Consider the following 57,671-nt stretch of genomic DNA (forward strand, 5'->3'; position numbering starts at 1 on the left):
ATCATTAGTTGTGTGGTCGAATTATTTGGTCGTGAAGTGTCATATGGAGCAGCTGTACCTACCGCTACTTGTCCTTCATTGCCTGCTTTATCAATGATGTAGGCAGAAATGGTAGTAGCTGGAGCCATTTCTACTTCTTGACCATTTTGAAGAATATCTTGAGTAACGGTATAAGACATACCATTAATCATCAAAACATCACCAACTTCTGTACCAGTTGGAACAGTAACCCATGCTGTGATTGTACCATCAGGACCAACTTCTGCGTGATTATAAACACCGTCAGCGCCTGGATCTTCAAAAGAGATAGTAGGTGAAAGGGGTGCTATCGTGTCAACAACAAACTGGACGAGGTTACTACTTCCTTGAGTACCGTCAACACCATTATAATAGCTACCAGACAATAACGTAATTTTCCCTTCCCCGCTATAATCATAGATAGGAACAATATTTGCTGTCCAGGTCTTTCCACCATCAACAGAAGAAAGATTATTGAGAGAAACGCCCATCGTTTTAAAGTCAGATGGTTCTAGACCAACAACTTTGTCAGTAAAAGTGATGTGAAGAGTTGTTTTCTCTCCAATGGATAGCATAGTATCATCAAGTGAAAATTGTTCAAATGTTGTTTCAGCATGAACAGTCATCGGTTCACCGATGATTGGTGCGTTTGGTGAGAAAGCAGAAATGATTAGAGTAACTAAAACAGTGACTAAGCCAATAAGACAGTTTTTGAATATAGATTTATGAAGACCACTAGGCCTTGAATGACTAAATGTTTTCATGTGTTCTATCCTCCTCTTATTCCATAACAAAACTTTATTAAAATATTCTAATAAATTATTACAAAATGATAGTTAACCCGTTTGTTTCTCCTCCTTTCTCACCCGTATTCTAGCATTTTGTCTTATAACTGTACAGTAATTATACAAGATTAAAAACTATTTTTATGCTAATTAAAACGGTTACAAACAAAAATTATTAAAATCTTATTTTTTGAGAATTTAGATGCTTATTTCAACAATTTCAAACACACTTCTAAATCAATATCTTGAAAAAGATGTTGAGGGGTAAAAGGGATTAAAATATCTGGTGCAACTCCTTTATCTGTCATCCCTTGACCAAAATCGATGGCTAAACTTCTTGAGGTAGGAAATACTAGTTGATAGTCACCTAGGAAAGCCCTACAAACGTTAGAGTAGTCCAAGATTCCCATGGTTGGTCGACCAAGAACAGTCACTTTTGGGAATTTTTTCATCATCTGAACAAAGTTATCACCCGAAGAAGCACAATAGACATCGCTTAAAATAAAAATTTCTTTCGGCCATTTTAAGCCAGTCATTTCTGGAAAGACAGTATCATCATCAAAAAGCACGAAATCATCATTTTGATGACAAATTAATTCTTTTTTAAAACTTTCAATCAGTCGTCTTGTTTCTTCAGTAGTTGTTTCTTGTTCTAAAATTTCTTCAAATTGTGCTAACCTTAACGCCACATTACGCTTAGTATACAAGATTTCCATCTGATCATCATCAAAATTAATATCATCTAAACTTTTGCCTTCTGGTAGTGCATATTTCAGCAAAGGAAAATATAAGGAATCCGTGCCACCATGATTGGTTCTGACATCAATGACAAGTGCTTTAGCCTGTTCAATGGCTGATTGACTGTCTTGAAAGAGTTGACTAATGGCTGATTCATCGTAAAAATTTTCCATTTTTAGATAAACAATAGCATCAGTTAGTCGCTTCCATTCAAAAACGCTATCGGTGATTGGTAGTTTCGTTTTTTCAACTAAAATCTTGTGAGGTTTACCATCTCTTTTAACAGTCACATGGCTAGCCCTAGTGATAAGGATGGCCCAGTCCATAAATTGGCGTTCAGGTGTTGGACTAACAAAAAAAGTCTTGTGCTTGTCATAGTAAGTAGAGATTGGGACATCGTCTATAGCAACAATGGCATCCCCTTTTTGGAGGTTGGTGTCTTTATTTGCTGATAAAACGTATAAGACATTATCAACCCGACGAAGCCTAAAACCATTAGGTTCTACTTTTTTGGGTCCAAAGTAGACATGACTCAAAATACCAAAACTCGCTATATAAGAATGCATGAGATAGAGAAAATCATCTTCAGACATGTCATCATCAATCAAGGAACGGTAATCGTCTGGATTAGCGCCCTTGATATCCTTTTTCGTCGACGAATCTTCTCTCAAATAGCGAACGACTTCTTCAAAAATTTCTGTTTTTTTCATTTAACTTCTCCATAAACTTCTATATTAATGAGGGATCTGTTAAACTGGTTAAACCTTCCCATTGATTTAACCTCCTTTAATCTTCTTAACCAATTGTCGATATTTCAATAATTGTATTCCGACAATCACTAAGGATAGAACACAAATCATCAATAGAAATTTATCAGCCCAGGTATGAAAGCGTGTTACTACAAAAATACCATAAGTCAAAAAGAGAAGAACAATCCCATAGATAGTTGGAAATTTGATACTTTTTTTCGCGCGATTTAATTTTGAATCCATATCACTAAATAAAGTCAAATCACCATCATTATCTTTTTTAGGTTTTCTAAAATAGTACCAATGATTATACTTAAAAACATACTCCCAGCCATAATCTTGACACATAGCAATATAGGTTTCTTCATCACTGGTTTCTTCTAAGATATCCAATTGATAGACATAGTCTTCTTGTCTTGTTTCTTCAAACACATATGTGTTAAGTCCCTTAATCTCAACAAAACGCCAACCATTTTGATGTTGTTTTTCTAAAAAGCTTTCTTCTTCTAAAAAATCAACCATCGAAAAAAAGCGATGTATTTTTTTAATTGTCATGGTTATTCTCTCCTTTAATATTATGATACATTCTTTCAATCCGTTTCATCTCTATCTGCAAAATCTCTAGGCCTAAAGGTGTAATCTGATAGAGTTTTCGTTTCCCTTGGGCTCTTGAAAAAGCGATAAGCCCATCACTTTCCATTTTCGATAAACTACCATACATGGTGCCTGCACTAATAATCACCTCATCATTGGTCATTTCTCTAACCATTTGTGTAATATTATAACCATGTCTTTCTTCTTGCAGACAGTAAAGGATATAGAATCCCGTTTCTGTCATTGGTAGATAAATTCGTTTAAGACGTTCATCCATCATCCCACCTCCTTAATAATATTTTATATCGTACTTCTATCTATATTATATCGAGGTGCGATATACTTGTCAAGGATTTTAAGAAAGATAGAAAACTGATTAATCTCTTTGCATCTTCCTTGGCTTTCTTTTATAATAAAACTAACATGACGACTCACAAGAATCGACTAGAAAGAAGGAAAATCATGATAGATGCAACACAAATGGCACAAAACGTTCATTCTAAAGAAGTCAGTCCTTTAGAATTAGTGAAGGAAGCTATTCAAAAAACTGAAAGGATTAATCCTAAGTTAAATGCTATTACTAATGAACGCTTTGAAAAAGCTTTAAATGAAGCCAAGACACGAGATTTTTCTGGTAAATTATTTGCTGGTGTCCCTATCTTTTTAAAGGATTTAGGACAAGAACAAGAAGGAGAACCGTCAACATCTGGCTCTAAACTTTTCAAAGACTACCGTGCTACAGCTTCTGATTATTATGTACAAAAACTTGAAGAACTCGGTTTTATAATTCTTGGGCGAACTAACACCCCCGAGTTTGGTTTTAAAAATATTTCAGATAGTGCCCTTCATGGTAGTGTTAATTTGCCTGATGACCTCTCAAGAAATGCAGGTGGTTCTTCTGGAGGGGCTGCAGCTTTAGTGGCAGCAGGTATCTCTCCTTTAGCGCCTGCCAGTGATGGTGGTGGTTCTATCAGAATTCCTGCTTCTTTTAATGGTCTCATCGGCTTAAAACCCACAAGAGGTCGTATTCCTGTTGGTCCTAGTTCCTATCGTGGTTGGCAAGGAGCTTCTGTTCAATTTGCTCTAACTAAGACCGTCAGAGACACCAAAAACTTGCTACAAGGCTTACAAGTTTACCAGATCGAAAGTCCATTTCCTTTACCAACACTGACTAAGGAGGATTTCCAACAAAAAAGCAAGAAACCACTGAAAATTGCTGTTCAACTTGACTCACCTATTGGAGGACTTGTCTCAGAGGATGCCAAACAAGCAGTGAAAAAGGCTATTGCTTTTCTAGAACAAGAAGGTCATTACGTCACACTTATAGATAAACCTGTTATTGATGGCATTGAAGCCATGCAGACTTATTATTTAATCACTTCTGTTGAAACAGCTGCTATGTTTGATAGAATTGAACATTTTTTAAAACGCCCTTTGACAACAGATGATATGGAAGTCATGTCTTGGGCCCTTTACCAAATGGGGCAAAACATTGCTGCTAAAGACTACACAAAAGCCATTTCTCAGTGGGATCAATACAGTCGACTCATGGCTTTGTTCCACCAAGAGTATGATGTGCTATTATCGCCAACAACAGCTGATGTTGCGCCTAAACATGAGCAATTATTATTGACAAAACAACAATTGATTCGTCTAGAAAATAGTGAAGATGTTTCATTAGATGAACAAAAAGAGCTGGTTTGGGATATGTTTGCAAACAGTTTAGATCTCACCCCCTTCACTCAGCAAGCCAACATGACAGGACAACCTAGTATTAGTCTCCCTGTCTATCGTAATGAAGATAAATTGGCCATAGGGATTCAATTAACTGCTGCTAAAGGACGAGAAGATTTGTTACTCTCTATCGCAGAACTCTTTGAAAAAAATCAACAATTTTTATAAGACAAAAATAGCAGTTTGAATAATTGATTATTATACTTATAAAGTGTAAAATAAATCGTAAATGCATTAATGCATAATAAATTTATAAAGGATGGTCTTATGGCTAAAAAAATCTACTCCCTTCTAGTTGTTCTTGTTGCCGCAATTTTGTTGGTGGCATGTGGTTCTAGTAATACTAAAGATTCTGGCTCACAAGCAGATGCTAAGTGGGAAAAAATCCAAGAAGCTGGCAAGTTAAAAGTTGCTACGTCAGGAACACTCTTTCCACAGTCTTACCACAATGATGACAATAAATTAACGGGTTATGATGTTGAAATTATTAGAGAAATTGCTAAGCGTTTAGACTTAGATGTTGAATTTGTCGAAATGAACGTTGATGGTATGCTTGCTGCCATTGATAGTGGTCAAATTGATGTCGCTGGTTATTCCATTGAAAAAGACAGCAAAAATGCAGAAAAATTCCTCTACACAACAACTCATAAATACTCTTTCTCATCAATGGTTGTTCGTAAATCTGACGATTCAGGAATCAAAACGCTAGAAGATTTAAAAGGTAAAAAAGCCGCAGGTGCTTCTACAACTTCTTATATGAAAGTAGCTAAAAAATTTGGTGCTGAATTGGTTATCTATGATAATGTGACAAATGATGTTTACCTTCAAGACGTTGCCAATGGTCGTACAGATGTTATTCTAAATGACTTCTACCTCCAAACAATGGCAACAAAAGCATTACCTGATATCCCTGTAAAAGTATTAGAAGGTCTTTACTACAATCCTTCAGAAGCTAACTTTGCTCTTAAATTAGATAATACAACTCTTCAAGCTAAAATGAATGAAGCCTTAGAAGACATGCGCCAAGATGGCACACTAACTAAATTATCTGAGCAATTCTTTGCCGGTGAGGACGTTTCAAAAGAAAAAGATTATGATTTTGAAAAAATTGATGTTTCTGACGTTGAATAATCATAAACATCACATCATTTGAAATACAATAAGGAGAAATAAATGTCTTTTATTAATTTTAAATTGATGATTGATAATTTTGGATTTGTCTTGACTGGACTGCCCTATACTCTAGGAATTGCAGGCCTTAGTTTTGTTACTGGATTAACACTAGGACTCTTTTTAGCTTTGATGAGACGATCAAAATCATTTTTTTTACAGACACTTGTGCAAGCTTATGTATCAATCATGCGCGGTGTCCCAATGATTGTTGTTCTTTTCATGCTCTATTTTGCCCTACCGTATTTTGGCATTCAGCTACCCGCTCTTCTTTGTGCCTATATTGGTTTTAGCACAGTCAGTTCAGCCTATATTTCAGAAATCTTTCGTTCATCAATTGCAGCCATTGATGCTGGTCAATGGGAAGCAGCTCGTGCTTTAGGATTACCTCAACGAATTATTGTTCAAAAAGTGATTCTACCTCAAGCTATTCGAGTAGCGATTCCTCCTCTTGGAAATGTAGTTGTTGATATGATTAAAAGCTCATCTCTTGCTGCCATGATAACAGTCCCTGACATTTTTCAAAATGCTAGAATTGTTGGTGGTCGTGAGTGGGATTACATGAGTATGTATATTTTAGTGGCATTTATTTATTGGTCTTTATGTATCTTATTTGAACGTTTCCAAAATTATCTAGAAAAACGATTAATACTGGAATAAACAGTTAAAGATAAAAAACCACCTAATAGGTGGTTTTTTATTTTATAATAAATCAGTTTTTGATATAGCTATTGATGGGTAGTGGTCTAACATTGTTAGATCGGTATCCAAGAGCACACTATAGACCATATAATATTTTTCTGGATGAGATGCCGACAATTCTTCTAATTTTTCTTTTGCTCGTTTCTTATCCTTAGTAGCAAAAACAACTGAAACAACTCCTACTTTTTCTGTTTCATTTTCATCAACCTCTCCACAAAGAATTAACTTAAGAGGCGCAATACCATTTAATCCTTGTTCAATATAATCTTGGTGAGACATTATTAACCTCCTGTAATGATTGCTGGCTACCTTATCACAACTTTCTTATGATAGAGATGCTTCTTTTCTTCATTATAACATATTGATATAAGATAAAATTTCTGCAAAGCGATTCAAACATTAAAAATGCTTTCGCTCATTCTCAATGAATAAAAAAACTGGGGATTCCCCAGTTTTTAATATTATGGTGTTACTTCTTCTAAAGTAGCAAGATCTACGATAACTGTTGTGCCATCTTTTTTAGCAACGGTTACTTGTCCTGGTGCAGCATATGACATTTTATCCACTGCAACATTATAGCGTCGTGTGAGAGCGAGCAATTTGTTAAAGTAGTCGTCACCACTTAAACCATGACGTTCTCCTTCAGTACGCATTTGTGCATCAAATGGATCTTCCTCTTCTTCCCAGTCTTCTTCGTCATCAACTTCTTCGTCAGTTTCAGTTGTTTCAGAATTATTATCGTCTGGCTCTTCACCAAAACCATAGTTATTATCCCAGATACCAATATGACTTTCTGTGTCTTCTTTAGCATCAGTTCCCCAACCATCTTCTTTAGGAGCTTCTTCTGGGTGTGCCATATAGTATTTAATCGTTGCCAATAGTTCTTTAATACTATAACCATCTGATAAAAGAGAGCCTTGGTCTAACCAACTGAGACGAACATTATGGTAATGATCTAAATGAGGAATGATCAATTGCCCATCAACGTATCTTACCGCATGATACATATTGCCCTTAATCTTGTCTATTGGAACAATTTTTTCAGGAAGAACTTTTGCGAAAACGTCTGTTGCTTTTAAGCCAGTAGCATCTAATTCACTAGCTGAAATAAGTTGTGAGTCATTTGCTGTTGTATCGTTCTTTTCAGGGGCTGTTTCATTATTTGTTGACTCTGAAGTGTTTTGACGGCTAGCCAAGAATTCTTCTGCAGCCTTTCGTTCAGCCTCAGATAAATCTTTTTTAGGAATCCAGTGTTCGTGGTCCATGTGTGGTGTGATGTAAGCTTCACCTGCATCTCTTATGATATCTTTGGCATCAAAGATATAACCATCTGAAGTAGCGTATTTACCTGCTTTTTTAGCTTCTGCTATTTCTTTAGCTGAGTACACAATTTGTGAATTTGGTTTTCCTTCACGCTCTGATTCAGGCGTCACTGGATGACTTTCTTCACCTTCATGGTGGTGACCTGCTTCATCGTGATGATGGTCTTCACCTTCGTGATGGTGATGGTCTGTTTCATCATGTTTGTCAGTATTTCCTTTATGAATATCTGCGTCTTCACCCCATCCAGCTTTTTTAGGGCGTTTGTCAGGGTTTTCCATATAATACTTAGCTGTCGCTAAATAGGCATTTAATCTATAGGTTTTATCGCTTACTTCAAAGATTTCTGGTTCTTTATCAATCCATTTTAATTGAACATAATGATAATGGTCAATATGAGGGATAATAAAAACTCCGTCTTTGTACTCAGTTGCAAGCGTTATGCCATAAAGCATATCTTCTGGATCAATGATAGCTTTTCCTTGAATAGCTTCATAAATTTCTTGTGCTGTCCAACCCTTATAGTCATAATTCTCATCTAAAACAGCATCTTGTGGTACCCAATGACGACCAACTTTTCTCATCTCTTTTCGAGTGTTATCATTTTCAGAGGTTTGAGGATTTGTTGCTTTATCATCAGCTGTTTCGTTATTTGTAGCTTGGTCATCAGTAGAGTCTTCATTAGTAGATTCGTTATCTACATCGTCTTCATCCTCGGTATTGTCCCAAGAAAAACCTGAAAGTCCACCTAAAATCTTATCCAAAATGTCTTTATTGTTTTGTTTATCAGATTCAGTAGTATCTTTGGCATCATTACTGTGATCTGCATCATGATGATGATCTGCTCCCTCGTCATGATGATCTGCTTCGTCATGGTGATGGTGCTCTTCAATCTGTTGATTGTTGTGTTGAGTTTGCTTGTTATCTTTCAACAACCTAGTAATTTTTTCTTCTAAAGGACTCATTTGAGAATAAGGAATGTAATGGTAGTGATCACCGTGAGGGACCGCAACACCATTATCTGACCAACTATAAATGGTTTGAGGGTCATAGACTAAACCATCTGATTCAACATGTCGCTGCTTAAGAGGTAGTGCATAAAGTTGTTTGAGTAAGTCGGCAATGATATTTTCTTGTTTTTGAGATTGCTGTGTTTGTTGTGATGCGTTAGAGTGTTGTGTTGAGTTTTGTGATGTTTGTGAATGATTAGAGTGTTGCTCTTTTTTTTGGTTTCCAGTCCCTTGATTTGTCGTATGAGAAGATTGTGTTGAAGCTGTTGAATGGCTACCAGAACTTTGTGCCACATTCCCTTTTGGGGTAGTTTGTGGCGCACTTCCTTTTTTATTATTCCAGTAAGCTTGTGCTTGCGCTAATTCACTAGGTGATAAATCTTTTTTAGGAATAAAATGGAAATGATTACCATGTGGCACAATAAAGCCATCACCTGTATCTTCAATCACATCAGTTGGACTAAAGACATAACCATCATCCGTTCTATAGCGACCATCGCTCTTTTGACTGACTTGTGATTGTTTCTTACCTGATTTATGTTTTTTTTGAGCGGCTTCTAAGGTGCCTTTTTCTTTTTGTTCTTCAATTTGTGCTTTAGTACGAACGTTTTCACGTTTACTACCTTCTTTAAGATAAAGATAGTAATTCCCATTAACCTTAATGATATAACCATCTGCTACTTCATTAACAACGTCTGCTTGGTTAAAAGTATAATTTGGGTCATTCATGATAAGATCTTCACTGATAAGTGAATCAAAAGGTACCTTACCATTATAGTAATGATAGTGATCACCATGAGAAGTCACATAGCCATCATCAGTGATTTTAACCACGATTTGTTCAGCTGAAATGCCTTCTTCTTCATTAATTTGTTCTTGCGTTTTATTCTCTGATTTTGCTGTGGTATTAGATTTTTTGTCACCACCTTCAATATAGGCAACTTTATTATCATTTTTTGGAACTTCTTGGTTTTGATTCATTTGATAAGCTCCAACACCAACTGCTAATAAAAGAGCTGCGGTTGCTGAACCAATAATATATTTCTTTTTCATTCTATCTCCTACTTACTTAATTCTTGATAAAGTATTTCTAAATTATCTTTTACATTTTCCAAATAATTTTTATTGTTTTCTGGGTCTGCTTCAAGCGGACTAAGAGTTTTTAACTTTGCTCCTGTTGATTCAGCAACTGTTTCAGCAATTTTTTGAGAAACGTTTGCTTCAACAAAAATAGTTTTAACATTATTATCTTTGATAAATTCCCTAATCTCGATCAACTGACGCGGTTGTGGCTCTTGGTCTGGTGAAATACCTGCTATGCCTAATTGTGTTAATCCAAAGCGTTTAGCAAGATAAGAGAACGCTGTGTGTTGAGTGACAAAGGTTTTGTTTTTAACAGATTCAAATTTCTTCTGATATTCCTTTGTTATCTCTTGTGCTTCTTTTTTAAAAGCCTCAGCATTTTTTTCATAGGTTTCCTTGTTATCGGGATCAGCAGAAATCAGCATTTCTTTAATGTGTTCTACTTCTTCTGCCGCCAATTCTGGATCTGTCCAAGTATGAGGATCATATAAGGTGGCTGGATCAATGCCATCACCAGCTTCCATATCTTCAAGACCTTTCACCTTATCTAAAGACATTTTTTCAGATGCTTCAAGCACTTTTTCTTGGGAATCCTTGAGATTTTCCTTGATGTCTCCTGCCCATGCCTCCAAGGTGTGTGAATGGAAAATAAAGACATCAGCATCATAAATAGCTGCAACATCATTTGGCGATGGTTCAAAGGAATGGATACCATTTCCTGATTGAATCATTCTAACATTGTTTAAATCGCCAGACACTGCTTTTGTCATGGCGTAAATAGGATAAAAACTGGTAACAATATTTAACCCTTCTTGATTATCAGTAGTGTTTTCTGACTGTTGTTGACAAGCTGCCAAAACAACTGCAGAAACAAAAGTAATGATAACCAAGGAAAGATATGAAACTATTTTTTTCATTATCTTAATAAACTCCTCCATAAAATACTTATCCAGTTATATAACCGGTTAAGTAATATAATAACACTATGGGTTTAGTCTGTCAACCATTTACTGAAAACAATGAAAATATAACAAAAAGGTTGTTTCATCACTTTCTGATTAGCAAAAAAGCCTGCATCAATTGACGCAGGCTTTATTATTGAGTTATTATTTCAAGAATCTAAATTCTCCAAAAGAAGAATTGACATGAAAATCAGGATTTTGAGTTTTAGGATCGACCCAAGAAATCCATTCCATAACAGGATCATCACCTTCGTTTTCAGGCGCAGAAAATTCTGCGCGATAGGCTCCGACTTTTATGACATTATTGTTCAACAATTTCAAGTCTTCTAATGTTTTAATTGGAATTTTTCCTTCCACACTATAGCCATTATCTGTTTTTGTTGCAGCGGTTTCCAATCCTTCTAAGTTCCACTCACTGTCAAAATCTCTATAATATTCAATAGAATAATCATGAATTCGACCATCTGCATCAACTTCAATTGCATAGTAAAGTGGCATGCCATCTGGCGTTGGCTTATCAACGCTACCTCCAGCAAAGAATAATTCAACACGGTCTTCATTATCGACGGTACTTTCATCTTCTTTCCAATCACTATCAAGTAACACGTCTTGATCTAAAACATTGAAATGAAAATAAAAATCAGTGCCATCGTTAAAAGCTTTAAACTCTGTTAATGGGGCTTCTTTAGTATCCCAAGGAAAATGAAAACCTCCAGATAAGATTGGGACTGTCTCCCAAACAGCATCCTCTGACATCCCATCTATTTGTGGTTTTTCATTACGCATCACCACATCATAGTGAGGTGTTGTTGCTTCATTATAAGCAATAATCGTCTGGGTAGCCATCTCATTATTTGCTGGTGTTGCTGTATTACAACCAGTAAGAACTAATAATAGAGATAAACTCATCACCAAATAAAACCAATGCTTTGATAGTTTCTTCATATTATACCTCCTAACTATCAAACACAATGCATATCTTCTCTACAAAATGGAAAATCCTAGACTCTTACTATCAGACAAAAACGTTTGAACTGTTTCTAGTGAATATTGTTCTAAATCTTTATCCTTTAAATTGAGTTTTTTGATGATACCAGGTGTACAAGTAATAATATCAACACCCAATTTATCAGCTTGGTAGATGTTGAACACTTCTCTAGGACTGGCCCATAATAATTCAACTGAGTCTTTGGTTTGACAAACTGTTTTTGCAGAAGCCATTAGTGGTTCTGGATCAACACCCGTATCAGCTACTCGTCCAGCAAAAACAGAAACGATGGAAGGTGTCTTCTCACTAAGAGCTGCTACTACCTGTTCCACTTGATTCAAAGTAAAAATCGCAGTAACATTCACTTTAATACCTTCAGCTGATAAATCCTTAATAATAGGAATCGTACTGTCACCTTTTGAATTGGTGATTGGAATTTTAACATAAACATTATCTCCCAGACTGGCTATTTTTTTAGCTTCACGTTTCATTGTTTCTAAATCATCAGCAAAAACCTCAAAAGAAACTGGGTATTCAGTAATGACTTCTAAAACATCTTGAGCAAATGTTAAGTAATCTGAAACACCTGCTTTTTTCATTAAACTAGGATTTGTTGTAAAACCAGTAACCAGTCCAGAATTTAAATCGGCTATCATATCTTCCAAAACAGCACCATCTGAATAAATTTTAACCGAAAAATCCGTTTTCATTTTTTTACCTCACTCATGATTATTAATCGCTTCTTGAGATTTACTCATTAACGATGGCATAATTAAAACAGCTAACAAGACACCCACTATTACATAAACGCCGATAGATTGTGCAAATTCTCCCATACGGCCAAGTAAAATACCAAGAACAGCAAAGTCAAAATCTCCAAAAGTTGTATTACTAAAACCTAGATTTCCCAAAACTGGTAATAACATAGCTGGTAAAAATGCCAAGAATAGACCATTGACAAACGAACCTAAAATGGCACCCTTACGGCCTCCAGTAGCATTGCCAAAAATACCTGCTGTCGCACCACAAAAGAAATGAGGAACCATCCCAGGAATGATTAAGACACCACCAATTGCGCCTAAAATGAACATGCCAATAAGACCACCTAAAAAGCTAAAGGCAAAACCGATAATGACAGCTGTTGGTGCATAAGGGAAAAAGACTGCACAATCAACTGCAGGAACAGCGTTTGGAATCAGTTTAGTACTAACCCCTTCAAAAGCTGGAATCAAATCAGCCAAAATCATACGAACACCAGCATAGACGATAGCAACTCCCACTGCAAATTGTAGTCCAGATAAAATGGCAAAAATGAATGGATTTTTACCACCAGAAATACTTGATACAAAATCACCACCAGCAGCAATGGCAGCGATAAGATAGAAAACAATCATAATAAGCGCGGTAGAAATCGTTGTGTTTCTTAAAAAATTCCATTTTTCAGACACTTGAATATCCTCTGTGCTCTGACTTTCTTTACCAATCAAATCACCAATCCATGCTGCTAAATAGTAGCCCAAACTACCAAAGTGCCCCATAGCAATTTCATCACCATCTGTTACTTTTAAAGTATAACGTTGACCAATCGCTGGAGAAATAGCTGACCAAGCCCCTAAAATAAAACCACCTATAAGAATTAAGAGAACTCCTTTGAAATCTAAAGCGCCTAAAACAGCTGATAACAGACAAGCCATAAAGAAACTGTGATGACCGGTCAAGAAAATGTATTTAAAGCGTGTTAGACGTGCAATAATCAAATTAAATAATAAGCCAACTACTAAAATAGACATGGTTTCAACACCCAAAATTTGTTGGGCAACTGATGTGACGGCTTCATTATTTGGCACAACCCCAGTAATATGAAAGCCTTTTTCAATCATTTGTGCTAAAGGATCTAAATTAGCAACAATCACTCCAGCACCGGCAGATAACATGAGATAACCTAAAATTGGACCAAGTGTCCCAGTCATGACCTTATGAGCTGGCGATTTTAAAGCCAAAAGTCCCGCACAGGCAATCAAGCCCATCAAGAAAGCTGGCTCACTTAAGATATCTTTTAAAAAATCTAATATTACCATTTCTTATCCTCCCTATTTAGATAGCATCTCTTCTAGTACAGGCAATAAGTCTTCTTCTATCCTCTTTTTATTGGTATAGCTTCTTACAATACAAACTTTAGCCTCTTTAGGAAAAATATCTTTAAATTCTTTGACGGTTACAAATAAGTCTGCTTCTCGTCCAACAGCAGCATTTGAATCACAAGACTCAGCATCTATGTCATAACCGTGTTCCTTAGCAATTGCATCCACTTTCATTTTGAGTAATAAACTACTACCAATACCATTGCCACAAACTGTAATTATTTTCATCATTTCACCTCTTCATTTAACGTACACCACTTCAGTAACCGATAAATATCTTCTCTTGTTTTAGCAGCTATTAATTTTTGAAGCATTTTCTCATCATCTAAAATCATTACCAATTGTTGTAAAGCTTTTAAATGAGCAGAAGAATCAACAGCAGCTAGAACAAAAATCAGTTGCACCTCCTTTTCTTCATCATAATCATTTTTATCCAAATTAAAGGAAATAGGTTCTTGCAACTGCAATAAACTCATTCCCAATCGTTTAACACCTTTTTCTGGTGCTGCATGAGGTACTGCAACATGTGGTGCCAAAACAATATAAGCACCTAGTTTTTTAACAGAATCAATCATTGCAGTGATATAACTAGCTTCAATGTAGCCTTGTTTTAATAGTGGATCTGCTGCTAGAGTGATAGCTTCCTGCCAATCCTTAACTTTTTCTTTCGTTTGAATCAAGTCAATTGTCAACAAATCAGTCAATGATGCTCCCTCCCAACTCGTTGTATCTTGTTTGTCTAGTGATAAAAAATAGGTTGCTAAATCTTCTCTTAATGCTCTTTCATCTTCAATGAGACAGGATTTTTTAATAATTTTAAGTAAGTCGTCACTTTGAGAATAAAAAGAAGAGTGTAAGGAAAATTCATTGTAAACCGTTTTCTTCAATATTGTTTTTTCAACAGGATTCATAAAAGGCTGGACAACAAACAAAGGTTTATCCGTTTCAAAGAAAACCGTCGAAAAAATCACATCATAATCTTGTAGTTGTAATTCGTTAAGTTGGTCTAATTGATGGATATCTTTAAAAACAATTTCTGGTAAAAGTACCTTTAGCTCTGAACCTAAAATCAAAGAAGAACTGATGCCATTTGGACAAACAGCTAAAGCGACAATTTTTCGGTGATTACTCTTAGTTTGACGACTTGCCAAATAACCACCAAAATGCATGGTGAAATAAGCAACTTCATCATCACTAATCGTTTTTCCTAAGGCTTCACTAAGTGGAAAGAGACTTTTTTTAATTAAATAAAACAAACTCTCATATTCTGATAAAATGTGTTCTTTTAAAGGATTCACAATGTGATTATCAAATAATAATCGAAAATATGCTGGTGCTAAATGACAGTATAAATTTTTTCTAAATTGTTCATCGTTAGTAACGATAATCCCTGTCTTTGCTGACACCGTATCAATAATAGCTTCCATAATGGTTAGTATTTCTGGCTGAGGTGATATTCCCAAATCTCCTTGAGTACATCCCATTAGTCTTGTCGCAATAAAATAACAGTCTCTTTTTAAGTTAGGAAATTCTGCGACAAATTGTTTTGCCAACTCAAAAACAACAGTCTCTCTAATCAATTGTTTTTCTTTCTCAGAATACACCACCTTCCCTTCTAAACAAGACCATTTCAGACATAAAATAACATAAGATGTCGCCTCAACCCGCTCACTAATAAAAAATAATTGACTTCGGCTGGTGTCATTTACAAAAAATGGTGTGATTTGATCAAAATCAAATGGTTTTTGACAACTATAAAAGAGATAACGAATAATCCATTTGCCACTACTAAATTGTAGTAGTTCATTGATTGCCCATTCCAAAACTATGCGCAGTGCTTTAGGAGTTCCTGCTAAGGAATAACCTTTTCTTCGATTGTATGTGATTGTCACCTCTTTTGAAGCAAGAATTTTTTTTAAGTCTTTTAAATCATTTAACACACTATTTTTACTTATTCTTAAAACATCTTGAAGATGAAAGTTTGAGATATAATCTTCCTTTAATAGCAGATAGAGAACTATCATGTATGGTCTTTCGTCTTGAAAAATGTAGTGTTTGAGATGGGGTGATAACTTTGCAAATATATCCGTCACGGAAATGGATGGAAAAAAGATTTTATCGTTGTAAAGAGAGATGATAGGGATATCTAATTCCTCTAAAATGTTATTGATTTTATTAATATCAGATAAAATTGTTTTCTTAGAGACTCCTAAAACTCCCTCCAAATCTGATAATGAATAGCCATGATACTTAGAAAAGAATGGCAATTTTTTAACAATTTCGTTGGTTAGCATTATTAGCCTCCTAATTAAATTATATTATAAAACGTTTTCATTTTTTGGGGAATTGAGTCCAATTTACTATTCAAAAAGTAAAATCTCATTGTGCCAATCGTATTGCTATATTGATATAATAAAAATGGAAGAGACACTCGTCCCTCCCATTTTTTTATTTTGTTAATTGTTTAATAATCACTTCATATTCTGGGTATTTTGCTAGCAGTTCTTTACGGCTAAATAATTCAAAGTCTTCAAATTCAAAGCCTGGCGATACCATACAAGAAACAAGAGCAAAACCTTCTTCGACGGTTGAACCAAAGATGGTCCCTTTCGGCACACGGTATTGCAAGACTTCATTTTTTGATATATCTTTCCCCAAGATAACTTTTTCATAAGTCCCTTCTGGCGTTATCATATGGACCGTTAAGGCTTGTCCATCATGAAAGTACCAGATTTCATCAGCCGTTAAACGATGAAAGTGTGATGGGTTTTCTTTTTCCAAGAGAAAATAAATACTTGTGAAAAGGGAACGCTCTTTACCATCAATGGTTATCTTGTCCTTTGATCTTTCAACTTCACGAAAATAACCACCCTCTGGATGAGTCTTCATATCTAAGCAAGTTACCCACTCTGCAACTGATTTTGTCATCATCATTTCCTCATATACTCTTTTCTTTATTTTAACATATCAAAAAATTATTGGTCAATTGATAATAGTTGGTAATGATTTCAAATATTAAAAGATTATCAAATTTTGTTAAGATAAACCGTTATAACAGAAGTTTGATTCTCTTTTCGTCAACCATGACTGTTTTTACAATCCTTGGCAATAAAAAGCCAGTAACGATTTGTTACTGGTTTTTCTTATTGATTAAATAAAATTTTGTTAAGTTTTTTCAGTCTTAATCGCTTGTAAAATAAAAGCTTTTCCTTCTGGACGCATGAAAAGGGCATCCCCTTCAATAATGAGTTCCTTGGTCACTGTTTTCAAACCAAGCGTTTCCAGTTCTTTTGATAAATTCTCTAAATCAAAGCCACTATAGTTGGCATCAAGATCTTGGTAAAAATCAATCATGATGAATTGACCATTGTCATTTAATGAGACGAATAATTTTTCCAACAAGTCTTTATAATCTGGCACATGATGCAAGACCAATGAAATAAGAAGTAAATCATAAGCTTCCTTGATAGATTGGTTTGTTTCATCCACTAATTCTGTAGTGATATGGGTGTGACCTGTTGCTTCAATTTTTTGTTTTGCCTGATCCAACATGGCTTGACTGATATCTGTGATAATAATCTTTTTTGCCTTATCAGCTAAACCAAGAGCAAGGTTGCCTGTTCCGCCACCATAATCTACTACCGTATCAAACTGATATTCTTCTATCAAAGAACGTATCACCTTGTTAAAATGGTCTGCCAAAGCAAGCTGCTGTGGAGAATCATAGTGCTTTGCTTTTTCATCAAATTTATTAGCCATTTTCTTTCCTTTCTGAGATTGTTAACTAGTTAATCATATCAAAAAGTAATAAAGAATGCTAGAATTTGATATGGGATATGTGGTTTATAGTTTAGCCAAGATAATTAGCACTAGATGACAAAAAGAGAATCTTTTCGATTCTCTCTTTATCATGTCATATTATTTTTTAAAGGTAAGTTTCAATAGCGGTCAAATCAGTCTTGCCATCATTTTCAACGACGACTTCTTTTGCCCCTTCACCCTTAGCAATCACTTTCCCTGCGACTGTCATTTTGTCAACCGTTCCACCGTTAACATGGTAAGCAACAACCTTGGCACCATAAGTTTCAATATTTCCTTTGACATCAAGGGTTTTAATGCTACCGCCGGCTAAAACGCTGATGGCATCAGCAGCAAGTGTCATGATTTGACCTTTGACTAAGGTTTGACCAACTGATCCAGATGTTGAAATATCACTACCAATAGTGATGTCCCCAACGGGCTTACTGAATTGCATCCCGATGGACCCGTTACCTTTAGTAACAATTTTTTCAAAATAAGCTTTTTCGATAGTCCCGTCGTATTGGTTAAAGCCTCTTGCTCCTAAGCCATTGGTTGTAATCGTTTTTTCTGCTCTGAAATCTTTGACATCGCCAAAGTTAACAAAACCGATACCACTTTCTCCGTAGCTGATTACTTCTTCTTTGACAATCCAACAATCAACACTTCCCCAAACATCCAGAACCATGTCATTGGTACCATAAGTCACGACAACACCGTTTGATACGATTTCTTTAGCGTGGGCACCATAAACGATGAAAATACCACCGGTAATGAGATTGGGTTGACCAGACGGAATCATACCATTTGAATAAACGTCGTTGGTGGTTAATTGTTCAACATGAACAGGTCCTGAAGCATCATTAAAGCCTGAGATGAAGATACCACTACCAAGAACTGGTGCATTTTGTCTACCAACAGAAACGTTGTTGGCAACAACCTTAATCTCACTACCTTCTTCAGGATTGAAGTTGTAAATGGTTAAAGCGCCTTGATAGACATTAACACCATATTTCATCGGTCTTTCTGGATAAAATCTCGCATCAGCTGAAACAATATCTAACTCATCAATCACAACCGATAAGGTTTTGTTTATACCACGCGTCATTAACTGAACCATCCCAGTTACCACAAGGTTTTTAAGTGTCATTTGTCCCAAATCCATGCGCGTTGAGTCGATATAAATGGCTCTTTTAGCTGGTGAGGTTTGAATGGCAATGCCTGAAATGGCATTGTTTTGTGTCAAAGCAATCCCGTCACCATTAATAAAACTTAGTAAAATATTATCTGACCCAGCTGTCAAACGTTGACCTGGGTTCAATTTAATAGTATTAGGGACACTCATTGAATTTATCAATTCTATCTCTTTTTCATTAGCTAGAATAGCTTGCTTTAGTTCAATAAAATTTTTTACTTTCATTGGTTTACCCTCCTGGGTATCATTATAGCACTTATATTCTTAGTGAGTGAGTGATATGCTTATCGCTCTTTTTCATAGAAAAAAGAGAGGTCTCCCTCTCTTTTAGATGTTAACTTGTTATTCTGTGTCAAAAACAACAGATTTCAAACGTGACATCGCTTCAATAGAATAACGCACACCTTGTGTTCCAGAACCAGAGTTTTTCACTCCCATGAATGGGAAATTATCTGTTCCACGTTGTGTTTTGTTATTGATATGAACTGTTCCTACCTCTAATTGCTCAGCAATAGCGAACGCTCTTGGGTAGTTCTTAGTAAAGATTGATGCTTGCAAGCCATATTCAGAAGCATTTGATAATTTAATAGCTTCTTCTACAGATTTCACGCGGATGAATGGCATTACTGGTCCAAAAGGTTCTTCCCAAGCAAGTCTCATATCAGTTGTGACATTATCAAAAACGACTGGTGAGATAAGATTGTTTTCACGTTTAATCTCATTAAGCGGTTTCGCACCTTTTTCAGTAGCATCATTGATAAGACCTTCAACATAGTCTGCTGCTTTAGTATCAATAAGTGCTGTAATATCAGCATCATCTTCTGGTTGACCAACTTTCAATGCATTCACTTTATCACGAACGATAGCTGCCAATTCATCAGCAATACTATCCATAACAAAAACACGTTTAACAGCTGTACAACGTTGGCCAGAGTAACTGTAACCGCCAGTAACAATTTGTTTTGCAGCAAGTTCTAAATCAGCATCTTCTAAAACAATCGCTGAGTCTTTACCTCCCAGTTCCAAAAGAACTGGTCTTAATCCAGCTAATTTAGCAATATTTTTACCAACAGGTGTTGAACCGGTAAAACTGATAAAATTAACCGCTTTATGTTCAACAATGTAATCACCAATTTCAGATCCTCGACCTGTAATAGTGTTGAACACGCCATCCGGTAAACCAGCTTCTGCAAAGGCTTTTGCCAAAAGTATACCAGAAATTGACCCTTGTGTTGGTGGTTTGAAGGCAACAACGTTTCCTGCAATCAAAGCAGGAGCAATCTTAGAAGCTGCTAAATTGATTGGATAGTTAAACGGTGAAATCGCCAATACCAATCCTTGTGGTTCACGTCTAACAACAGCTAGTTTTTTCTTGCTGGCAGCTTCAAAACTACCACCTTCTAAAACTTCACCTGTTAAACGAAGACCTTCTTCAGCAGCAAAATCAATGATTTCCACTGTACGAACAACCTCACTAATAGATGATTTAAGTCCTTTAGCAATTTCTTTTGATAAGATAGCACCAATCTCTTCTTTATCTCTCATCAAAATATCGGCAACTTTATGAAGATAAGCGGCACGTTCAACGTAAGAAAGGGCACGCCATTTTGGAAGAGCTTCTTTGGCAGAAGCCATTACATAATCAACCTCTTCTTGGCTCATGGCAGGAACAGTCCCTAGTTCTTTACCAGTCGCTGGTTCATAAATTTTAATTTCTTTTTCTGATGATTTCCATTCACCATTAACATAATTTTTATATTGCTTCATTTTTTCTCCTATTTGAGCCATCATTCTTTTAAAGAATGTGCTCTGTTTTTATTTCCTATTTTAACATACCTACTTAAAAATTAAAAAGGTCATTTAAATTTTCAGCCATCGTCGGATGAGTGAAGATTTGTTTTTGGAAGTAGGTGTAAGGGATATGATTATCCATTGCCATGGTAATCAAATTGATAATTTCATGTGCCTCAGCACCAAAGATAGTTGCTCCTAAAATTTCCTTTGTTTCTTTATGAACAACAACCTTAAAGAGGCCTCGTAAATCACTGTTGATATGTGCTCTAGGCATTTGAGCCACTAAGAGACTATTTGCCTTATAAGGTAAGCCTTTTTCTTTAGCCATTTTTTCATCTAAACCAACATGCGCTAGTGGCGGATTAGTAAACGTGGTATTTGGAACATTTGGACGATTTAAAAGAGAATAGTTCTTATCCCCATTAAGATAGTCAAAAACAATTCTAAAGTCATCTAGGGAAATATAGGTAAATTGAGGACCACCATTAACATCTCCGACAGCAAAAACATCAGTAACAGTCGTTTGTCTATAGTCATCAACAATAATAGCCCCGCGTTCAGAAACTTCGATAGCTGTATTTTCAAGTCCTAAGTCTGCTGTATTTGGTTTTCTACCAGTCGCATACATGACAACATCGAACTCAAATTCGCCCTTATCTGTCACAATCACCGTCTTATCGTTATCATTATTTTTTACTTTTGTGATTGTTGAAGATAATTCAAATGAAACACCAGCTTCTTCCATATATTCTTGTGCCATCTGAGAAATAATTTCTTCCTCACGACTAAATATACGATTTTGTGGGTCGAAAATAGTGACCTTTGTTCCTAACTGACTATATAAATTAGCAAATTCAAGGCCAATATTACCACCACCAATGATGCCAAGAGTTTTGGGTTGAACAGTCAGCGTTTGCATCTGGGTTGAATCAAAAACATTTTTGCTCTCTAATAAACCAGGTATTGGCAAGACATTTGATACAGCACCTGTGTTAATGACAATAACTTTCCCTGTTAACTGTCTAGTTTCGCCATTACTATTAATTTCAATCACTTTATCTGAAACAAAATGTGCTTTAGCGGTATAAACATCCGCAGTAGGTGCATTAGCAAGCATAGCATAATTTTTTTGACGAAGACGACTGGTAACAGCGTCTTTTTCTGACATCACATCGTTAAAGTCGTGACCCGTCTCTACACTATGAAGCATTGTTTTGGTAGGGATACAGCCGATATTAATACAGGTTCCGCCGTACATCTTGGCATCTTGTTCAATCATGGCAACAAATTTTCCCTGTGTAGCCATTTTAGAGGCCAGTGTCTTTCCACCCTTGCCAAAACCAATGACTAGCAAATCATATTCTTTCATATCACCCTCCTTTTCATAATAAAACAGTTAACTGTTTTATTAAAAGAGTTATCTCTTTCACGCCATATAATATACCAAAAAAGATAACAATTTGCACAGAATAAAAATCAAATGCCTTTTCAAAAGATTTAAAGCAATCATGTCTAGAAAGGATATTTGAAAAGTTCTTACTTTTTTTCTGTGCTTCTATTGTATACCCTTTTTAAAAAAATGGGGTTAATAATGCTTGAACCTATCAAAAAGAGGCTAGAATCAACCTTTCTAGCCTCCCTTAATAAATTTTATATACCTTCACAGTAATTGAGTGAGCAATAATATATGGACAAATCAGCTTTTCACAGTTCTATTCTATTAAGTAAGAAGAACAACATAACAATCGATTATCTCCATTTTTTCATTAGTCATTAAAGATAGAAGTTCTAAAATCATCTGTTAAGTCATTGTAAGCTTTCATGATGGCAGCTTTTAATTTTTCTCTAGCAAAACCATATTGTCCTACTTTTAGTTTAGCCAAATCCTCATCAATCGCTTTCGTCATTACACCTTTCAATGTTTCAAAAGAAGTGATGGTATAAGATTGATTGTCAACCATGATTGTAATTGGCTTAATCTTGTCTTTCTTAGCCATTCGTTGCATAAACATCTGAATTCTAAAATCTTCATAGTTTTCATACTGACCATTAAAGATTTTCTTGAAGATAAAGCTATCTGACAATGGTTGTTGCTGTTCTTCGGCTTCTTGTTTTAGTTGATTACTTGCATAAGGAATGAAGCCTTCATCCCAACCCAAAGCTGCTAATAGTTCAAAAGCAGTTCTTCTAAACATCAAGCCACCACTAGTTCCAGAATCATTTTCATAAGCTGCATAAATAGGATAGTAAAGTGGTATGAAATAATAATTATTATGATTATCACGAAGGTAGTCTTTTTTCAACAAAGTACCACTCTGACTAACGAGTTTTTGACGAACCAAATCAGGAATTGAAGTTAAGGTCATTTGCTCCCACTCTTGTGTGGTAATCTCTCTAATCACATCTTTACCATGAGTTGCACCAGCTTTAGTATCCGTATCTTTTACTAATTCTATCTTATTAAAGAAGAATTTTTGATCGGCCTTATCTTTTTTAAGAATAATATCTGCCTCAATACCATCTAAGAGGTACGTCACATCAAAAACGCCACTAAGGTAGTCTTTAAAATCGTTTTTCGTTTGGAAACGAGAGATACGATCATTGTGGGCACCATGTTCCAAATCATACATGAAGTTAAAGCCATAGTAATAACTATTTGGACTGGTTACCGATTCAAATAAGCCAAGAGCATAGGACTCTGCTTCTTGTCCATCACGGTAACCATAACCATTTAACACACCATCTTCATCATAAGCATGTGTCATCTCATGACTATAAGTTGCTCCGCCCTCATGTCCTAAGATATCAACACCATCAAAGTAAATGCGATTTAAGGATTTATTGGCATAGCCAGAATCCTTGTTAGGTGATTGTGGGTAATACCTACCGATTGGACCAAAGAAATCGTCAATGGATGTATCAATGTCACCATAAGGTTCTGCCCAGCGTCGTTTCTCATTGAACAGAGGCGCTATTTTGCCATTAACTGGATCTTTAATATAGTACCCGGCAAATAATTCTGTCAATTTATCCGCATAAACCTTTTGACTGGTTGGTGAGCCCACCTTCATAAATAAGTCGACAAAGTCTTGCCATCTTCTTGCCTTATCATTAATCAACTGATGCACACGTTTTAGCTCTTCTTGATAACGTGCTTTATCAGTTTCTTTAATGTTCATATCAATGTCACGACCATAACCACCCAAAATTAATGAAGATAAGGTCGTCACCGCATAAACATTGTCTTCTTTTAATGCTAACAGAGGAAGGATATAGCTTCTATAGGATTCTTTTATTTGAAGTCGGTCATAAATAGCCACACTTTTCTCAGGTAAAACTCGCGAAGCTTCTTCATGAATATAAGCTTTTGTCGCCGATTTAAACCAGTCATTTGCTGTCATTTCAGGAGCAAAAATCATTCTATTATGGTCTAAGAATGATAAAAGAGATGGTTTATCAATCACTTGCAAGGTGTTTTCATAAAAGGCTTCATTTTTATATAACAAAAGATTATTGTAGCCTTGTGAACCTATATTGATTAGCCAATCAAGTGTATCAACGGCTTTCCCATAAAAAGATGGTCGATACATCATCAATTCTTTGATATGGTAATCGCCAAATTGAATACCATAAAGACGATTCAAGTAAGATAAGCCTAAAAGTAATTTTTCCTTATTATCGTCAATATGTCTTAACAAATACTGCTGAGTAGCAAGATTATCTGTTTCCATGAGAGAACTTGAGAGAAGTTTTTCTACTACGGTTGTTAACTGATTCTTAACTTGTGCAAAAGAATCATCCAAATACAAGGCCCTAATATCTTGCTTTTCTGTTGTTGCTAATACTGTTTTAATAGCAGGGTCCGCTAGATTAACAGAAGACAAAATAGTCATCACTTGATCACGAAGCTGGGGTTTTGTTGACACAAAATAATCAGGCGTGTAAAGGAGTTTATCTAATAAACGAAACTCTCTGACTTTAGTATTAGAATACTCCCCAAGATCCGTCAAGGAAAGAATTGCCTTACTATCATCCTCATAAAGCACGAACAACTGATTAACATTTTCTAAGGTCTCAAGATTAGTCACAAATTGACGATCAGTCATCGGTGTCACAGAAACAATCCGTTTATGATAGAAATCACTAGCCACATCTATTAAATTACCATATTTGATAATCGTATGACGATCATACAATGGTAACAATTTTTTCGTGTTATAGTACGCAATTTCTCTATCTGCTTGATAATGCTTTAGCTCACTATCCTTATAATCAGATGATGGTTGTGCTTGTTTCTCAGTTAGAACACCAAGCAATTTTAGTTTGTCAAGATACTCTTTCTGACTGATTGTGCCATTTTGACCATCACCCACGCGTTTATTATTTGAACCGGCAATACCGCTTCCTAACATGTCTAAAGACATATTGCTAGTATTATTATCAATTTGAGTCGCACCAAAGTTGAAAGCAAGCAGAGCCGCTTTTTTAGACTGATTACCTGTGTTAATCTCACCAGCAACAACGTTATTAGTCAGACGAGACGTTGCAACATATGAATTTGCCCTTGCTGCAAGACCAGCAACATTGTTATTAGCACGGTCTCTTGCTGTAATCGACAAATTAACATAGGAAGAATCAACCGTAGAGCCAGCAAGTGTTGCGACCAAGCCACCTATCTGATGGGTGTTAGAGTTGTTTGGATCATAAGTCAATTGCCCATCAACAAAAACATGGTTAATATTTGCATTGTTTGCCCACAAGGCTAAACTAGCCGTGTCTGCCTGTGAAGTGATATTAACTTCTTTTAACGAAAGGTTTTCAACTCTAGCACCTTCCAAGCGATTAAATAATGGTTTATTCAAATGGTAAATCGTGTAGTGTTTACCAGCTACACTTGAAAGACTGCCAGAGAAATTTGAAGTGATATAAGTAGCTCTATCTGTTGGTGTCGCATAAAGATCACTTCCCAATTTGAATTGACCAGAAGGATTCTGTGCCATTGCAGTTATCAATTGATTAAAGTCCGTGTAGATGCCATTGCCTGTGATTATTTTGTCTACCTTAATACGATAACCATCTGTGACACTGATATTGTCTGACGCAAAGGACACCAAACGAGGATGAATGATTTGTCCTTCAATATGGCCATCAACTTCTCTAAATTGAGCAACTGGTAACAAGGCACTGTCATGATTAGTCGTTAATTTCACCAGATAAGAGCTGGCATCTGTTGGTGCTTCTTCTAGTCCTGTGACACGTTTTAGGCGATGATTAGCATCTAATTGGAACAACTCTGCCTTTGTGATAGAGCGAAATTCTATTTTCTTAGGAATGAATTCAACTTCCTGTTTTGGTTCTAATAGTTCTTCAACATCACCTGTACCTGTATCATAAACAACAGTTGTTTCTATGTGATAGGTCGTATAAGGTTTTAAGCCATCTAGTTGAAGGGTTCTATTTTCCAATTGAGACTCAAGTGTTTGAACAACTTGATTACCTTCTTTAACACTCACTTTTAGCTTTTTAAAGGCAGCATCAGGGTCTTGTTTTTCATAAGTGATGCTAAGTGTTTGTTCGTCATCATTAGTCACCACTTGATCAACAGCAACCACTGGTTTTTCCTTTTTAGGTTTTTCTAGTACTTGTCTAGCGATTTCTTGTCTTTGTGAGGTGACCTCTCCTGTTTTTTCATTAACCTGATAAGTGGTTTGATAAGTCACTTGATAACGCATACCATTATCAACAATAACTTCTGTCTCTTCAATTGGTTTGGTACCAAGTTTGACAAGCGCATTAATAGGTGCTGTTGTTTGATTTTCACGGCTTAATTCGACACCTCTAGTTCCATTTTCTTCAAGATAGGTTACAGTCGTTACAACAGATCCTGGAATACCTTGTCTTAGTGTTTGCACTTGACCATATTCCAAACTGTCATCTGCTGTATAGCGTGTCTCAAAAGCCAACGTTTCACGACTAGTCTCAGCTACGGTTCGTGCTTCTTCTAAAACTACTTCTGGATAATCTGTCGGTACTTCAAAAGAAATAGCATTATCCTCAACGACTGGAGCTGTTTCTGGATGTGCCTCTACAATCTCAGCTTCTTCCAAGCTAACCGTTGGATAATCTTTTGGTACTTCAAAATAGATATCATTATCTTCGACAACTGGAGCTGTTAAAGGGTGTTCTTCTACAATCTCAGCTTCTTCCAAGCTAACCGTTGGACTATCTGTTGGTATTTCAAAAGAAATATCGTTATCTTCGACAACTGGAGCAGTTTCAGGATGTGCCTCAACAATCTGGGCTTCTTCCAAGCTAACCGTTGGACTATCTGTTGGTATTTCAAAAGAAATAGCCTTATCCTCAACGACTGGAGCAGTTGAGGGATGCTCTTCTACAATCTGAGCTTCTTTCAAGCTAACCGTTGGATAATCTGTCGGTACTTCAAAATAAATAGCCTTATCCTCAACGACTGGAGCAGTTTCAGGGTGTGAAATCTCCGATTTTTTCTCTTCTTTTAAAGAATCATTGCTTGTCTCTTGATTTATCTCAGGCTTAGAAACATCATTTTTTACTTCAATAAAACCAATGTAATGATGATTAGGAATATCAAGCACAATATCAGCGGTCTCAAAGACTTGGCCAGCTTGTATTTCTTGATGGTAATGTCTAAGCGCACTCACTTCTATAGATGACACTGTCATAGAAGCCGGCACAAGAAAGACACCCGTAACCATCAGTAAATATGGCAATGCTCCTTTACCTATTTTTTTATTTTTCTTTATCGTCACCCCTACAACAAGTAGCGACAAGCCACCCAAAAAACTATAGGCAATCAAAGACTTATCATTGGTCTTTGGCAAAGTCGTTTCTTTATCTGGCTGATAAACCAAATAAATGGTTGTTTCTTCAGCAATCTCGTCTCTCGGACTCCCTTTTTGAATGAAAGAAAGCTCATCAGGCGTTAATTCTGATTCTAGTACATAATCATAGGTGACTTTGGCATGATGCTGATCTGCCAAAACCGGTGTTGCTCCCAAAAAAGAAGCACCAATAATCACCGAACCAATACCAACACTTAATTTTCTAATAGCATAATTAAAAATCTTTTCAAATTTGTCGTTTGTGTTTTTCATGACAATATTTTCCAATCTAAAAAGTTCATTATTAGTTATTATAAATGTTATTATTTGATACTTAAAATCAAATACTGTTATATTCTACAAAAAAATACTATAAATTCAAAGGAAATCGTCTAAAAAATCATCTCTTTTTTAAAAATCGGTGATTCACTTTTTATGAAAAGATTTAAGTAAACCCACTTTCTTTAACTAGAAAAGAAAGATAGTTGTGATTTCTATTTGATGGTGATATGATGAAGAAAGAAACAAGAAAGGAATCAAACCAATGAAACATTATGATTTTCTCATTATCGGTTTTGGACAAGCAGGTAGACCTCTAGCTAGTCAAATGGTTGCTCAAGGTAAAACTGCTGCCATCGTTGAACAAGACCCAATGATGTATGGAGGAACCTGTATCAATGTTGGCTGTGTGCCAACCAAAACCATGATTTCTGATGCACATCAACACCTTAATTTTGAAGAGGTTATGGCAAGAAGAAACAAGGTCACCTCTATTTTACGTGAAGGTAGTGCCAACAATGTCAAAAACTCTGGCATGGATTTATATCTTGCTAAAGCACACTTCGTTTCCAACAAAGTGGTTGAACTCACTTCAGAAAACGAGACTATTCAAGTGACTGCTGATATCATTGTTATCAATACCGGAGCTAAGTCGAGAGTTTTACCAATAAAGGGACTTTTAGAGACTAAAAATGTCGTTGATAGCACAGGACTACAAGCACTTAAAAAACAACCCGAAACCTTAGGAATTATCGGTGGAGGAAATATCGGTCTTGAAATGACTCACCTCTTTACCCAAATGGGAACCAAGGTGACCATTTTTGAACATGGTTCTCGCATTTTAAGTCGAATGGATGACGAGTTTTCAGAATTAGCACAAACTTATATGGAAGAAGATGGTGTGACCTTTAAGTTTAATGCCGGTGTTGAATCTGTCAAGAACCAAGGCGACCAAGTCATCTTAACAGCAGACGGCAAGGACTACCTTTTTGATGTGGTCATGTATGCAGCAGGGCGCGTGCCAAATACCGATGGTCTTGGACTTGAAAACACTGACATCGAATTGACTGAAAGAGGTGGCATTAAAGTTGATGACTATTGTCAAACAACTGTTGAAAACATCTACGCTCTTGGTGATGTGCGTGGTGAGATGCAATTTACATACATCTCATATGATGATTACCGCATTGTTTACAGTCATCTGATGGGAGAAAATAAGTTCAGCCTCTCTAAACGTCAAAACATCCCAACGGCAACCTTTATCAATCCAACTTTAGCCAGTATTGGTATAACAGAAAAAACAGCAAAAGAACAAGGATTGCCATATAAAGCCAATAGCCTCAAGGTTGAAAATACTTTAAGAGCTTATATCACCAATAATTCTAGAGGATTAATAAAAGTGATTGTCAACAAAGAAACGGATGCTATTTTGGGAGCCACTATTTTTAGTGAAGCAGCACACGAAATCATTAATCAACTGAAAATGGCAATGGACCACGATATACCATATACTTATCTTAAAGACCAAATTTTTACTCACCCAACCATGTCTGAAAATCTCAATAACGTCTTTAATTTCTAAAAAGAAAGAGGCTGGTACAGTTTGTACTAAGCCTCTCTTTTTATTATTTGCTAGTCAAGTAATTCTTACAACTCTACTTAAAGAGGAATAATGAAATTATCGATAGTTTTTTCTAATTTTTTCAAGCAAAACTTTCACTCCTTGCTAGTAGTTCCAATTTTTGCTCAATAGCATGCTGACACGCTAAAAGACTATTTTTTTCAAAAATAACAGCTGGTAAAGGGTGCTTTTCCCCAGAACTAGTCTGAAAGGTTAAAATCATCTGAAAAGAACTAATCACTGTCAATAAACCAACCAAAACCAGCACCCCTCCTAATAATAATTGATGAAAAATTAAGATTTGAGATAATCCAATGGCTATTAATATCAGTCCCCAAATCAGAGATTCAAAATCTGTTTTTGATGAGGATTCAATGCTCTTAATGTCCTTTAAAAGAATTAACGCTTTTTTTGAACCAATTGGAATTAAACGATAAATCAAATCCGGATAAGACATTCTAATTTCATCTCCTTCCAAAAAAAGGGACGATTTTAAATAAAATGTGAGGTATGACGTGATAAATAAATGGTTCATGTCAATTCTCCTTACTTCTACGGTGGTTTGTACGACATCTTTTATTTTACAAATTAATAATGACATGCTTTGAGGCAAACCTTTAAAACATAGTCCAGTACCTGCAAAGCCACAATTTAGCAAAATGCTGGTTACATTATAACATTTATTAATGGTGTCTTCTACACTATTCACAAAAAAGTAACTATATTTTAAAAAACCAACCAAAAATTTGGTTGGTTTTATTAAGAATAGCAACCAAATGAAACAACTAGAGTGTTTTTGCTAGTTCTTTTTTCATCATCCAGTCTTTTCCATCAACAATTCTTGCTATCATCATGGTAAGGCCGGTATCTCCAGTCACGTTTAAAGCAGTTGCTGTAGCATCCGTCACTGTCCCTAGTAGGACCATGATTGGAATGGCTTCTTCTGGGAAACCAAAGGCAGAAATGATGAAAAATTTCAGCCACGGAACCACCACCAGGAATCACACCAACAACAAGTGATGCAATCACTGATATTAAAACTGCCATAAAAATATTTTGCGGTGTGAAGAAGTCAATCTTAAACAGTGATGATAGGACCACAATTTTTACAATCTGAATCAAACACGCGTCGCTCCAAGAGGAATCACAAAATCAGCAATTTCATCAGAAATGCCCAATTTTTTAGCGTGGTCTAAATTAACAGGTATTGATGTGGCAGAAGAACTTGTTCCAAGAGCTGTTAGTAGTAAAGGGATACAAGTGCTCCACCATTTTTTCACACCTGAAAAACCTGCCGACAGATAGGCTGCTAAGGTTTGTGAAACGATAAAATAAATGACGAGAACAACCAAGTATAAGCCAACTGCTTTTGAGAGCAAACCAACCACTTCACTACCGTTATTTCCAATCAAGATAGCAAAATAAGCCCCCAATCCTAACGGTGCTAGTTTCATAATAATGCCAACCACCTTAACAATCACCTCCGTCAAGGTCTCCATTAACGTCACAACGGGCTTGCCTTTTTCACCCACTTGGATGAGCCCGATCGCAAAAATAATCGTAAAAACAATGAGCGCCATCAGATGATTTCTTGAAAAAAGCTCAGGGAAATCATTGACCGTAAACATCCCAAGAATATTGAGATTACTATCACTCGTATCAACCGACTCATTTAAGGCAATGTTCACCCCCGAAGCCGGATTAACCAAAAAGGTCGATACCACCATAAATAAACTGGAAACAATCCCTGTCACAAAGGTTAGTAAGAAAAAACTCCCCATGATTTTAACCAGTTTTGACAAGTTTTGCATCTTTGCAATCGCAGAAGACAGCGAAAAAAAGATTAAAGGCACCACACTACAATAAAGCAGATTTAAAAAAGTATCCGCAATAGGCTGTAAACTAGACGCCCCAGGCCCCCAAACAAAGCCAAGTAAACCACCTAAAATCATTGATGCTAAAAGAATCAATGATGACCAATAAGAATTAATTACTCTTTTCATTCCAACCTCATTTTCTATCACTATCAAAACCCACTGAAAATACTGATTAGTTTTCGACAAAATGATTTTTTTACTGAATTTTTATCCTACCCTATTCTCATTTATTTGTAAATCATTTAGTTTAAAAATTGAGGTGCAAAAAGACGATAGAAAACTATCGTCTTTGGGAAATGGAAATTTTATCTTATTTTAAATTTTCATTCGTATTAATTCTTTCCAATCTACCAATAAATCTTTCCTTAGCCTCTTCGGTATAATTTTTAATATTCTCATGGAAAAACCTCTTTGCCTCTCTAGCTCCTTTTTCATGACTAATAACAATTGATTTCATGCAAACATAGTTATTATGATGTTTGGATTGTAATTCTGGATCACTAAAATAATCAAGGATTTCTTTCATTTCATCAATTTTATTGAATCGTTCAACTATATCAAATTTTAAAAATCTAGCATATTGAATATCTGGATTTGCTAAGATTGCACGATCTATATTTTCAATTGCTGATAAATAATCTCCTTCTATAAATGCATTATATTGTGCTTCTAGTCTTAGAGCCATTTCATCAGAAACTTTATTATTAATAATTTTCATAGTGTTAATTAATTGTTTAAGTATATCGTTTTTATTAGGAGTATCAGATTTTATCAAACAAGTAAAATATGCTTGAATATGATAGGGATTATTTTTGAAGTTTTCATAATTACTCTTTGCTAATTCCAAAGCAGAGTTATAGTCTTGCATAGCTATCAACACTTGAACTTTTTCCCGTTTTGCTTTAGAAAAATTCTTTCGTTCAATTAAACTTCTATCTAATCTTGTAAGGGCTTTATCATACTGACCAATCTGTCTATAAAAAAATCCAAAAAGAAAGTCGTGATCAGGTCCATTGATAAATTGAACTTCTCTTCTGAATCTATCTTTACTTTGATTAGCAACAACATTCTTTTGTTTTGATAGTAGTGAGCTTTGCTTTGCTAATGCAGAACATAGAAGATATCTAATTTCAAATATCATTTTATCATCATAATTAGATTTTCTCTCTAATGCTTTATCTGCAAAATTTATCACTTCTTGATATTTACCTGAGTAATATAAATCATTCATTGTTTTTAAATAAATTGAGGGAAAAATATATTTATCATTTATTTCAATATTATTTAGTAATGAGTGTTTTAAACTAAAAAGCAATTCAGGAATATTATAATCTTCATTTTCATCAAGACTCTTTATAAATTGTTTTACATACTCCAACAATAATTTCTTATGATTTTCATCATATTTATAGTCACTTCTAATTATAAAGTCTTTTATACTATCATTTACACGAATATATTCTTGTAATGTACCAACTGGTTCACAAATTCCTTGAAGCAAGAACGACTCAATCATACCTTGATATTTTTCAGTTTCTTCACCTCCGTTTGAAACAATTTTTAAAATATAATCTTCTCCTATCGAATCAAATTGACATAATAAAGCCAAAAATTTCATTTTTTCATCATCTTCTCTTAAATCACTCAAAAGAATTTCAGCTTTCTGATTATTAAAATTCACTATAGATTCTGTGTTTCTATAAAATCTTAGCCAGCCAATATTCTTAAGCTTATCAATAGCATAAAAAATTTGTTCAGGTAAGCCAGTAAGAAGATCACTAATAAAATTTAATTTATCTTTTTCTAACTCTTGTTCAAAAACTTTTTCTGAATATCTATAGAGTAAACCTTGACGTTCCTTTATTTCTAACTCGGGAATGTTTAATGCATATATTTCACTCATATCCATACTTTCCCTATTAAAATATCTAAATTTTGATGACACTAACATTAATAATTGATTTCTTACTTTTTCTGAAAGTAAAGCGTTTTTAAACCATTCGGCTAATTCTCCTCTATGATTGATAATACATCCATGATCATTTACAACTATAAATACTTTTTTATCTTGTAAGCTAGATATTAAATCTATTAAAATAATTTGTTTATTATCAATAGATAAATTATTTAGTTTTGATAATTCAAAAAATTTTGTCTCATCATCAAAAAATCCTAAGTCATAAATTTTTAAAATGAAATCTTCAATACTATCATTTCTCTCTGTAACAATTTCAGAAAAAGGATAACTCGACTTTACAATATCACTTTTAACAAGACTTCTCTTTAACAAAGTTCTTCTACCAACACCTTCTAAACCTGATGCAATTAAGGCAATGGGTTTTGGTTGATTAAAGTCGTCTAGTCTTTGTTCAATTTGTTTCAGAAAAGCATTTCTTCCAACAAAAAGATCTTGTCTATTTTTAATATTCGAATGCTTCATTCGATTAATCTCTGTCATTCTTTCAGTAATAATATTTACTATCTTTTTGTTGCTCTTAACTAATTGAATGTTATAATTTTCCTTTAGCCAGTTAGGTATCATTTCATTATCATATTTTATTTTTTCATCTATTATGATAGGACAAATTTGATATCTATTATTTTCCAATATTTTTTTACCTGCAATAGACAATTCTTCTTTAACCCATTGAGATTTTAATGCTTCTTCTGATAGAAAAATTACAAATAGATCGGATTTAGATAAATTATAGATAATTTCTTCTTTTGTATTTCTTCCTTCCTCAAAATTAAAAGAGTCCATGATAACACTCTCAACACCAACTATGGATTTCAACTTAGAATAAATAGTATTTACCAATTCTTTATTTTTACTACTGTGTGATAAAAAAACTTTTGTCATATATATACCTCGATTCAATATATTTTATTAAATTATAATATAAATTTTAAATTTAATCAATTTTTATATAAAATTAACAACATTATAAAGTTATATATCCATATTAAATTGTTATGTTGCAAAATTTCAAAGATACACACCTCTATCAGAAAAGTAGACATAAAAATAGAGGCCATTAATAGCCTCTATTTTTATATCTACTTTTCAAAATCTGTATTTCCAATGGTTAAATTTTACACTTTTTGTTTTCAATCATTCAATTTAATCGTATTAAATCCCCATCATTTCTTTCCTTCTAAATAATCTGCAATGGCTGCAACGTCTTTATCGCCACGTCCGGAAAGATTGACGATAATGATTTGGTCTTTTGCCATTTTTGGTGCTCGTTTGATGGCTTCTGCAAGCGCATGTGAGCTCTCAATGGCAGGGATGATGCCTTCGGTTTTCGACAACAAGAGTAGCGCTTGAACGGCTTCTTCATCGGTGATTGGCACATAATCCACTCGTCCAGAAAAATTAAGGTAAGCATGTTCTGGGCCAACGCCTGGGTAGTCTAGTCCAGCTGAAATCGAGTAAACGGGAGCAATCTTGCCATCTTCTTGAAAGAGCGCATAGGTCTTCATCCCATCGACCACACCAACGGTTCCCTTGGTCATGGTTGCTGCATGTTTATCTGTTTCAACGCCTTGACCTGCGGCTTCTGCGCCAATCAAAGCAACCTCTTCATCAGCAATATATTCTGAAAAAGCACCGATAGCGTTTGAGCCTCCACCGATACAAGCGATCACAGCATTCGGCAAGCGTCCTTCCTTGTCCAAAATCTGCTTTCTTGACTCAATACTGATGATTTTTTGAAATTCATGAACCATGGTTGGATAAGGATGTGGACCCACAGCTGAGCCCAAGACATAAAAGGCTCCCAAGTCTGCCATCCACGCGCCAAAGGCCGCATCAACCGCTTCTTTCAAGGTCTGAGTGCCTTCAGTGACCGCATGCACCGTCGCTCCCATCATCTCCATCCGAAAAACGTTGAGGCGTTGACGCTTGATATCCTCAGCCCCCATATAAACATCGCAAGCCATGCCAAATTTGGCTGCTGCAGCCGCTGTTGCCACGCCATGTTGCCCTGCCCCAGTTTCAGCAATCACACGGGTTTTCCCCATGCGTTTCGCCAAAAGAATCTGCCCCAAGACATTATTGAGCTTATGCGATCCCAAATGATTCAAATCCTCACGTTTGAGGTAAATCTTAGCCCCACCAAGCGCTTGACTCAATGACTGGGCATAATAAAGTGGCGTCTCACGCCCTGAGTAGTCTTTGAGATAGTAGGCCAGTTCCTTTTGAAAATCCTCATCATCCTTGTAGGTTTCAAAAGCAGTTTCCAACTCATCCAGCAATACTTGAATGGGTGCAGGGACAAAACTCCCACCAAACTCACCAAAAAAACCTTTATTTTGTTTCTTATCCATCTGTCTTCCTCCTAATTTGTTCAATACAAAAAACCCCGCACAGAAAAAATCTGTGCGAGGGCGTTAGTTCAAATAGCGCGGTGCCACCTCACTTGATGATAGCAAAAAGCCATCATATCTCAATCCTCTCAAACAAGAGGACGCACGATAAGGGGTGCCCACCGAATTGACATGTGTTACAATTCCTTATATCATCAGTCCAATGTTCACAAACACAAGCTACCCGTTCACAGTCACCACGAGCTCCCTGAAAACTACCATTTGCTACTTTTCTGATTACGACTACTATACAGGAAAATCAGGGAGATGTCAAATGGGGAGATAGATTAAATTGCTAAATTAAATTTTATATTTTTGTAGAATTTTCTTGATGATATTTGTAATTTTTGTTAAATAAATCATCAAAATTGTTTGAGTTAAATAGATTGTTATAGTTAGTATATCTATCAGAATACCAAATTACTTCATATGCTATTGAATTAGGTAATTTAGTTAAATTAAATAAAGTAATATTTTTATAATTTTAAAAACTTATTTTAGTATTTATTTCGAATTCTTTTTAGTACAGGAAAAGCATAAACTTATCACAATAATAAATATTAAAAAAAACATCGTTGTTGTTAATAAATTTAAAAACGCCAATTTATTAATATTCACATTTTGAGGAATTAAAAAAGATATTTGCTCAGCAGAAATCAAATTTTTCTTAATTAATATTCTACTAGCACTAAACGAAAGGAAACTTGTAGTTAATAATGTTCTATTGATTGAAAAATTTATTTTATTTTGAGGAAGTTTTTGACGAAAAAGATTATACCTATCTTCTGATAAGAACCACATCCCACCTTCATATAAAAGTATTGTAAAAATAAATTCAGATAAATCTAAATCTCCAAGTATCTTATATAGTAGCCATATAACCAATAAAAAAATTGATTCAAAAAAAATACGCTTTAAACGATTATATTTATAAATTTGCTCATTAAAATTTGAAAAAAATATTACAAATAAAGTATCTAACATAAAATATATAAAAAGTATATATATAAAAATCGAAACTAAAATGGAAATCGGTTCATAAACTTCAATGTAATGCTGTAATTTAAAAATTCTAACTATCATTCCAATGAATAAAATAATAGACAATAATAACATAAAAAAATTCAAAAAAGTTGCTATTTGACTAAAGATAAAAACAGGTAATTTCTTATCGAATACTCCAAATTTATCTATGACGGCTTTTATTTTCCAACTTTTTTTCATTTTATAAAACAAAAAATATAGTAAATGATAAATATTTAAAGCAATAAAGTATCTAATTAAAAATAAAGAATTATCTTTTCCAATAAGAGACAAAATTGTAAAAAGCATAATACTTAAAAAATCTATAGCAAAATGAACTTTAAAACAAAATATATTTTTATCTTTAATTTTTTTCATATTTCATTCTCCAAATGTATATTTTCACTTAATATTATAACACTTTTCCTACATTTTTATATAAATAACAACAATTTTTCAACAAAAATTTAATAAAATAAGTTATTTTGTCTACTTTTGTAATCCTCACACACCAAAAAACACTTCTCCCAGCTTTTTCACTAGTCAAGAGAAGTGTTTTTCTTATTTTTCAATCGAGTCTTTCTCAGTAGCCTCCCATCAATAGCATCTCTCACTGGGTACCTTGATATCTAAACGCCCCATAACCGATACCCAAGATAAAAGGAAGTTCCTATCTCATGTGTTTAAGGAGTTGTTTTTACACGTTTGAATAATAAGTTTTTCCTTGCTTTTTCTTTTGAAAAGGGTTACAATGAGTTTATGTTAGACAAAAGTCATTTTTAAACATTTGTTTATAGGAGGTGATACTTATTCTTAATGAGAAAGAACAAGCAGTACTAGAGCTCATCCGTCAACATCCTTTTTACGCTCAGCAGGAGATTGCCGAGCAAATAGGATTATCACGTTCAGCTGTTGCCAATATGATTTCGGACTTGATTAGGCGCAATTATCTCTTGGGTAGGGCATATATTATTAATGATGAGGTGCCTGTTGTCTGTATTGGCGGTATGAATGTCGACCGCAAATTTTACGCCAAACAAGAGTTGATTTTGAAGACGTCAAATCCCGTCAGCAGTTCGGTTTCCATCGGAGGTGTTGGTCGAAATATCGCTGAAAACTTAGGGCGTCTGGGGGAAAATGTCGTCATGCTTTCTAGAGCAGGGGACGATCAAGACTGGGATTTAATCAAATCTGCTTCGGAGTCCTACATGAATCTACGTCAGGTTGATATCTGTCCAGAAGAGGCGACAAGCTCCTACACAGCTATCATCGATATTGATGGAGACATGAGTATGGCTTTAGCCAACATGGCTATCTGTGACGGTATGACTGTGTCATGGTTAGAGCAATACGAAAACCTCTTGTCTAGAAGTAAAGCCTTGGTGGTTGACCTCAATCTCCCTCAGGAGAGTCTCGTCTATCTCATCAAGTTAGCAAGAGAAAGAAACTTGGCTCTAGCCATCATCCCCGTTTCAGCACCCAAGATGGTCAATCTTCCCAAAGATTTAACCGGTGTTGAATGGTTGATTGTCAATCAAGATGAGAGCGAAATCTTTTTCGATAAATCCTTGGGATCTAGTGAAAATCTAGAATCCTTGGCAAAGCTTTGGTTACAAACGGGGCTCAAGCAAGTTTTGATCACAAGAGGAGCCAAATCAATGCTCTATGCTAATCAGGATGGGAAGCGACAAGTCATGACCCCTAAAATGGTCCAACAAATGGTAGATGCTACAGGTGCAGGCGACTCCCTATCAGCCGGTATTCTGTTTGGTTGGCTCAATGAGTTTAGTTCTCAAGAAACCCTTGAATTTGGTCTGACCAATGCCTACTACACCATTCAATCACAAGACACGGTTAGAAAAAATTTATCGCGTCAATCGTTTTTACAAGAAAGAAAGGAACTTTTTACCCATGAATCTTAATGCCTACTTAGAATTTTCACCAGAGGTTGAAGCAGCAAAAGCCGCTGGAAAACCCATCGTTGCCTTGGAGTCTACCATCATTTCTCACGGCATGCCTTATCCGCAAAACGTAGAAATGGCTAAAACGGTCGAACAAATTATTCGAGATAACGGAGCTGTTCCTGCAACCATCGCCATTATGGATGGTAAGTACAAGATTGGCTTGTCAGAAGCCGATTTAGAACGCTTAGCAACAGAAAAAAATGTCGCCAAGGTGTCACGACGTGACTTAGCTGAAATCATCGCTACCAAACGTATTGGGGCAACAACTGTTGCAACAACAATGATTGGTGCAGCCTTTGCCGGGATTAAATTCTTTGTCACAGGCGGTATTGGTGGTGTGCATCGTGGCTATGAAGAAACCATGGATGTGTCTGCTGACTTGGAAGAATTAGCACAAACGTCAGTGACTGTTATTTGTGCGGGTGCCAAATCCATCCTTGACCTGCCAAGAACCTTAGAATATTTAGAGACTAAAGGTGTCCCAGTTGTTGGTTATAAGACAGATGTCCTTCCAGCCTTCTTCACAGGAACAAGCCCATATAAACTCAATACCACAGCCGACTCAGTGGAGACGATTGCTGCCATTGTTAAGACGAGTGATGACCTCGGTCTTAAAGGAGGCGTACTAGTAGCCAATCCTATTCCAAAAGAACACGAATTAGACGCTGACTATATCGACAGCATTATTGAGAATGCTATTGCAGAAGCCGAAGTAAAAGGGATTGTTGGTAAAGATATCACACCATTCTTGTTGAGTAAAATTGTCGAGTTAACAGACGGTAAGAGCCTCAAAGCAAATATCCAATTGGTCTACAATAATGCTAAAGTCGGTGCACAAATCGCAACAAGCTATAATAGCTTGTAATAGAAAAACTATAAAAAATGGACAGCCAGAGCTGTCCGTTTTTTTTTGAAAACTTTTCAATATAATCATAAGAATATTTTAAAAGGTACTTTTTCACAAGTATGGCCATTTTTTTAATTCTTCTATCATAAAATGCTTTCTAATATTCAGTTGCTGATGCTATTGTGCTCAGCTAGTAGTTTATAACAATTCTTGTTCGTCAACAAAATGGGTATGTTTTACTTTCCATTGCTCAAGCTTAATGGCCACCCAAAAAGAGTAGATCCCAAAGGTAATAATAATCAGTAGGAACCATTTTAGCCACTGAACAAATAAATCTAAGGCGTTACCGCTAAAATAGAGGCGTCTGCCTTCAATAACCGTATGGCTGACTTTCCATTTTAAGAGTATCACAATTGCCCAAGGTGTCCCAATCCCAGCTGTTAGAGCCGTTATCAGTCCTGCCAATAGACTATAAAAGACATAATCTATCATACCACCATCAAAATAACTAACTTGTTTCATTTTTTCTCCTTTTTAGTCTTCTCACTGAAGACTCTTCTTTTTTTAAAAAAAAAGCACCTTGCAAGATTTTTGCAAAGTGCTTGTAAACAGTAATATAATCGTTTTGATTAACGTTTTGAGAACTGGCTTGCTTTACGAGCTTTCTTAAGACCTGGTTTCTTACGTTCAACCATACGTGCGTCACGAGTAAGAAGACCTGCGCGTTTCAATGAATCGCGGAAATCTGGATCTACTTGTAACAATGCACGCGCGATACCATGACGGATCGCTCCTGATTGTCCAGCATAACCACCACCAACAACGTTAACGAAAACGTCGTATGAACCAACAGTTGAAGTCACTGCAAATGGTTGGTTGATGATTAAACGAAGGTCAGCATGTGGGATGTATTCTTCAACATCTTTTTTATTAACAGTAATTTTTCCAGTACCTGGAACCAAACGAACGCGTGCAACAGCGTTTTTACGGCGTCCTGTACCTGCATATTGTGCTTGTGCCATTATTTAATGCTCCTTTCTCTTAGATAAGTCCTGAGATATCAAGTACTTCAGGTTGTTGTGCAGCATGTGTGTGCTCAGCTCCTACAAATACTTTCAATTTCATCCCTTGCGCACGTCCAAGAGTGTTGTGCGGAAGCATACCTTTGACAGATTTCTCAATCAAGCGAACAGCATTTTTAGAACGCAATTCACCAGCAGAGATTTGTTTCAATCCACCTGGATACATTGAGTGAGTGTAGTAAATTTTATCAGTTGCTTTTTTACCAGTTAATTTCACTTTTTCAGCATTGATAACGATAACAAAGTCACCTGTATCAGTATGTGGTGTAAATGTTGGTTTGTTTTTACCGCGAAGCACGCTTGCGACTACTGCAGAAAGACGTCCAAGAGGCACATCAGTTGCGTCAACAACGTACCATTTACGGTCAACTTCACCTGGCTTAGCCATGTATGTTGTTTTGTTCATGATTTCTCCTATACAAATCGTTTATGTTTACAATGTGGATGTTCCGGTCCACGGGTTATTTCAAAAGCTTTCCGGGGCTTACGAAATGGGGTAAACAATACCGCTTATAATCATATCAAAAAAAGAGGGGTAAAGTCAAGTACTTTAGCCCTTCTTTTCCTTTTTATTTTTAATTTCTCTCATTCTTCCCAAAACAAATCGTCAAGGGTTTTATCAAGCGCCTTACAAATCTCAATACAAAGCTTAATCGTAGGATTATAGCCCCCTTTTTCGATAGCAACAATGGTTTGCCTTGACACACCAACAAGATCAGCCAAGGCTTGTTGCGACAAGTCTTTAGCAACCCGTGCTGATTTTAGTTTTAAATTCTTCATGCTTTATTCTCTCTATCATTCAAATACAGGCGATACAAAATACTACTTCCTATAACTACTTGTGCAAAACCTAGGATCATTAAAGAAGTATCATTCTCACTCAAAAAGCGTAAGACATTCCCATTTACCTGCACCGTCTCCCAAATCGTATAGATAAGAGTTATTATACCAAAGAACAAGAGTAAACCACCAACAAGATAGCCATTTTTACCAAAGCGTTTATCAACAAAAATGGAAGCATCGTGTATTGTCGCATAAACAACCTGAACGGTAATCCCAACTAATAGGGCTAGTAAAATCAAATCCTTGCCAGCATGAACAACTACTGCTAAGCGAATGAACCAAAATGAAATCATAAGTGTCAAGACCATAGTCCAAAAGCCAAGTTGATAACTTCTAAACAAAATTTGTTCTTGTCGTTCATCCATTTTTGTTATCTTTTTATCTTTCAACATTTTATTTCCTTTTCTCATCAACGATTTATTTCTAATAAACTAAGATTTTCCTTCAAACACCTAACGATTCGTTTTTTCCTTTTTTTCTTTAATGATTTTTACCAAGGTTGTTATCCCGATACTAAAAAAGAAGAGAAAATTTAAAATTTTAGGAATTTCCCAAAGACTTCTTAAAACAGAGTAAAGATGTAAAAGTGAGAGAAATAAAGAAGAAATAGCAAAATAAACTTGGTTTTTATCATTAAGATCAAAATAAGCATCCTGCCAAATACTATAATTGGAATAGACAATAATTCCTAGCGAAAACGGCAGAAAGAGTAATTCAACAGAGAGTCTCACCCCAGTAACTATTGAAAGAACAATAATAGCAAGTAAAATGACCATTACAGTAAAAAAACTCAACTTATAGGCCTTGTATTGTTCAAGTATTTGACGTTCATCATAACGTTTAAAGGCTTTGGTATATTTCAAATAAGCCCCAAAGAAACATAACAACACAATGATTATTAGCATTCCAGTCATATTTTAAACCTCCTAAACTTATTTCTATTATATGATATAACAATCATTATGTCAAATATAGTATACATTTTATTGCATTGACCACATTAAAAAGACTAGGTAAAACCTAGCCTCTAACACTGATATCATTAGTTTTTATCTCAGCAATTTAGCCTTAGCGTCTCACAGACTGTCCCATTCTAAAGTAGGTATGACGTCTGCCACGTACCGCAATGCTTAAAGCGAGGATGTTTTCTGGGATTGGCATACGACCATAGCCGGCATCACCAATATGGTGGATATCACTACCCACGCGCTTGTTGCTGAGAGCAAATTCACGAATGGTCGCTTCATCAGCACTTTCTTGGCTAGTACCAATGGTACTCATGACAAGACCACCCATTGCTTTGATACGGTCAACGATTGGTGCCAACTCATGCTCTCTCACACCAGGCACCGTACCAACACTAGGCACTAAAACACCATCAGCGCCAGCTGTGATAAAGTCAGACAAAACATCACCATCTACAACAGCCTCTCCAACACCGGCACCGTGCATTTTGCCCGCAAAAATTAAGCCGTTAAAGGACTCTCTAGCTATACTAATCGCTTCTTTAATCGCCTTTAAGGAGACTCCGGTAGAAGGATTGCCCGTCAACAAAAGAAAATCAACGCCTAACTCTTGGGCTTTGATAAAGGTCTCTTTGGTCGCTAAACGCCCTTTGGGAAGACTGATTTTCTCATCAACGACAGTCACATTCTCATCAACAGGCTCAAGGTTAATCCCAATAGGACGACCCGTCAAGCGCTTGAGTTCAGCAATCGGATTTAGCGTGTCATAAAAACCATTGATGTATTGGGTGAAGACATCAAACTCATTGAGCACGAGCAGATCAGCGCCAAAACTCGCCATCATCTCGGCATTAGTCACCCCATCAATCAAGGGCGCAGCCGTCACGATAGTCTCACCCAAAATAGTACGCCCCTCACTGCTTTTAATGGCCTGTTTGAAGTCGTCTTTCGTCATCTTTTCAAAATCACTCGCATAGCACGAAATTAGTCGTTTCATAGCACTTCCTCTTACTCTCTAATAACGGATTATTATTTTTATTTTTTGGTCCATCCTTATCAACACACATCGTTTGTTTACAAGCGATGACGATAAACCTCATACATGAGAATGGCAGCCGCCACACTGGCATTGAGGCTTTGCACGTGTCCACCCATGGGAATGGTTATCATCTCATCCACTTGTTTTTTCAGGTTGGCAGAAATACCTTTGCCTTCATTGCCGATAATCAAGGCAAGCTTTCCTGAAGTGTTCCACTTGGTTGATGGCGTGCCATCCATATCAGTTCCAAAAATCCAGAAACCAGCTTCTTTTAGCTTATCAACTGTCTGATTGAGATTAGTCACCCGCGCAATCGGGAGGTGTTCAATCGCACCTGTAGAGGTTTTCGCAACAACAGGTGTCACCCCAACCGCACGATGTTTAGGGATAATCACACCACAAACTTGAGTGGCATCAGCCGTTCTTAAAATAGAACCAAAATTATGAGGATCATTTAAACCATCCAAAATAAGGATGAGAGGATTCTCCTCCTGACTAGCTTTAGCCAAAATGTCTTCTAATTCAGAATAGGCATAAGCAGACACCCTCAAAACAAACCCTTGATGAACAGCTCCTTGCGTCATCTCAGATAAAGCTTTTTTAGACGTCCAAGAAATAGACACCTTTTTTTCAGTTGCTAGAGCCTTAATTTTATCAACATTTTTGCCACGCAAATCATCCTGCACATAAAGCTTGTTGCCCGTATTTGCCTGTAAACTCTCAATTACGGCATGAACGCCATATACTATATCATTATTTTCCATACCTTCATTATAACAAAAAAAGACAAGTTTCCTTGTCTTTTTTATGATTCTTCGACAACTTTAAAACACCAAGCGATTAATTCTTCCAGACGCTCAACTTGTTCGGTCATATGAAGATAGCCAATTACCGCTTCAAAGCCAGTTGACATCCGATACGTAATAACATCGGTATTTTTAGCCTTGGTGTTGCTGGTCGCATTACGGCCACGACGATAGATATCTTCTTCCTTGTCCGTCAACAACTTTTCATCAATCAGTTTATTGATTAGCATGGCTTGAGCCTTAGCTGACACGTAATGTGTCGCCATTCGGTGCAGTTGATTGGGCTTGGTTTGCCCTGTCATGATGAGATGTCTACGCACATACATCGAATAAACCGCATCCCCCTCAAAAGCCAGAGCAATCCCGTTAATCAAGTTAACATCAAGCACGCGTCCACCTCACACCATCTTTGGTATCTAATAATTTAATCCCTTTTTTGGCTAAATCATCTCTAATACGATCAGCTGTAGCAAAATCTCGGTTCTCTCTAGCTTGTTGGCGTTCTTCAATGAGTTTTTCAATCGCTTCATCAAGAATGTCTTCTTCGTCATCAAAGAAAATACCAAAAACAGCTAACAAGTCAGAAAAAACAGTCTTAACAGCTTGATTATAGTTCCCTGAATTAATCCATTTAGCCAACTCAAAGATAACGGTAATCCCATTAGCAGCGTTAAAATCATCATCCATGGCTGTAGTAAACTGGCTGACAAAGTCATTTAAACGCTTCTCATCCACAGTCTCTTTGAAGGATTGTGAATAAGCATTTTTAAGGTATTTGAGGTTAACGTCTGCATCATGAATCGCTTTTTCAGTAAAATTAATCGGTTTACGATAGTGCTGTGTTGCCAAAAAGAAACGAAGCACTTGACCATCAACCGTTTTTAACATGTCATGAACAGTGACAAAATTGCCTAAAGACTTAGACATTTTTTCATTGTCAACATTGACAAACCCGTTGTGCATCCAGTAATTGGCAAAGGTTTGACCTGTTTTAGCTTCAGACTGAGCGATTTCATTAGTGTGGTGAGGAAACTCAAGGTCTGCACCACCAGCATGAATATCAATGGTATCACCTAGCAATTCCGTTGACATAACAGAACACTCAATATGCCAACCAGGGCGACCAGCACCCCACGGACTATCCCAAGAAATTTCACCCTCTTTGGCTGATTTCCATAGGGCAAAATCAAGAGGATTTTCTTTAAGTGCCCTCTCGTCATCCACACGGCCACTTGCACCTGCTTCTAAGTCAGCTAAGGTTTTGTTTGCCAACTTACCATAGTCTTTAAATTTAGTCACCCTATAGTAGACATCACCAGAAGCCTCATAGGCATAGCCTTTCTCCAATAAAACAGTGATGAAGTTGATGATGTTTGGAATGTAGTCCATCACGCGCGGATGATTGGTGGCAGGTTTGACAAAAAGTTTACCAGTGTCTTCTTTAAAAGCTGCGATAAAAGTATCTGCCACTTCTTTAGGAGTCATCTCCAACTCAATCCCAGCCTTGATGATTTTATCATCAACATCGGTAAAGTTTGAAATGTAGTTCACTTGATAACCACGATACTCGAAGTAACGACGAATGGTATCAAAAGCAACGGTGCTTCTAGCATTACCGATATGAATATAATTATAAACCGTTGGCCCACAGACATACATTCTCACCGTCTTTTCTTCTATCGGTTGAAACTCCCGAAGGCTTCTTGTCATCGTGTCATAAATTTTAATCATTCTTTCCCCTTACTTTTTGTTGGCTTCGCCGGAATACCAACAACGGTTATACCTGCTGGGACATCCTTTAAAACAACAGCCGATGCACCGACTTTAGCATATTCACCGATTTCGATAGGACCAATCAGCTGCGAGTGAGCAGATATTAAAGCACCACGTCTCACCGTAGGATGTCTTTTACCACATTCTTTCCCCGTACCCCCAAGTGTCACACCGTGATAAAGAAGGACTCCTGTTTCAACGATGGCTGTCTCTCCTATCACTAGGCCACTCCCGTGGTCAATGAAGACACCAGAAGCAATCTGGGCTCCTGGATGAATCTCAATTTGTGTTAAAAAGCGCCAAAATTGGCTATGCATTCTTGCTATTAACTTAAAACCATGTTCCCACAAGAAATGGGATACTTGGTGAGCAGCAAGTGCCTTAACCCCTGGATAAGTCAGTAAAATTTCAAGGGTACTTCTTGCTGCGGGATCATTTTTTTTAACAATAGCAATGGTTTCTTTCCACCAACCCATATAACTCCTTTATCGTCTCTTTAAGGTAACTGTTCCCAAGAGAGCATCTCCATCTCCTCATCAAAAGGATTAATCACAATCCCTTTTGAGGGTAGTATCTCATTTTCTCCTGATTGTGGGTGTCTTAATTCGTTCAATTGCCAAGCTAACATAGTGCCTTTAGCTTCTCTAAACCGTAGACCAAACTTCTCATGATTATACCAGCGAGCAAAACTTTCCAAGTTAGAAAAGACAGGGATATAAATATCACCATCAGGGTTTGTCATGGTTGGAAATAGTCTCTTTTTATCATCTTCTTTTGTCAAAGAAAATGATGGGATGAGATAGTATTTTTCCAATTTCTCTGCTTTTTGATTATCTTCATTCATCAATCGGTTCAAAATAGTTGTGAAATAATTAATAAATGTGACTAATTCTCCACTTTTAAAAGTTGTAGTGTTACCAAAATCACCTGTCTTTTTTAAGTTAAAGATAAGACCATATAATTTATTAACAAGTACTTCTTCTAAAATTTCCAAACTTGAGCGAAGAATCCAATGTTGACTTTGAGCACTTTCTTGAATAGCTTTAAAAGCGTCCAAATCCTTCTCATCAGTAAATACTGGTGTTACTTTTTTACCATCAACCTCAATAGCATAAGGTGCTTCACTCGCCCAAACAGGGCTTTGGTGAAGGCTATTCACAAAAGCAATGCTATCTAAAAAATTATCCGGTGCGTTGATAAAAGCGCGCAAGCGTTTATCAATTTCTGCCATAATGTTATTATTTGTCTTGTTTGTCATGTTTTTCTTCTTTACGTTCTTTTTTCTCAGGTCTTGGTGGTCTTGGCAAAAGTGCCTTCATTGACGCATCAACACGTCCCTTGTCATCCACTTTAATGACTTTGACAGAAACCGTATCCCCTATAGCCACTAAATCTTCAACCTTGTTAGTTCTTGCCCAAGCCATTTCTGAAATATGAACAAGGGCGTCAGTCTTATCAAAGAGATTCACAAAGGCACCGAATTTTTCAATTCTAACGACTTTAGCTTCATAGACATCACCAACTTTTGCTTCACGTACTAGGTTAGCAATAATTTCTTTGGTACGATTAATCGCTTCTTGATCGCTTGAGTAGATAGAAACCATACCTTCTTCGTCAATATCAATCTTAACGCCTGTTTCAGCGATAATCTTATCGATGGTTTCACCGCCTTTACCGATGACAATTTTAATTTTATCGACATCAATTTGAATGGTATCAATTTTTGGTGCGGTAGGTGCCAATTCTGGACGAGGTCCAGAAATAGTGTCATGAATGACATCAAGAATTTCAAAACGTGCTTTTTTCGCTTGGGCTAGTGCTTCTTCCAAGATTTGAGGCGTAATTCCTGCTATCTTGATATCCATTTGAAGGGCTGTAATCCCTTCTCTTGTCCCAGCCACTTTAAAGTCCATATCACCAAAGTGATCTTCTAAGCCTTGGATGTCTGTTAAAATAGTGTAGTTATTGCCATCAGAAATTAAGCCCATAGCAATTCCTGCTACTGGCGCTTTAATCGGTACACCACCAGCCATAAGAGCAAGCGTACCCGCACAGATTGAGGCTTGTGAGCTAGAACCATTTGATTCTAAGACTTCTGCCACCAAACGAATGGCATAAGGGAAATCCTCATAACTTGGTAACACTTGTTCAAGCGCACGTTCCCCTAGCGCCCCATGACCAATCTCACGACGACCAGGTGCCCCGTAACGGCCTGTTTCACCAACAGAGTATTGTGGGAAATTATAGTGATGCATGAAGCGTTTTTTGTACACGTCATCAAGACCATCAACCAATTGTGTTTCACCAAGTGGTGCCAAGGTTAAAACAGACAAGGCTTGTGTTTGCCCACGTGTAAATAAACCTGAACCATGAACTTGTGGTAAGAAATCAATTTCAGCATCTAGTTGGCGAATCTCATCAACACGACGACCATCAGGACGAATTTTATCTTCTGTGATCAAGCGACGCACTTCTGCGTGTTCCATCTGCTCTAAAATCTCAGCCACATCACGCATAATGGTTGCAAGATCCTCATCATCAGCATATTTTTCTTCGTAAACAGCTTTAACTTCTTCTTTGACGGCTTCTGTTGCTGCTTCACGCGCTAATTTTTCTTCAACTTGTACGGCTTTTTGTAATTGTGTATTGTATTGAGCAATAATTTCTGCTTGCAAGTCTTTATCGACTTGGAGAAGTTCAACCTCTGCTTTTTCCTTACCAACTTGGGCAACAATCTCTTCTTGGAAGGCAATCAATTCTTTAATCGCATCATGACCAAGTAGAAGAGCTTCCAACATGATATCTTCGGTTAATTCTTTGGCACCAGACTCAACCATGTTAATGGCGTGTTTAGTTCCTGCCACAATGAGGTCTAATGAAGAAGCCTCTTGTTCTTCTTGTGTTGGGTTAATAATGTATTTACCATCTACATAAGCCACTTGAACCCCTGCGATTGGACCATCAAATGGAATATCAGAAACGGATAATGAGAGTGATGACCCAAACATTGCAGCCATAGGTGCAGATGCATTAGCATCGTATGAAAGTACTGTGTTAATCACTTGCACTTCATTTCTAAAACCTTCTGCAAACATTGGACGAATCGGACGGTCAATCAAACGTGCGGTTAGAGTTGCATTGGTACTTGGACGGCCTTCACGTTTATTGAATCCGCCTGGGTATTTCCCAGCAGCATACATTTTTTCTTCATAATTGACTTGAAGTGGGAAAAAATCACCAGTTGCCATTTTTTTAGACATGGTTGCTGCGGTTAAGACCGTTGTTTCACCATAACGAACAACGACAGCCCCATTGGCTTGTTTTGCCACCTGACCAATTTCAACCACTAAAGGTCGCCCAGCAAAAGTTGTTTTAAACACTTGTTTTGACATAAAAACTCCTTGAATCTATTTATTATTTGATACATCGTTTGCTACAAAAATCAGCCTACTTCTCTAGAAATAACCTCATCTTTGTATCAATCATGTATCCCTTTTATTTTACCACAAATGAGATAAAATAAAAAACGTCTTAGCTACTGTTTTTCAGATGTTTTCATTTTCTAAAAAAGAAAAAAGCTCCCAGAGGGAACTTTTCTTTTGACAGTCTTGATTAACGACGAAGACCTAATGAACCGATTAATTCACGGTAACGGTTAACGTCAGTGCGACGTAAGTACGCTAATAAGTTACGACGGTGACCGATTTTTTTCATCAATCCACGGTAAGTAGCGTTATCTTTTTTATGAACTTTAATATGTTCGTTTAAGTGGTTGATTTCCCATGTTAATACTGCCACTTGAACTTCAACACTACCTGTGTCACCTTCATGACGAGCGTATTGTGCGATAATTTCATTTTTTTTCTCTTTTGAAATTGCCATTATTTTTCTCCTTTTTATGCTTTATCCGAGTCATAGGTTTTGGCAGACCTAAAACCAAGAAAAAGTTGGTGTGTCCTTTGGACATCATTCATTGTATCAAAAGAGACTCCCTTTTGTCAAATAGTGCCACTTTATTTCTTGTTTTTTTTATGATATAGTTAGACATGAAATTAGATTTAGAAATCGAGGAATACTCATGTCTGTTCAAGAAAAATTAATTCGTGCTGGTCATCTCATTGATATGGACGATATCATCAGAGAAGGAAATCCTACTCTTCGTGCCAAAGCTAAAGAAGTGACCTTACCACTTTCTGATGAGGACATCAGACTTGGTGAAAAAATGATGCAATTTTTAAAACACTCACAAGATCCTGTAATGGCTGAAAAAATGAAACTGCGTGCAGGTGTTGGTTTAGCAGCACCACAAATTGATATTTCAAAACGTATTATTGCTGTTTTAGTACCAAATCCTGAAGACCCAGAAGGCAATCCACCAAAAGAAGCCTATTCTTTAGAGGAAGTCATGTATAATCCAAAAATCTTATCACACTCTGTTCAAGATGCTGCTTTAGCTGAAGGCGAAGGTTGTCTATCTGTTGACCGTACTGTAGAAGGTTATGTGGTTCGTCATTCACGCATCACCATTGAATACTATGATAAAAATAATGAAAAACACAAACTAAAATTAAAAGGCTATAATGCCATTGTTGTCCAACATGAAATTGACCATATTAATGGTGTGCTTTTCTATGACCGTATCAACTCTAAAAATCCATTTGAAAGAAAAGAAGGACTACTCCTATTAGATTAGTCACTAAAACAACAAAAACCTTTGACCTTGTTAGAAACAAACTAACAAAGCCAAAGGTTTTTTTTATTAAGCAATCGTTTTTTGAATGTCTTGCATCTGAGCATAACGACCATTTTTAGCCATTAATTCTTGATGGGTTCCTTGTTCAACAATTTCACCATTATCTAAAACCAATATCTGATCAGCATCTTGAATGGTTGACAGGCGATGAGCAATAATAAAGGTTGTTCGACCTTCTTTCACAACTGCCATGGCTTTTTGGATAATCTCTTCGGTTTCTGTATCAATATGAGACGTCGCCTCATCTAAAATAAGAATTTTTGGATCAACAAGCAGAGTTCTTGCAAAAGCAATCAATTGTCTTTCGCCACTAGAAAAGGCTGCTCCTTTTTCAACCACTTTTTCATGAATGCCATTTTTTAATCGCGCTATCATGTCACTAGCACCAACACGCTTAAGAGCTGTCATAATCTCTTCATCAGAAAAAACAGGATTATTCATGGCCACATTACTAGCAATCGTCCCTGAAAAAATATAAGGGTCTTGAAGAACAATCCCCATATGACTACGAAGACTCTCTCTTGAAAACTCTCTGGTATCTTGACCATCAATCATGATTCGACCTTCTTGTGGATCATAAAAGCGATATAACAGATTCATAATGGAAGATTTTCCTGAACCTGTATGACCAACTAGAGCAACTGTCTGACCTGCTTTAGCATGGATAGCAATGTTTTTTAAAACTTTTTTATCAGCTTCATATGAAAAAGAAACGTTGTCAAAAACCACATCACCAACAGCAATGGTAAGTTCTTTGTCTGAATCATCTTCAAGCGGTTCGTCTAAGAGTTCTAACAGGCGTTTTCCCGTGGTTAATGACCGTTTAAGATTTGGCAAACTTCGTACTAAATTTCCCATCATATCAAACAAGATAGAAACATAATTGATGTAGATAAATAGTCTACCTGGTGTGATTAGTGAATTATTGGCTAAAAATTGATAACCAACAATCGTTAGGGTTCCAGCAATCACAAAATTTTTTAACATTTCCATCAAGTTCCAAGAAAGCGAACTATCAATCAAAATAGCTTTGTTTTCTGATTGACGCATTTTCTCTGATAACTGAAGAAAGTCGTTCATGATCCGTTTTTCCTGATGGTACAGTTGAATCACAACAGAACCATTCATCGTTTCATTCACTTGCGTGTTGATTTCACTTCTAGCTTCATAAAAATTAGAAATCGGCTTTTCCGTAATACGATTATAAAGAAGTTGCCAGTAATAAAAAATAGGGAGTAGCAAGAGTAAAAATAGTCCCAGCTTCCAATCTAAGAAAAAGACAATCCCATAAATAATTGTAATTCTCAAACTCGCACGAACAAGATTAGATAAAAGATTAGCATAGAACTGTGTTCTAATGGTTTCTGTATCATTAACAATCCGAGTAGCGATTTTCCCTGCCGGCTTATCATCAAAGTAGGAAATAGGGAGTCGTTGCATCACTCGGTAGGCTCTTTCACGTAAAAAGGCAGCTGTTTTATTAGCAGAATGCATCAAAAGACGAGTTGACACATAATAACCGATGCTATAAACAACCATTAAGGTCACAAATAAAGATAGATATCTTAACAGCAAGGCTTGATTGAGTGGCAACCCTTTAGATAAATCACTCAAAGGGCCATCAATAATTCTTCGTACAATGAGTGGTGACACTTGCTGTAAAAGAGACGACATTAAGAGCAAAATCATCCCCAAACCAAAAATTTTTTTAACTGCTTTTAATTCTTTTACTAATGATAAAATAACACTCAAAATTAATCCTCCTTCGTTTGTTGGCATAGATATTATTCATAATATCAACCTTTTTTAGCCATCAAATCTACTGGTTTACCAACACTAGCGAAAGTTTCTCTTGATTTAATGCTTAAACTAACTTCTGTCAAACTTTGGTTTGAACCATTTGATAAATAAACAAACAAGATTCAAACACTATTACTTCTGATTTTAAGACCAACTGACCATCTTTTTCTAGTTGATCATCTCTCGTTTTTTCTATTTTTGACTTCTTGGTTAAAAAAATCTTCTAATTTTTCAGTGCCAAATTTTGGAGCAGACATATCCATCGCCATGGTCGTCATTATAAATTCTAATGGGCCATAGATCTTTTGACCAGTAAACGTCCTAATGGCACTAAGAGTAAATCTTCTTAAAAAATCCGGTAAGTGCACTATCCTGATTTTTTTGTGATACGCCTTTAATGCTAATACTGCCATTTCGTTTTGCGAAAGTAGCTCAGGACCGCCGATAGCTAATTCTTTTTCATCATTTACGATAGAATCAACGACCACAATGGCTAAATCTTTTCCGTGAATTGGATTGAGTTTTAATGTGCCATCTCCAAACAAATACACTGTCCCGTTTTTTGCCATGTTGAGAAATTCCGCCATATCTGAGAAAAATCCATTTGCTCTGATAATGGTGTAATCTAAGCCTGAGGCTTTTAAATAATCACCTAATTTTTCTTTGGCTTCACAAATTTTTAAATGTCTCAGCTGTTCACCTTTAAAAACCGAAACATAGATAAACTTTTTGACACCACTTTTTTTAGCGTCATTGATTAGGTTTGCGTTTGCCTGATAGTCAACATCCATATAGGTTAATCCATCTTTTTGACGCGTAATACCAACTGTACTAATCACGATATCAACATCCTCGCAAATACCTTTTAGATCCTCAGGACTTGTTACTTGCGCTTCAACGATTTCAAGGGTTTCTGCTATCAGGTTAACTTTATTTTTATTCCTCACAATGATTTTAGTTGGATAGCCTCTTTTTATCAGCTCCTGCATTACAAATCTTCCCAGATATCCTGTAGCTCCTGCTAAAAGTACTTTTTCGTTGGTCATCATTTCACACCTCCTTAATGGCTCATGAAACATGTGTTTTGACTGGAATTAATCTTCCTTCGTTTGTTGGCGTAAGTATTGCTCATAATACCAACCCTTGTTAGCAATTAAATCGGCAGGTTTTCCTGCCTCAACAATCTTACCTTCCTCTAAAACAATCACCCAATCAGCATGGTTAACAGCTGATAGCCTGTGAGTCACAATGATGGTTGTTTTTTCTTGTCGCTCTTTTTGAATATTATCAATGATAGCTTGCTCAGTTTTAGCATCAACAGCTGACAAGGAATCATCTAAGATGAGAATATCTGGATTCTTTAAGAAGGCTCTAGCAATTGAGATGCGTTGTTTTTGACCCCCTGATATCGAAACACCTTTTTCACCAATAGCAGTTTCAAGTCCTTTGGACATGCGGTTTAAATCGTCAGTAAAGGCTGCTGTCTCAATAGCTTTTAAAATATCTTCTTGACTAGCATCAGCATTTCCCACAGCAATATTGTCACCAACAGATTTTGAAAACAAAATGTGCTCTTGTGGTACATAACTAATGGCATCTTCGATAGACGTTTTTTGATAGTCAACGACTGGTCTTTGATTGATATTAAAAACACCCTGTCCTACTGGGTATTGTCTTAGAAACTGACGCACAAAAGTCGTCTTCCCAGAACCTGTTTTACCAACAACACCAAGAGTTTCTCCCGCTTTAATACGTAAACTAATATCAGATAGACTTTGGTTTGAACCATTTGGGTAAGTAAACGAATAATGATCAAACACTATCTCTTCTGGTTTTGTTAAGATAATCTTCCCGTCTTTTTCAAGTTCATCACCAGTTACTAACAATTCATTAATTTTTTCAAAAGACGTTTTACCAACTTGATAGGTTAAAATAAATTCTGCCAACATCCAAAATGGCTCAACTAAAGATGAAGCGTAGATCTGAAGAGCAATAATTTGACCCAAGGTTAGGGTCCCATCTTGGATGCCATTTGCTCCCATCAAAAGAATAATCACCGTTGAAATCCCTAAAAAGAAGAAAAATAAGGGACCATATGCAGATTGGTAGCGTCTAACGTAATCATCTTGTCTAGCTAATTTTTGTGTGCTCGCTTGAAATTTTTTGAACAAATCTTCTTTTTTACTATACGCTCGAATCACACGAATACCTTCAATGACTTCTAAGACTTCATCGCTTAGACTGGCAATGGCGTTACGATTTTTTTCAACTAAAACATCTTGTTTTTTCCCCAAAAAGTAGATACACCCTGCTAACAAGAGTAGGGGAATAATAGCAAAAAGACTAACTGACCATGAAATAAAAAACATGACAGGAATCACAAAAAGAACTGTGCCACCAGCATAAAAAACAACCATGAGACCAAAACCAACGAGTTCTTTGAGTCCTTCTGAATCGGTTGTAAAGCGCGTCATCACATCTCCAGAACGAAACTTGTCAAAAAAAGGTGTTCTCATCTTCAATAATTTTTGAAATGCCTGTTTTTGTAGATTCAAACGAAATTCGACAGAGGATTGGAACAAGTAACGCGCCCAAATATAAGCTGTCACATAAGAAATAACAGTAACAAAGATTAAATAAATGGCATTGTTAACTAATAGTTGCGAGGTGAGTTGCCCTTTTGTCATCAAATCGACAACCTGCTCAATGATTTTAGTTGGAATAACCAGACTCACATCATAAATAACAAGAGCCGTCACAATCAGCAAGTAACGCCACTTCTTTTTCATAATAAAATGATAGATTAGTTGAAACATCACGTTTTCCTCTTTCTTTTGACCTCATCTTTTTATAGGCATCCTTTCAATCGAGTAATGACTATACGACAGCTAGCCTAAAACAGCCTAAAAAGATTATAAAAATACAAAAAGACCCATAGTAGAACAACTCCTACCATGAGCCTTTGATAGTGCGTTTAAAAAACACTACATTTTCAGGTCAGAAAGGAGTTTATTATTATCTAACATCATAGCAATCCATAATTTGTTCATGACTTTGTACTCCTTTCCTTAAATTCGTTATTAATAGTAACATAAATATACAGAGATGTAAACCATTTTTATTTTTCTAGCAAAATAATTATCTTCCAACACAATCCTCAAATTCTATTGAGTGGTTTCTAAAAGAGAAATAGCAACCTTAACGTCATCACGCAAAAGTTTTTTAACACGACAGTAGTCATCAATATAAGCTAGGATGGCTCCTGATTCTTCTTGATTATATGAATGATGAATAGCCACTGTTAAGCTGAAATGATCATCTTCATAAGAGGAAGACACTTCAATTGGTACCTCGTTTAATTGATGGTGTTTTTTAAAATACCCTTGCACACACATGGTAATACATGACCCTAAGGCAATATTAACAAGACTCATTGGCGTTTCTCCTTGTTGTTTGACACCAAATAACTCTACAGAGTCCCCATAGCCTTCTGATTTAACATGAAAAAGACGATCACCAATAATTTTTGTTTGATACATATTAAACTCCTTTGATAGATAATTTATAAACAAAACAGGAGAAGAGTATATCTTCTCCTGTTAAAGACTTATTAAGCCACGATAGCTTTTGCGACTTCTTCTACTGTCATACGTGAGAAATAAGCAGTTGTATCGATGGTTTTTAATTTTTCAAGAACTGCAGGGTATTCATAAGGAACACCAACTAACAATTCTTCAATTTCACTAACATCTTTAATTCCAAAGAAGTCACCGTAAATTTTAATCGATTTAATGATTGACTTGTCAACATTGGCATAAGTAGTAATCTTACCAGCTGGATAGCGAACATTACGAGAAATGGTATATTCTGGTGCTTTACCATACGTCCAATCCCATGTCCCAAAAGTTTCTTCTGCTGACTTTTTAATATGAGCCAATTCTTCATCTGATAAAACATATTCTGTCATATCAGGATGTGTTTTTTTCATTTGCTCTAAGAGGGCATCTTTAAATTCAGTAACAGTGATTTTTTTAGGTAATTCACTTAAAATGTTAGTCACACGTGCACGCACTGATTTAATCCCTTTTGATTCAATTTTATCCTTGCTCACTTTGAGGGCACTTGCTAAAACTGATAAATCAACATCAAAAAGTAAAGCACCATGGTGCATCATACGTCCTTTGTAGTATGCTTGAGCGTTACCACCGAATTTTTTACCATTAATTTCCAAGTCATTACGACCTGTAAACTCAGCTTTAACACCCATATCTGCTAATGTTTCGATAACTGGAGCTGAGAATTTTTTGAAGTCAAAAGCGCCTTCTTCTCCTGATTTTGAAGAAATAATGGTGTAGTTAAGATTATTTAAATCATGATAAACAGCCCCACCACCTGACAGACGACGAACCACTTTGATACCATGTTCATCAGTATATTCTTTATTAATTTCTTCAATGGCATTTTGGTGTCTACCGATAATAATGGCAGGCTCATTTATCCAGAGAATAAAAATTTCATCCTCATCCATTAATTCTCTAAAAGCATAGGCTTCTAAGGCAATATTAAAAGCTGGGTCATTGCTATTGTTGACAATATATTTCATTTGTAACTCCTTACCTTATGATAATGATAGAACTAAGAAAAGACAAATCTTAGACAACCTAAGATTTATCTTTTACAAGTATTATTTACGTCTTGGTGGATTATGGATAGCTTCACCTAAAACATCCATGAAGGCTTCATACATCACTTCTGAGAAAGTAGGATGTCCATGAATAGAAAGCGCTACTTCATCAACTGTTAATTCAGATTCCATGATGGTTGATGCTTCATTAATCATTTCAGCTGCAGATGGTCCAACAATGTGAACACCCAAGATTTCATGATATTTAGCATCAGCTATTACTTTAACAAAACCATGGTCTTCATTTGAAGCAATCGCACGTCCATTTCCAGTAAAGCTGTTTCTACCAATTAAGATATCGCCATA

50 protein-coding genes and 3 pseudogenes (1 of these 53 running past the window's edge) are annotated in these 57,671 nt (G+C 36.1%); 7 read left to right on the top strand and 46 right to left on the bottom strand.

All coding sequences use genetic code 11. The features are described from left to right. The 4 genes from JHK64_RS06165 to JHK64_RS06180 all read right to left on the bottom strand — a co-directional run. Positions 1-782: Ig-like domain-containing protein (locus JHK64_RS06165; RefSeq protein ID WP_199568131.1), on the bottom strand; the 782-nt coding region annotated here is incomplete at its 3' end. A 227-nt stretch (positions 783-1,009) separates the two neighbouring features. Continuing rightward, positions 1,010-2,251, bottom strand: coding sequence for a S41 family peptidase (locus tag JHK64_RS06170; RefSeq protein WP_199568132.1), 1,242 nt, complete (start codon positions 2,249-2,251; stop codon positions 1,010-1,012). A gap of 66 nt (positions 2,252-2,317) precedes the next feature. Further along, positions 2,318-2,845 carry a DUF2812 domain-containing protein gene (locus JHK64_RS06175; RefSeq protein WP_199568133.1) on the bottom strand — a complete coding sequence of 176 codons (528 nt, stop codon included), beginning with the start codon at positions 2,843-2,845 and terminating at the stop codon, positions 2,318-2,320. Further along, positions 2,835-3,161: a PadR family transcriptional regulator gene (locus JHK64_RS06180; protein ID WP_199568134.1), complete on the bottom strand. Its 327-nt coding sequence runs from the start codon at positions 3,159-3,161 to the stop codon at positions 2,835-2,837. Before JHK64_RS06180 ends, JHK64_RS06175 begins: the two co-directional genes overlap by 11 nt. A 185-nt stretch (positions 3,162-3,346) precedes the next feature. On the opposite strand from JHK64_RS06180, the gene JHK64_RS06185 reads away from it, so the two are divergent. From JHK64_RS06185 to JHK64_RS06195, 3 genes are all read left to right on the top strand, one after another. Then, positions 3,347-4,786: an amidase gene (locus tag JHK64_RS06185; protein WP_199568135.1), complete on the top strand. Its 1,440-nt coding sequence runs from the start codon at positions 3,347-3,349 to the stop codon at positions 4,784-4,786. Positions 4,787-4,885: 99 nt separating this feature from the next. Further along, positions 4,886-5,749, top strand: a complete 864-nt coding sequence (locus JHK64_RS06190) for a transporter substrate-binding domain-containing protein (protein ID WP_199568136.1) — start codon at positions 4,886-4,888, stop codon at positions 5,747-5,749. A 42-nt stretch (positions 5,750-5,791) separates the two neighbouring features. Next, the gene (locus JHK64_RS06195; RefSeq protein ID WP_199568137.1) at positions 5,792-6,448 is read left to right on the top strand and encodes an amino acid ABC transporter permease; all 657 of its coding nucleotides are present in this window, start codon (positions 5,792-5,794) and stop codon (positions 6,446-6,448) included. Between the two features lie 42 nt (positions 6,449-6,490). Here JHK64_RS06195 and JHK64_RS06200 read toward each other — a convergent pair whose 3' ends face one another. The 16 genes and pseudogenes from JHK64_RS06200 to JHK64_RS06265 form a co-directional block, all read right to left on the bottom strand. Continuing rightward, the gene (locus tag JHK64_RS06200; protein WP_199568138.1) at positions 6,491-6,769 is read right to left on the bottom strand and encodes a hypothetical protein; all 279 of its coding nucleotides are present in this window, start codon (positions 6,767-6,769) and stop codon (positions 6,491-6,493) included. 182 nt (positions 6,770-6,951) lie between these two features. Beyond that, entirely contained in the window at positions 6,952-7,923 is a 972-nt protein-coding gene (locus tag JHK64_RS07590) for a pneumococcal-type histidine triad protein (protein WP_425507307.1), read from the bottom strand. A 105-nt stretch (positions 7,924-8,028) separates the two neighbouring features. Continuing rightward, positions 8,029-8,328 (bottom strand): annotated as a pseudogene (locus JHK64_RS07595) (pneumococcal-type histidine triad protein); the annotation flags it as partial. Between the two features lie 422 nt (positions 8,329-8,750). After that, positions 8,751-9,873: pseudogene (locus JHK64_RS07600) on the bottom strand (pneumococcal-type histidine triad protein); the annotation flags it as partial. An 8-nt stretch (positions 9,874-9,881) separates the two neighbouring features. Continuing rightward, positions 9,882-10,820 (bottom strand): metal ABC transporter solute-binding protein, Zn/Mn family, encoded by a 939-nt coding sequence (locus JHK64_RS06210; RefSeq protein ID WP_199568140.1) that lies wholly within the window; start codon positions 10,818-10,820, stop codon positions 9,882-9,884. Positions 10,821-11,009: 189 nt separating this feature from the next. Further along, on the bottom strand, positions 11,010-11,810 hold the full coding sequence (locus JHK64_RS06215) for a carbohydrate-binding family 9-like protein (RefSeq protein ID WP_199568141.1): 801 nt from the start codon (positions 11,808-11,810) through the stop codon (positions 11,010-11,012). 39 nt (positions 11,811-11,849) lie between these two features. Beyond that, entirely contained in the window at positions 11,850-12,563 is a 714-nt protein-coding gene (locus tag JHK64_RS06220; RefSeq protein WP_199568142.1) for a transaldolase, read from the bottom strand. Positions 12,564-12,572: 9 nt separating this feature from the next. Further along, positions 12,573-13,931, bottom strand: coding sequence for a PTS ascorbate transporter subunit IIC (ulaA, locus tag JHK64_RS06225; RefSeq protein WP_199568143.1), 1,359 nt, complete (start codon positions 13,929-13,931; stop codon positions 12,573-12,575). Positions 13,932-13,943: 12 nt separating this feature from the next. Further along, positions 13,944-14,225 (bottom strand): PTS sugar transporter subunit IIB, encoded by a 282-nt coding sequence (locus JHK64_RS06230; protein ID WP_199568144.1) that lies wholly within the window; start codon positions 14,223-14,225, stop codon positions 13,944-13,946. Then, positions 14,222-16,288, bottom strand: coding sequence for a BglG family transcription antiterminator (locus tag JHK64_RS06235; RefSeq protein WP_199568145.1), 2,067 nt, complete (start codon positions 16,286-16,288; stop codon positions 14,222-14,224). Before JHK64_RS06235 ends, JHK64_RS06230 begins: the two co-directional genes overlap by 4 nt. Before the next feature lie 154 nt (positions 16,289-16,442). Further along, entirely contained in the window at positions 16,443-16,928 is a 486-nt protein-coding gene (locus JHK64_RS06240) for a cupin domain-containing protein (RefSeq protein ID WP_199568146.1), read from the bottom strand. 231 nt (positions 16,929-17,159) lie between these two features. After that, positions 17,160-17,753, bottom strand: coding sequence for a class I SAM-dependent methyltransferase (locus JHK64_RS06245; RefSeq protein WP_199568147.1), 594 nt, complete (start codon positions 17,751-17,753; stop codon positions 17,160-17,162). Between the two features lie 166 nt (positions 17,754-17,919). After that, positions 17,920-19,212: a hypothetical protein gene (locus JHK64_RS06250; protein WP_199568148.1), complete on the bottom strand. Its 1,293-nt coding sequence runs from the start codon at positions 19,210-19,212 to the stop codon at positions 17,920-17,922. A 117-nt stretch (positions 19,213-19,329) separates the two neighbouring features. Continuing rightward, positions 19,330-20,754: an NADP-dependent glyceraldehyde-3-phosphate dehydrogenase gene (locus tag JHK64_RS06255; protein WP_199568149.1), complete on the bottom strand. Its 1,425-nt coding sequence runs from the start codon at positions 20,752-20,754 to the stop codon at positions 19,330-19,332. Between the two features lie 73 nt (positions 20,755-20,827). Beyond that, complete coding sequence (locus JHK64_RS06260) at positions 20,828-22,150, bottom strand: FAD-containing oxidoreductase (protein WP_199568150.1); 1,323 nt, start codon at positions 22,148-22,150, stop codon at positions 20,828-20,830. 397 nt (positions 22,151-22,547) lie between these two features. After that, positions 22,548-27,914: a ZmpA/ZmpB/ZmpC family metallo-endopeptidase gene (locus JHK64_RS06265; RefSeq protein WP_199568151.1), complete on the bottom strand. Its 5,367-nt coding sequence runs from the start codon at positions 27,912-27,914 to the stop codon at positions 22,548-22,550. A gap of 271 nt (positions 27,915-28,185) precedes the next feature. Here JHK64_RS06265 and JHK64_RS06270 point away from each other — a divergent pair, with 271 nt between their 5' ends. Next, positions 28,186-29,502, top strand: coding sequence for an FAD-containing oxidoreductase (locus tag JHK64_RS06270; RefSeq protein WP_199568152.1), 1,317 nt, complete (start codon positions 28,186-28,188; stop codon positions 29,500-29,502). A 121-nt stretch (positions 29,503-29,623) separates the two neighbouring features. Here JHK64_RS06270 and JHK64_RS06275 read toward each other — a convergent pair whose 3' ends face one another. The 6 genes from JHK64_RS06275 to JHK64_RS06295 form a co-directional block, all read right to left on the bottom strand. Beyond that, a complete protein-coding gene (locus JHK64_RS06275) occupies positions 29,624-29,998 on the bottom strand; it encodes a hypothetical protein (RefSeq protein WP_199568153.1) in 375 nt (124 codons plus the stop codon). Between the two features lie 328 nt (positions 29,999-30,326). Beyond that, positions 30,327-30,533, bottom strand: a complete 207-nt coding sequence (locus JHK64_RS07525) for a dicarboxylate/amino acid:cation symporter (protein ID WP_246450930.1) — start codon at positions 30,531-30,533, stop codon at positions 30,327-30,329. A gap of 126 nt (positions 30,534-30,659) precedes the next feature. Beyond that, positions 30,660-31,544 carry a dicarboxylate/amino acid:cation symporter gene (locus JHK64_RS06280; RefSeq protein WP_246450932.1) on the bottom strand — a complete coding sequence of 295 codons (885 nt, stop codon included), beginning with the start codon at positions 31,542-31,544 and terminating at the stop codon, positions 30,660-30,662. A gap of 184 nt (positions 31,545-31,728) precedes the next feature. Beyond that, positions 31,729-34,278 (bottom strand): toll/interleukin-1 receptor domain-containing protein, encoded by a 2,550-nt coding sequence (locus JHK64_RS06285; RefSeq protein ID WP_199568154.1) that lies wholly within the window; start codon positions 34,276-34,278, stop codon positions 31,729-31,731. Positions 34,279-34,559: 281 nt separating this feature from the next. Continuing rightward, a complete protein-coding gene (trpB, locus tag JHK64_RS06290; RefSeq protein ID WP_199568155.1) occupies positions 34,560-35,747 on the bottom strand; it encodes a tryptophan synthase subunit beta in 1,188 nt (395 codons plus the stop codon). Between the two features lie 543 nt (positions 35,748-36,290). Continuing rightward, positions 36,291-37,187 (bottom strand): hypothetical protein, encoded by an 897-nt coding sequence (locus JHK64_RS06295; RefSeq protein WP_199568156.1) that lies wholly within the window; start codon positions 37,185-37,187, stop codon positions 36,291-36,293. Positions 37,188-37,609: 422 nt separating this feature from the next. Between JHK64_RS06295 and JHK64_RS06300 the strand changes: the two genes are divergently transcribed. Both JHK64_RS06300 and JHK64_RS06305 read left to right on the top strand, forming a co-directional pair. Then, a complete protein-coding gene (locus tag JHK64_RS06300; protein WP_199568157.1) occupies positions 37,610-38,731 on the top strand; it encodes a PfkB family carbohydrate kinase in 1,122 nt (373 codons plus the stop codon). Then, complete coding sequence (locus JHK64_RS06305) at positions 38,721-39,638, top strand: pseudouridine-5'-phosphate glycosidase (protein ID WP_199568158.1); 918 nt, start codon at positions 38,721-38,723, stop codon at positions 39,636-39,638. Before JHK64_RS06300 ends, JHK64_RS06305 begins: the two co-directional genes overlap by 11 nt. Positions 39,639-39,818: 180 nt before the next feature. Here JHK64_RS06305 and JHK64_RS06310 read toward each other — a convergent pair whose 3' ends face one another. From JHK64_RS06310 to rpsO, 14 genes and pseudogenes are all read right to left on the bottom strand, one after another. Next, entirely contained in the window at positions 39,819-40,142 is a 324-nt protein-coding gene (locus tag JHK64_RS06310) for a YjgN family protein (protein WP_199568159.1), read from the bottom strand. Between the two features lie 107 nt (positions 40,143-40,249). Further along, positions 40,250-40,642, bottom strand: a complete 393-nt coding sequence (rpsI, locus tag JHK64_RS06315) for a 30S ribosomal protein S9 (RefSeq protein WP_199568160.1) — start codon at positions 40,640-40,642, stop codon at positions 40,250-40,252. 19 nt (positions 40,643-40,661) lie between these two features. Further along, positions 40,662-41,108, bottom strand: a complete 447-nt coding sequence (rplM, locus tag JHK64_RS06320; RefSeq protein WP_018370165.1) for a 50S ribosomal protein L13 — start codon at positions 41,106-41,108, stop codon at positions 40,662-40,664. Positions 41,109-41,287: 179 nt separating this feature from the next. After that, complete coding sequence (locus tag JHK64_RS06325; protein ID WP_199568161.1) at positions 41,288-41,482, bottom strand: helix-turn-helix transcriptional regulator; 195 nt, start codon at positions 41,480-41,482, stop codon at positions 41,288-41,290. Beyond that, a complete protein-coding gene (locus tag JHK64_RS06330) occupies positions 41,479-41,937 on the bottom strand; it encodes a hypothetical protein (RefSeq protein WP_199568162.1) in 459 nt (152 codons plus the stop codon). Before JHK64_RS06330 ends, JHK64_RS06325 begins: the two co-directional genes overlap by 4 nt. Positions 41,938-41,997: 60 nt before the next feature. Beyond that, complete coding sequence (locus tag JHK64_RS06335; protein ID WP_199568163.1) at positions 41,998-42,459, bottom strand: hypothetical protein; 462 nt, start codon at positions 42,457-42,459, stop codon at positions 41,998-42,000. Between the two features lie 154 nt (positions 42,460-42,613). Next, the gene (locus JHK64_RS06340) at positions 42,614-43,507 is read right to left on the bottom strand and encodes a DUF7916 family protein (RefSeq protein ID WP_199568164.1); all 894 of its coding nucleotides are present in this window, start codon (positions 43,505-43,507) and stop codon (positions 42,614-42,616) included. A 77-nt stretch (positions 43,508-43,584) separates the two neighbouring features. Further along, positions 43,585-44,313 carry a 23S rRNA (guanosine(2251)-2'-O)-methyltransferase RlmB gene (rlmB, locus tag JHK64_RS06345; RefSeq protein WP_199568165.1) on the bottom strand — a complete coding sequence of 243 codons (729 nt, stop codon included), beginning with the start codon at positions 44,311-44,313 and terminating at the stop codon, positions 43,585-43,587. A gap of 41 nt (positions 44,314-44,354) precedes the next feature. Continuing rightward, a complete protein-coding gene (locus tag JHK64_RS06350) occupies positions 44,355-44,744 on the bottom strand; it encodes a Mini-ribonuclease 3 (RefSeq protein ID WP_199568166.1) in 390 nt (129 codons plus the stop codon). Further along, entirely contained in the window at positions 44,737-46,086 is a 1,350-nt protein-coding gene (cysS, locus tag JHK64_RS06355; protein WP_199568167.1) for a cysteine--tRNA ligase, read from the bottom strand. Before cysS ends, JHK64_RS06350 begins: the two co-directional genes overlap by 8 nt. Further along, positions 46,086-46,604: pseudogene (gene cysE / locus JHK64_RS06360) on the bottom strand (serine O-acetyltransferase); the annotation flags it as partial. The pseudogene cysE and the gene cysS, both read right to left, overlap by 1 nt. Positions 46,605-46,624: 20 nt before the next feature. Next, positions 46,625-47,386, bottom strand: coding sequence for an SseB family protein (locus JHK64_RS06365; RefSeq protein ID WP_199568169.1), 762 nt, complete (start codon positions 47,384-47,386; stop codon positions 46,625-46,627). After that, complete coding sequence (pnp, locus tag JHK64_RS06370; RefSeq protein ID WP_199568170.1) at positions 47,367-49,520, bottom strand: polyribonucleotide nucleotidyltransferase; 2,154 nt, start codon at positions 49,518-49,520, stop codon at positions 47,367-47,369. The genes JHK64_RS06365 and pnp overlap by 20 nt, the downstream gene beginning before the upstream one ends. Before the next feature lie 220 nt (positions 49,521-49,740). Next, a complete protein-coding gene (gene rpsO, locus JHK64_RS06375; RefSeq protein WP_199568171.1) occupies positions 49,741-50,010 on the bottom strand; it encodes a 30S ribosomal protein S15 in 270 nt (89 codons plus the stop codon). Between the two features lie 196 nt (positions 50,011-50,206). On the opposite strand from rpsO, the gene def reads away from it, so the two are divergent. Further along, on the top strand, positions 50,207-50,821 hold the full coding sequence (gene def, locus JHK64_RS06380; protein WP_199568172.1) for a peptide deformylase: 615 nt from the start codon (positions 50,207-50,209) through the stop codon (positions 50,819-50,821). A gap of 66 nt (positions 50,822-50,887) precedes the next feature. On the opposite strand, the gene JHK64_RS06385 is transcribed toward def, so the two are convergent. The 6 genes from JHK64_RS06385 to lpdA form a co-directional block, all read right to left on the bottom strand. Then, the gene (locus JHK64_RS06385; RefSeq protein ID WP_199568185.1) at positions 50,888-52,633 is read right to left on the bottom strand and encodes an ABC transporter ATP-binding protein; all 1,746 of its coding nucleotides are present in this window, start codon (positions 52,631-52,633) and stop codon (positions 50,888-50,890) included. Between the two features lie 224 nt (positions 52,634-52,857). Continuing rightward, positions 52,858-53,730 (bottom strand): SDR family oxidoreductase, encoded by an 873-nt coding sequence (locus tag JHK64_RS06390; protein ID WP_199568173.1) that lies wholly within the window; start codon positions 53,728-53,730, stop codon positions 52,858-52,860. A gap of 45 nt (positions 53,731-53,775) precedes the next feature. Continuing rightward, positions 53,776-55,497, bottom strand: coding sequence for an ABC transporter ATP-binding protein (locus JHK64_RS06395; protein ID WP_199568174.1), 1,722 nt, complete (start codon positions 55,495-55,497; stop codon positions 53,776-53,778). Between the two features lie 348 nt (positions 55,498-55,845). Then, positions 55,846-56,220, bottom strand: coding sequence for an OsmC family protein (locus JHK64_RS06400; protein WP_199568175.1), 375 nt, complete (start codon positions 56,218-56,220; stop codon positions 55,846-55,848). Between the two features lie 71 nt (positions 56,221-56,291). After that, positions 56,292-57,284 carry a lipoate--protein ligase gene (gene lplA / locus JHK64_RS06405; RefSeq protein ID WP_199568176.1) on the bottom strand — a complete coding sequence of 331 codons (993 nt, stop codon included), beginning with the start codon at positions 57,282-57,284 and terminating at the stop codon, positions 56,292-56,294. Between the two features lie 81 nt (positions 57,285-57,365). Next, positions 57,366-57,671, bottom strand: the final stretch of a protein-coding gene (lpdA, locus tag JHK64_RS06410) for a dihydrolipoyl dehydrogenase (RefSeq protein WP_199568177.1). Its footprint extends 1,437 nt past the window's final position; 306 of the gene's 1,743 nt are visible here — the last part of the coding sequence; its start codon lies off the right edge, out of view; the stop codon is at positions 57,366-57,368.

Origin of the sequence: Streptococcus zalophi, assembly GCF_016481285.1 — a bacterium.
In the GTDB taxonomy this organism is placed as follows: Bacteria; Bacillota; Bacilli; order Lactobacillales; family Streptococcaceae; genus Streptococcus; species Streptococcus zalophi.

Coding starts and splice junctions, on each gene's coding strand:
- JHK64_RS06170 (WP_199568132.1), bottom strand. CDS start 2,251: ATGAAAAAAACAGAAATTTTTGAAGAAGTCGTTCGCTATTTGAGAGAA.
- JHK64_RS06175 (WP_199568133.1), bottom strand. CDS start 2,845: ATGACAATTAAAAAAATACATCGCTTTTTTTCGATGGTTGATTTTTTA.
- JHK64_RS06180 (WP_199568134.1), bottom strand. CDS start 3,161: ATGGATGAACGTCTTAAACGAATTTATCTACCAATGACAGAAACGGGA.
- JHK64_RS06185 (WP_199568135.1), top strand. CDS start 3,347: ATGATAGATGCAACACAAATGGCACAAAACGTTCATTCTAAAGAAGTC.
- JHK64_RS06190 (WP_199568136.1), top strand. CDS start 4,886: ATGGCTAAAAAAATCTACTCCCTTCTAGTTGTTCTTGTTGCCGCAATT.
- JHK64_RS06195 (WP_199568137.1), top strand. CDS start 5,792: ATGTCTTTTATTAATTTTAAATTGATGATTGATAATTTTGGATTTGTC.
- JHK64_RS06200 (WP_199568138.1), bottom strand. CDS start 6,769: ATGTCTCACCAAGATTATATTGAACAAGGATTAAATGGTATTGCGCCT.
- JHK64_RS06210 (WP_199568140.1), bottom strand. CDS start 10,820: ATGAAAAAAATAGTTTCATATCTTTCCTTGGTTATCATTACTTTTGTT.
- JHK64_RS06215 (WP_199568141.1), bottom strand. CDS start 11,810: ATGAAGAAACTATCAAAGCATTGGTTTTATTTGGTGATGAGTTTATCT.
- JHK64_RS06220 (WP_199568142.1), bottom strand. CDS start 12,563: ATGAAAACGGATTTTTCGGTTAAAATTTATTCAGATGGTGCTGTTTTG.
- ulaA (WP_199568143.1), bottom strand. CDS start 13,931: ATGGTAATATTAGATTTTTTAAAAGATATCTTAAGTGAGCCAGCTTTC.
- JHK64_RS06230 (WP_199568144.1), bottom strand. CDS start 14,225: ATGATGAAAATAATTACAGTTTGTGGCAATGGTATTGGTAGTAGTTTA.
- JHK64_RS06235 (WP_199568145.1), bottom strand. CDS start 16,288: ATGCTAACCAACGAAATTGTTAAAAAATTGCCATTCTTTTCTAAGTAT.
- JHK64_RS06240 (WP_199568146.1), bottom strand. CDS start 16,928: ATGATGATGACAAAATCAGTTGCAGAGTGGGTAACTTGCTTAGATATG.
- JHK64_RS06245 (WP_199568147.1), bottom strand. CDS start 17,753: ATGGCTAATAAATTTGATGAAAAAGCAAAGCACTATGATTCTCCACAG.
- JHK64_RS06250 (WP_199568148.1), bottom strand. CDS start 19,212: ATGAAAGTAAAAAATTTTATTGAACTAAAGCAAGCTATTCTAGCTAAT.
- JHK64_RS06255 (WP_199568149.1), bottom strand. CDS start 20,754: ATGAAGCAATATAAAAATTATGTTAATGGTGAATGGAAATCATCAGAA.
- JHK64_RS06260 (WP_199568150.1), bottom strand. CDS start 22,150: ATGAAAGAATATGATTTGCTAGTCATTGGTTTTGGCAAGGGTGGAAAG.
- JHK64_RS06265 (WP_199568151.1), bottom strand. CDS start 27,914: ATGAAAAACACAAACGACAAATTTGAAAAGATTTTTAATTATGCTATT.
- JHK64_RS06270 (WP_199568152.1), top strand. CDS start 28,186: ATGAAACATTATGATTTTCTCATTATCGGTTTTGGACAAGCAGGTAGA.
- JHK64_RS06275 (WP_199568153.1), bottom strand. CDS start 29,998: ATGTCTTATCCGGATTTGATTTATCGTTTAATTCCAATTGGTTCAAAA.
- JHK64_RS06280 (WP_246450932.1), bottom strand. CDS start 31,544: ATGAAAAGAGTAATTAATTCTTATTGGTCATCATTGATTCTTTTAGCA.
- JHK64_RS06285 (WP_199568154.1), bottom strand. CDS start 34,278: ATGACAAAAGTTTTTTTATCACACAGTAGTAAAAATAAAGAATTGGTA.
- trpB (WP_199568155.1), bottom strand. CDS start 35,747: ATGGATAAGAAACAAAATAAAGGTTTTTTTGGTGAGTTTGGTGGGAGT.
- JHK64_RS06295 (WP_199568156.1), bottom strand. CDS start 37,187: ATGAAAAAAATTAAAGATAAAAATATATTTTGTTTTAAAGTTCATTTT.
- JHK64_RS06305 (WP_199568158.1), top strand. CDS start 38,721: ATGAATCTTAATGCCTACTTAGAATTTTCACCAGAGGTTGAAGCAGCA.
- JHK64_RS06310 (WP_199568159.1), bottom strand. CDS start 40,142: ATGAAACAAGTTAGTTATTTTGATGGTGGTATGATAGATTATGTCTTT.
- rpsI (WP_199568160.1), bottom strand. CDS start 40,642: ATGGCACAAGCACAATATGCAGGTACAGGACGCCGTAAAAACGCTGTT.
- rplM (WP_018370165.1), bottom strand. CDS start 41,108: ATGAACAAAACAACATACATGGCTAAGCCAGGTGAAGTTGACCGTAAA.
- JHK64_RS06325 (WP_199568161.1), bottom strand. CDS start 41,482: ATGAAGAATTTAAAACTAAAATCAGCACGGGTTGCTAAAGACTTGTCG.
- JHK64_RS06330 (WP_199568162.1), bottom strand. CDS start 41,937: ATGTTGAAAGATAAAAAGATAACAAAAATGGATGAACGACAAGAACAA.
- JHK64_RS06335 (WP_199568163.1), bottom strand. CDS start 42,459: ATGACTGGAATGCTAATAATCATTGTGTTGTTATGTTTCTTTGGGGCT.
- JHK64_RS06340 (WP_199568164.1), bottom strand. CDS start 43,507: ATGAAACGACTAATTTCGTGCTATGCGAGTGATTTTGAAAAGATGACG.
- rlmB (WP_199568165.1), bottom strand. CDS start 44,313: ATGGAAAATAATGATATAGTATATGGCGTTCATGCCGTAATTGAGAGT.
- cysS (WP_199568167.1), bottom strand. CDS start 46,086: ATGATTAAAATTTATGACACGATGACAAGAAGCCTTCGGGAGTTTCAA.
- JHK64_RS06365 (WP_199568169.1), bottom strand. CDS start 47,386: ATGACAAACAAGACAAATAATAACATTATGGCAGAAATTGATAAACGC.
- pnp (WP_199568170.1), bottom strand. CDS start 49,520: ATGTCAAAACAAGTGTTTAAAACAACTTTTGCTGGGCGACCTTTAGTG.
- rpsO (WP_199568171.1), bottom strand. CDS start 50,010: ATGGCAATTTCAAAAGAGAAAAAAAATGAAATTATCGCACAATACGCT.
- def (WP_199568172.1), top strand. CDS start 50,207: ATGTCTGTTCAAGAAAAATTAATTCGTGCTGGTCATCTCATTGATATG.
- JHK64_RS06390 (WP_199568173.1), bottom strand. CDS start 53,730: ATGATGACCAACGAAAAAGTACTTTTAGCAGGAGCTACAGGATATCTG.
- JHK64_RS06395 (WP_199568174.1), bottom strand. CDS start 55,497: ATGTTTCAACTAATCTATCATTTTATTATGAAAAAGAAGTGGCGTTAC.
- JHK64_RS06400 (WP_199568175.1), bottom strand. CDS start 56,220: ATGTATCAAACAAAAATTATTGGTGATCGTCTTTTTCATGTTAAATCA.
- lplA (WP_199568176.1), bottom strand. CDS start 57,284: ATGAAATATATTGTCAACAATAGCAATGACCCAGCTTTTAATATTGCC.